This window comes from Massilia sp. CT11-137 (assembly GCF_047302885.1).
Taxonomy (GTDB): domain Bacteria; phylum Pseudomonadota; class Gammaproteobacteria; order Burkholderiales; family Burkholderiaceae_D; genus Telluria; species Telluria orientalis.
Map to the genome: position 1 here is coordinate 3,025,752 of NZ_JBKYMP010000001.1, position 54,951 is coordinate 3,080,702.

Genomic DNA, 54,951 nt, shown 5'->3' on the forward strand with positions numbered 1-54,951 from the left:
CCGCCGTGACGGCGAAATGGCGCCAGCCGCGGTAGTGCAGCGCATAATGCGGCTTGTGCTGCGGCGGCTTGTGCTGCGGCGGCTTGTCGCGTGACGGCTCCGCGGCGGGCGTCGCGGCGTCCCGGGTGGGATTGCCGATCGATACCTTGCCGTGTTCGACCATGGCGGCGACACCGGCCGGCGACACGATCGCGTCCACGAGCGGATCCGCGACGGCCCGTGCGAAGGCCTGGCCGATCGCGGCGAAGGCATTGGTGCCCGCGTCGCGGGCGATCGACCCGAGCAGCTGGCTCTTCACGCTGTCGCGCAGGGCAGGGAAGTCGACCTGGGCGGAGACGCCCTCGGCATCGTGGCGCTCCACGGCCGCGCGCAGGCGGTTCAGTGTCCACCAGGGGCTGGCGAAGCTCGTGGCAGCCACGACGAGGAGGGTGCCGCCGGCGCCGGCGGCGAGGATTCGGGTACGGTTCATGGGCATCGCAAATGACAAGGCCGGAACAGTCGCCCGTCCCGGCCTTCGGTATTGATATCGGTCGCCCGCTCAGCGATGGCGGCGGTGACGCGTGACGGTCACGTGCTTGTGGCTGCGGCGCGTGGTGCCGCCGGCCGTTGCACGGATGCGCGGACCGCCGGCCGTGGCGCGGATGCGCGGGCCGCGTGCGGAAGCGCGCACGCGCGGGGACCCGTCGGCCGTCGCCACGGCGCGCGTGGCCACGGGGCCGGCGTCGCCCAGCACGTGGCGGCGGATGTTCAGGGCGTCCAGGATGCGGACGGACGAGGCGCCCGCGTTCAGCAGCACCATCGTCGCGTTCTTGCCGGCCGCCTTCACGCGCATGATCAGGCAGCGGCCCGCTTCCTGCGTGTAGCCCGTCTTCGACAGGCCGATGTCCCAGCCCTTGGCGCCAACGAGGCGGTTGGTGTTGTGGTATTCGACTTCGCGGCCCTTGATGTTGATCAGGTCCTTCGACGACGTCGTGATGCGGGTGATCTCCGCGTAGTTCGATGCCGCGGTCGCCATCTTGACGAGGTCGGCGGCGGTCGAGCGGTTGTTCGGCGAGAGGCCCGTCGGTTCCTCGATGACCGTCTGGGTCATGCCGAGTGCGGCGATCTTGCGCTTGACGGCGGCGCGGAAGGCGTCGATGCCGCCCGGGTATGTGCGGGCCAGTGCGGCGGCGGCGCGGTTGTCCGACGACATCAGGGCCAGCTGCAGCACGTCACGGCGCGGAATGGTGGCGCCGACGGGCACGCGCGACGAGCTGTGCTTGAGCATGTCGACGTCCTGTTTTTCGATCTCGATCGGCTCGTTCATGTCCTGGTGGGCATCGAGCACGACCATGGCGGTCATGAGCTTGGTCAGCGAAGCGATCGGCGCGACGGTGCTGGCGTTCTTTTCGAACAGCACCTTGCCGGTGTCGTCTTCGACCACCAGCACCGATTGCGATCCGAACGGCACGGCGAAGGCCGCTGCACTGGAGATCGTCATCACTACGGCAGCGAGGAATTTTTTGATCATGGATGGTTGTCTGGGTACGGTTAATGGTCGGGCGCCGGACGGCGGCGGAGCATCAAAACGTCGGGTTGGCAGATAGCGACATGCTATGCGGCAACAAAATTGAACGATAGCACCAAAGATTGACACATGTCTATGTCCGTCAGTGAAATATCGAGTCCAACGGCAAGATTCTACAAGAAAAAAAGCCCCGCGTTTCCGCAGGGCCTTCTTTTTGAACAGATTTTTGTGAAATGTCTTATTTCGAGGTGTAAATCTTATCGAATTCTCCACCATCGTCGAAGTGACGTTTCTGCGCGGCACGCCATCCACCGAATACATCATCCACCGTGAACAGCTTGATCGGCTTGTAGTTCGCGGCGAACTGCTTCATGACTTTTTCGTTGCGCACGCGCATATAGTGCTTGGCGCCGATCGCCTGGCCCGTTTCCGAGTACAGGAAGTTGAGGTAGCCCGTCGCCTGCTTGCGGATGCCCTTGCGGTCGACGACCTTGTCCACGACGGCCACCGGCGACTCGGCCAGCACGGAGATGGACGGGTACACGACTTCGAAGTCGTTGCCGAACTCGGCGCGCACGAGGTTCACTTCGTTCTCGAAGGTAACGAGGGCGTCACCGATCTGGCGCTGCGTGAAGGTGGTCGTGGCGGCGCGGCCGCCGGCGTCCAGCACGGGCACGTTCTTGAAGATCTTGCCGACGAGGTCGCGCGCCTGCGCTTCGTTGCCGCCTTTCTTGATCACCGAGCCCCAGGCCGCCAGGTAGGTATAGCGGCCGTTGCCGGCGGTCTTAGGATTCGGGATGACGACTTTCACGTCCGGCTTGGCGAGGTCGGCCCAGTCCTTGATGCCTTTCGGATTGCCCTTGCGGACCAGGAACACCATGGTCGAGTAATAGGGCGCCGCATTGTCCGGGAATTTCCTGGCCCAGTCCTTCGCGACGAGGCCGCGGTCGGCCAGCATGTCGATGTCGTTGGCCTGGTTCATCGTCACGACGGACGCTTCGAGACCGTCGGCGACGGCGCGGGCCTGCTTGCTGGAGCCGCCATGCGATTGCTTGATCGTGACGGTTTCGCCCGTCACCTTCTTCCATTCGGCGACGAAGGCCGGGTTGATGTCCTTGTACAGCTCGCGTGCCACGTCGTAGGACACGTTCAGCAGTTCCACGCCGGCTGCCTGTGCGGCAAACGGGACCACGGTACTGCCGAGCGCCAGCGCCAGCAGTGCGCGGCGAAGCGAGGAAACGGATGGGATCGCCATATTGTTTTTCCTTGTAAAGACTCTCTAGGGACGGTCGATGATCCGTTAAAAAATAGCAAAACAAAAGAACATTTTTATCATATGCTTAGACGGCGTATGTGGCATGCATACGCAACGGACCGCTTCAAAGCAGCCGCGTCGCGTTTGGGGTATAGTCCGGCCTTCGCTGAAACATCGTTTTTTCCAGGTTTGATGCTGAAAACAATGGGTATCGAAATACGCCAGGCAACACCGAATGACGCGCCGGCCGCATGCCGCCTGCTGCGCCATTCGATCGAAGAGGGCTGCGTGCCCGACCACGGCGGCCGTCCCGACATCCTGCAAGCCTGGCTCGGCAACAAGACGACCCAGAACGTGCTGGGCTGGCTGTCGTCGCCCAGCAACTTCGCCGTCGTGGCGGAGCGTGATGGGGACGTGGTTGGCTTCGCACTCCTGAACCAGGCCGGCAAGGTGCCCCTGTGTTATGTCCGCCCGGATCTGTTGCGCCAGGGCGTCGGGCGCGCGCTGCTGCGGGCGCTGGAAACGCAGGCGCGCGCATGGAACATCAGCAAGGTGCACATGCAGAGCCCGGAGTCGGCCAGCGGTTTCTTCGAGCGCCAGGGCTATGTCAACGCGGGCAAGGACAAGGCCTGTTTCGGCCTCGAATGCGACTTCCTGTGGAAGCAGCTCGATGCTGAAACGGTGCCGGCACGCAAGAGATTTTGCAATTGCAGCCAATGAGCGCCGTCACGCTTTGATCACTGTGTAACATTACGCAACGTGAACTCATCTTCTTTCCTGTTGGCGCTTGCGCTATAGTAGTCGGGTTTCAATGATGAGTTCGTTATGGCTTCCCGTAGAGATTTTCTTCACCACGGCTTGCGCCTGACCGCGCTGGGACTCGTCGCCGTCCCGCTGGTCGATGCGCAAGCAGCCCGTTCCCAGACCGACGCCCCGAGCACGGAGCTGGAACCGCCTCCCGATCTGTTCGATGCCCAGGTCGTCGACATCGACTTCTGGGTCAAGCCGCGCACGTTGTCCGTGATCCGTCCGCAAAGCGGCGAACGCGCCAATGTCCTGTACTGGAAGGACGGCGAGGTGATCGATTCCGCCTACCAGGAACTGTGCCATCTGCTGCGCGACGTGAACGGCAAGGCGTCGATCGCCATCGACCCGAAGCTGATCGAGACGCTGTGGGCGTCGCAGGCATTCGTTGCGCGCTACGGCCTCGAACGGCCGCTGGAGATCCTGTCCGGCTACCGCACCCCCGCGTCCAACAACCGCCTGATCGAACAGGGCGTGCCGGCCGCGCGCCAGTCGCTGCACATGTCGGGCAAGGCGGCGGACGTACGCATCGCCGGCCTCACCGAGGAAGTGCTGGGCGGGCTCGTGAAGAGCTTCCGCAAGGGCGGCGTCGGCTTCTACTACCGCTCCGGCCCGAAAGGCGGCTGGATCCACACGGACACGGGCCTCAACCGTACCTGGAAAGGCTGAGCGGGGCGCGCCGCCGCCGGATTCCCGAACGGATAGGCGGCGCACGCGTTCGCGCGTTTTTGCTATCGTGGTTGTACCAACCTTTCCCCAAGGAGGACATGATGGCAACCATGAACGCACCGACAATGGAACGCCGGCACCTGCCCGAACGACGCGCTGCCGTGCGCGAAGGCACGACCGCGATGTCCGGGATCGACTACGCCGCAATGGCGCTCCTGATCATCGGCGGCCTGAACTGGGCGACGGTGGGCCTGTTCGACGTCGACGTCGTCGCCACGCTGTTCGGTCCGGGCAGCCCGGCCAGCCGTGTCGTGTATGTCGTCGTCGGCCTCGCGGCCCTGTATTCGATCTACACGGCGATCAAGATGAGCCGCCACCATCCCCACTGAACCGATGCGGGTCGGCCTGATTTCCGACACGCACGGCCTGCTGCGGCCCGAGGCGCTCGAGTTTCTCGCCGGGGCCGACCACATCGTCCACGGCGGCGACATCGGCAACCCGGAGATCCTTGTGCGCCTGGCGGCCATTGCGCCGTTGACGGTGGTTCGCGGCAACAACGACACCGCGCCGTGGGCGCGCGCGATTCCGGCGACGGCCCGCGTCGACTTCGGGACGGTGGCGCTGTACGCGATCCACGACCTGAAGGCGCTCGCCATCGATCCGCGCGCGGCCGGCGTGCGGGTCGTCGTGTCCGGCCACTCGCACAAGCCCGCATGCAGCGAGCGCGACGGCGTGCTGTACGTAAACCCGGGCAGCGCCGGGCGGCGGCGGTTCAGCTTGCCGATCGCGGCCGCCGAGCTGGTCATCGAGGGCGATGCCGTCGCAGTAAAGCTGGTGACGCTCCGCGAAATGCCGTAGCATACGCGCCGTCCTCAAGCCTGATCGATTGCCATATGACGCCTGACACCAACGACACTGAACGTCCCCGTTTCCGCCCCGTCCCGTGGACGTCGCTGGAAACCCCGCAGGACGTCGAACTGTGGATCGAGGAGCATAACCGCACGATGCAGGAGCTCGTCAAGCCGCAGGAGACGGGCGTCGGCGTGCGCTTCCGCCTCGCACCCGGCGGCGACGTCTACATGCAGACGGCGGCGGATGCCGTCATCCTCGACGTCGAGCCGGATGCCAGCTGGATCGCCCCCCTGATCATGGCAGCGACCGGGGCCGAGCAGCCGGCCGGGTCCATCTGGGTGCTGCCGGACGACAAGCTCGTGCAATTGCTGCTGGGCCTGTCGACGCTGGTCGAGAGCTCGCTGATCGTCACGGGCCACAACTTCGGCAGGCACGGCCGGCGACAGTTTTAGCATATATTTACGACAATATTTCCTTTGCGCGTAGTCAAGATCCGGTGTTAAATCAGCGCTGTCTCGTACGATGAGCTGAGCCGATGCCTGGTTCGGCGTCGACGCGACCCGCGCTCCGTGACCGAACTGTTCGACCTGCTGCGCGAGGCCGCGCCCGTGATGGCGCGAGGGGCGGGTTACACGCTCGCGTTTGCCGCAGGCGCTGCGCACGGCCGTGCCCGCGATGAGCAATACGTTGATCAGCCTGATCAAGGACACGGCGCTCGTCTCCGTGATCACCGTGACCGAATTGATGCTCGTGACGAAGTAACTGATCTCGGTGACGTTCCGGCCGTTGCCGCTGTACGTGGCGGCGGCCGTCGTGTACTGGCTGCCGAGTTTATGTTTCGAAGCCGTGCAGCGGCGCGCGGAGCGTTATTTCAACCGCGCGCACAAGTAGAAACGGCGCCGCGGCGCCGTTTGTTCGTTACATGTTCGGGTAGTTCGGCCCGCCGCCGCCTTCCGGCGTGACCCACACGATGTTCTGCGTCGGGTCCTTGATGTCGCAGGTCTTGCAGTGTACGCAGTTCTGCGCGTTGATCTGCAGGCGATCCTTGCCCTCGTCCGTCTTCACGAATTCGTACACGCCGGCCGGGCAGTAGCGCTGCTCCGGACCCGCGAACCTGGCCAGGTTGATCTCGACCGGCACGTTCGGGTTCTTCAGCGTGAGGTGCACGGGCTGGTCTTCCGCGTGGTTCGTGTTCGAGATGAACACGGACGACAGGCGGTCGAAGGTCAGCTTGCCGTCCGGCTTCGGATAGGCGATGGGCTTGAAGTCGGACGCCGGGCGCAGGCATTCGTGGTCCGCATGGGTGTGATGCAGCGTCCACGGCGCCTTGCCTTTGAACAGGATCTGGTCGATGCCGGTCATGATCGTGCCGACGACGAGGCCCTTGCTCATCCACGGCTTGAAGTTGCGCGCGACGTGCAGTTCCTCGTGCAGCCACGATTGTTCGAACGCGACCGGATAGCTCAGCAGCTCGTCGTGCTGGCGGCCCGCGCCCAGTGCGGCGTAGGCGGCGTCGGCCGCGAGCATGCCCGTCTTGATGGCGGCGTGGCTACCCTTGATGCGGCTCGTGTTGAGGAAGCCCGCGTCGCAGCCGATCAGCGCGCCGCCCGGGAACACGGTCTTCGGCAGCGACTGCAGGCCGCCCGCCGTGATCGCGCGCGCGCCATACGAGATGCGCTTGCCGCCTTCGAAGAAATGGCGGATCGCCGGGTGCGTTTTATAGCGCTGGAATTCCTCGTACGGCGACAGGTACGGGTTCTGGTACGACAGGCCGACGATGAAGCCGACGGCGATCTGATTGTTTTCCAGGTGGTACAGGAACGAACCGCCGTAGGTGTCGTTGTCCAGCGGCCAACCGGCCGTGTGGACCACGAGGCCCGGCTGGTGCCTGGCCGGATCGATTTCCCACAGCTCCTTGATGCCGATGCCGTAGGTTTGCGGATCCTTGCCCTTGTTCAGGTCGTACTTCGCCATCAGCTGCTTGCCGAGGTGGCCGCGCGAGCCCTCGGCGAACAGCGTGTATTTCGCGTGCAGTTCCATGCCGAGCTGGAACGCGTCGGTCGGCTGGCCGTGGCGGTTGACGCCCATGTTGCCCGTCGCGACGCCCTTCACCGAGCCGTCGTCGTTGTACAGGATTTCGGCGGCCGGGAAGCCCGGGAAGATCTCGACACCCAGCGCTTCCGCCTGCTGGCCCAGCCAGCGTACGACGTTGGCCAGCGAGATCACGTAGTTGCCGTGATTCGTCAACATCTTCGGCATCATGAACGACGGCGTCTGGTAAGCCTTCGTCTCGGAGAGGAACAGCATGCGGTCTTCCGTCACGGGCGTGTTCAGCGGTGCGCCCAATTCCTTCCAGTTCGGGAACAGTTCGTCCAATGCGCGCGGATCCATCACGGCGCCCGACAGGATGTGCGCGCCCAGCTCGCCGCCTTTTTCCAGCACGCAGACCGACACGTCCTGGCCCTTTTCGGCCGCCAACTGCTTCAGGCGGATCGCGGCCGACAGGCCTGCGGGGCCGCCGCCGACGATGACCACGTCGTATTCCATTGCTTCGCGCGGGCCGTATTCTTCGAGGAGGGAATTGGTCTGAGTCATGTCTTATGGGAGTTATAAAAATTTAAGCACGAGTGTGCACTTTTTTGCGCTCGTTGGCAACGCCGAGCGCCATTGTAGGGCAACAATTAGACGCGGTAATCTAATCGGTGCGAAATAGGTGAAGTGTGTAATGATTATGACTTCGCAACAGACAAAGTTTGGGCATAGGGGGCGTAACGTGGGGATTGAAGTCAATTTCGAAGGAAAGATCGCGATGGTCACGGGTGCATCCAGCGGGTTGGGTGCGCGGTTCGCCAAGGCGCTGGCCGGTGCCGGGGCCCAGGTCGTGCTCGCATCGCGCCGCATCGAACGCCTGAAGGAATTGCGAGCCGAGATCGAAGCGGACGGCGGTGCGGCGCACGTCGTGGCGCTGGACGTGACGGACCTCGCCAGCATCAAGGCCGCGATCGCCCACGCCGAGACGGAAGCGGGTCCGATCGACATCCTCGTCAACAACTCGGGCGTGTCGACGACGCAGCGCCTGCTCGACGTGAGCGAGGAAGACTACGGCTACGTCATGGACACGAATCTGCGCGGCGCGTTCTTCATGGCCCAGCAGACCGCGAAGCGGATGATCCAGCGCGCCAAGGGCGATCCGAAGAAGCAGCATCGCATCGTCAACATCGCGTCCGTCGCGGGCCTGCGCGTGCTGCCGCAGATCGGCGTGTACTGCATGAGCAAGGCCGGCGTCGTGCAGATGACGAAGGCGATGGCCGTCGAGTGGGGCCGCTACGGCATCAACGTGAACGCCATCTGCCCGGGCTATATCGCCACCGAGATGAACGAGGATTACTTCGACACGGAGCAGGGCAAGAAGCTGATCGAGATGCTGCCGCGCCGCCGCACGGGCAAGCCGGAGGACCTCGACGGCCTGCTGTTGCTGCTCGCCGCGGAGGAAGCCCATTTCATCAACGGCGCCATCATCACGGCCGACGACGGCATGACGGCGCAATGACGGCGTCTCGCCCGCGGCTCCTCTTGATCCACGGCCTGCTGGGTTCGCTGGATTACTTCGAGCCGCGGCGCTACCTGCCTGGCGTCGACCTCTTCACGCCCGACCTGATCGGCTACGGCCAGCGCCGCGGCGAAGACGCCCACATCACCCTGGCCGACCAGGCCGCCATGCTGGCCCGCTTCCTGCACGACGAGATCGGCGGTCCCGCCTGGGTGCTGGGCCACAGCGTGGGCGGCATCGCCGCGATGCTGCTGGCCGACCTCGTGCCGGAACTCGTGCGCGGCGTCATCAATGTCGAGGGCAATTTCACGTTGAAGGACGCGTTCTGGACGGGCCGCATCGCCGCCTTGCCCGACGCCGAGTGGGCCGCGGAATACGGCGCGATGGAAGCGGCGCCGGCCGCGTGGCTGGAAAAGAGCGGCATCGAGGCGAGCGACGAGCGCATCGCGTGGGCGCAGGACATCCTTGCGAACCAGCCGTACACGACCGTGCAACAGATGGCGCAATCGGTGCTCGACACGACCGGCGCGCCGGACTACCTGGGCTGCGTCGGCCGCGTGCTGGCGCGCGCGACGCCGCTGTACCTCGTCGGCGGCGAACAGTCCAGCGCGGGATGGGACGTGCCCGACTGGGTACTGTCGCAGGCGCGCCGCGTGTGCGTGCAGCCGAAGACGGGGCACATGATGATGCTCGAAGATCCGGGGAATTTTTGCCGGATCGTGGAGTCCATCCTCTACGACGAGGGCTGCCTTTCCGGCACCTGAGGCCGTATCATGCCGGCTTTTGGCCACGACACAGAGCAACAATGACTCAAAAGAAGCAGGTTCACACGATGCGCCAGGCGATCCGCTGGGGCGACATGGATGCATTCGGCCACGTGAACAACACGGTGTATTTCCGGTACATGGAGAGCGGGCGCATCGCCTTCCTCGAACAGGCGGCGGGCGACCTCGAGATCAAGGGCGAAGGTCCGGTGATCGTCACGGCTTACTGCAACTTCATCAGGCAGCTGAAGTATCCGGGCGAGATCGAGATCCGCACGTTCGCCGGTCCGGCGGGCCGGTCCAGTTTCGAGGTGACCCACGAGATCCGCATGGTCGATGCGGAAGGCAATGCCGACGTCGTCGCTGCGGACGGCGGCGGCAAGGTCGTCTGGATCGATTTCGCGGCCGAGAAATCGGTGCCGTTGCCGGCGCGGGTGCGCGAGCTGCTGCCCGCAGAGTAAGTTCCCCCACGCGGGAGGGCATCGCTCCCGTGTGACATTGCGTGAATCTTTTGCCCGTGTTTACGTGGCAATATCCTTCCCCTTCGCCCGCGACCGCGAGCGTTGTCCCGAGCATGCCGCGTGTTGCGAAATGGTGCAATTCCGGCATGAAATTATTCCAGCAGGAAAATCTTGGGATTATAATAATTACTATTTGTCCATGTCGCACGATTGCGGCGCTTTCTGTGGCTTTTGATTTATGTTTGAGAACGAGGTCGTCTTTTCCATTGCGCGCCACGCTGCATGGGCACCCGGCGTCACCTCGCCCGAGCGGTGGGAGGCGTGGGCGCGCGAGCCTTGGCCGTTCGCCGGCACCGACGAGCCGAAGGTGGCCGCCATGCCCGCGATGCTGCGCCGGCGTGCCGGCCTGCTGGGCCGGATGGCGCTCGAAGTCGCGTACGAATGCCTGGGACAGCGCACGGACGTGCCGACCGTGTTCTGCTCGCGCCACGGCGAAGTGGGGCGCGCCGTCGGCCTGCTCGACGACCTGGCGCGCGGCGAACCGCTGTCGCCCACGGCGTTCGGCCTGGCCGTGCACAATGCCAGCGCCGGCCTGTTCTCGATCGCGCGTGCGGACCGCGCCAACCACGTCGCGCTGGCGGCCGGCCCTGCCACGCTCGAACATGCCGTGATCGAAGCCTGCGGCCTGCTGGCCGACGGCGCCGACATGGTCCTGCTGGTGGCCTGCGATGCGCCGCTGCCGGACGTGTTGGCCGGATTCGAAGACTGCGACGAGCAGCCGTATGCATTTGCCTGGGCAATGGTGCCCGCCGGCGCGCAGCCCGTGCGGCTGTCGTGGCGCGCGGAGCAGGCGAGCGCCGCGGCGCCGCGCCGGCCCGGCGCGCTGGACGTGTTGCGCTTCCTGCTCGCGCACGCTCCGGAACTTGTGCGTCATGCCGCCGACCGCCGTTGGACCTGGTGCCGCGATGCTTGACAGGATCGGTCTCGGCTGGCGCGTGTTCGCGACCGGCCTGAGTTTCACGCTGTTCGGCTTGGGCGGCCTGCTGCTGCGGGTGCTCGTCTTCCCGTTGCTGGCGCTGTGCGTGACCGATACAACAGCGCGCGTGCGCGCGGCGCGCGCCACCGTGCGCCTGAGTTTTCGTGCCTTCGTCGGCATCATGAGCGGCCTCGGCGTGCTGCGCTACGACGTGCACGGGATCCACAAGCTCGACCGCGAAGGCCAGTTGATCCTGGCCAACCATCCCACGCTGATCGACACGGTCTTCCTGATGGCCTTCGTGCGCAACGCCGACTGTATCGTCAAGGGCGGCCTGGTGCGCAATCCGTTCACGCGGGGGCCGGTGCGCGCGGCCGGCTATATCTGCAACGACCGCGGCCCGGAACTGATCGAGGACTGCATCGCCTCGCTATGCGCGGGCGGCAACCTGATCATCTTTCCCGAGGGGACGCGCACGCCGCGGGGTGCCGTGCCGGCACTCAAGCGCGGCGCCGCCAATATCGCCGTGCGCGGTGCGCGGCCTGTGACGCCGGTGCGCATCTCGTGCGAACCGCCCACGCTGGGCAAGGGCGACAAATGGTGGCATGTGCCGCCGCGCCGGGCCAGCTTCCGCATCGACGTAATGGACGACATCGGCACCGAACGCTTCCTCGCGCCCGGCGTATCCGACGTCGTGGCCGCGCGGCGCCTGACGGATTACCTGCAACGCTATTTTATGGAAGAAGGCCAGCAACATGCTTGAACAGGAAGTGAAGGAACTGATCGTCGACGTCCTCCAGCTCGAGGACATCGAACCCGCCAACATCGACAGCGAGGCGCCGCTGTTCGTCGAAGGACTGGGGCTCGACTCGATCGATGCCCTGGAAATCGGCGTGGCGCTGCAGAAGCGCTACGGCATCACGCTGCCGCCCGAAGCGCAGGAAACCCGGCGCCATTTTGCATCGGTGCGCGCGCTCGCGGCGATGATCGAAACCCACCGCAAGAAATAGGAGCAGGCCATGGTAGCCCTGAACGAAATGAGCCGAGACGAACTGTTCACGTGGGTCGCGGACCTGCTGGCAGAGATGTTCGAACTCGATCGCGCCGCACTGACCCCGGCGTCGAACCTGTACGCCGACCTCGACATCGACAGCATCGATGCCGTCGACCTGGCCGTGAAGCTCAAGCAGATGACCGGCAAGCGCCTGCAGCCGGAAGTGTTCAAGACCATCCGCACGGTCGGCGACGTCGTCGATGCGCTGGTCGGTCTGGCACAGGCCGAGCCGGAACCGCAATCCGAAGCGCAAGTCGCCTGACCCGATGGCGTGGAACGTCCTGGCGGGCGCGCTGACGCTCGTCTATCCGCTGGCGATCTGGTTCGGCCACGGCACAGTCGAGCCGCGCTGGCTGGCCGGCCTGCTGTTGCTGGCGGCCGCGACGCGCCTGCCGGCGCTCAGGCTGAGCGCCGCCGCGCGCTGGTCGGCGGCGGCAGCACTGGGGCTGGCCGTGCTCGCGATCGGCGCCAATGCCGTGCTGCCCCTGAAGCTGTATCCCGTGCTCGTCAACGGAGCGTTCCTGGCCGCCTTCGGCTGGAGCCTCGTGCACGGCCCGTCGATGGTCGAACGCTTCGCGCGCCTGCGCGAGCCCGACCTGCCGGCGGCGGCGGTCGGCTACACGCGCCGCGTGACGCAGGCGTGGTGCGTGTTCTTCGCCGCGAACGGCACCGTCGCGCTGCTCACGGCGCTGTTCGCGCCGGAGGCCGTGTGGTCGGTGTACACCGGCGTCGTCTCGTACGTGCTGATGGGCCTGATGTTCGGCGGCGAATACCTGTTGCGCATGCGTTTCCGGCGGCTGCACCATGCGTGACCTGTTCGCCCGTCTCGCCGCGCGCGAAGTTGACGCGCTGGCCGGTTGGCGCGCCGGCGAATACGTGCGCCATGGCGCGCTGCTGGCGCGCGTCCGCGCCTGGGCCGCTCTGGGCCGGCGCACCGGTCCCGGACCCGTCGCGCTGTACCACGAGGACAGCCTGGAATTCGCGGCCGCCCTCGTCGGCGCCTGGCTCGCCGGGAAGACCGTCTGGCTTCCCGCCGACGTCTTGCCGGCCACCTGCGCGGCGCTGGCCGGCAACGTCGATGCGTTCTGGGGCGAGTTCCCCGCGGACTACGCGCCGCAGTCACCGTCCGCTGCCGGCGACGCAGAATGGCGCGCGCCTGCCCCCGATTTTCCGGCGCTTGTCGTGTTCACGTCCGGGACGACGGGCACGCCGGTGCCGATCCCGAAGCGCTTCTCCCAGCTGACGAGCGAACTCGAGGCGCTGGAGACGCAATTCGGCGCGGCGCTGGGCGACGCGGCCGTCGTGTCCACGGTCTCGCATCAGCACATCTACGGCCTGCTGTTCCGGGTACTGTGGCCGCTCGCCGCCGGCCGGCCCGTGCATGCGGCGCGCCACGAATATCCGGAAACGCTGGCACCGGCGCTTGCCGCGCGCCCAGCGGTGCTGCTGGCCAGCCCGGCCCATTTGAAACGGCTGCCGGACCACCTCGACTGGCGCGGCGCGGCGGCCAACCTGCGCGCCGTGTTCTCGTCCGGCGGCATGCTGGACGCGGCGGCGGCCCATCACGCTGGTGCGCTGCTCGGGCAGGCGCCCATCGAAGTCTACGGCAGTTCCGAGACGGGCGGCATCGCGTGGCGCCGGCGCACGGCAGCCGCCGCCGACGGCTGGACGCCGCTGCCGGGCGTCGCCTGGAAGCGCGGCGAGGACGGCCTGCTCGCCGTGCGTTCCGAGCCGGCTGGCGGCGACGACTGGCTGGTCCTTGCCGACCGCGTCGACGACCAGGAAGGCGGCCGCTTCGTGCTACGCGGCCGCGCCGACCGGATCGTCAAGATCGAGGAAAAGCGGATTTCGCTCGACGCCATCGAGGCGGGCCTGCTGGCAGGCGGCCTGGCGCGCGAGGCGCGGGTGCTTGCGTGTCCGGACGACGGCCATGGACGCCAGGTGCTGGCCGCCTTTGTGGTGCCGTCCGACGCCGGCCGCGCCGTGTTGAACGAGGGCGGCAAGACGGCGCTGAACGCCCACCTGCGCGCGCAGCTGGCATCCGGCCTCGAGGCCGTCGCGCTGCCGCGCCGCTGGCGCTACCTGGACGCGTTGCCCGTCGACGCGCGCGGCAAGACGACAGCGGCGCAACTCCTCGCGCTGCTGGCGCCGCCCGTGCGCCCGCGCGAGCCGGCCGTGCGCGTGCTGGAGCGGGACGAGGCACGGGTGCTGCTCGAACTGACCGTACCGTTCGACCTGTTGTACTTCGACGGACATTTCTGCGTGGCGCCCGTCCTGCCGGGCGTCGTGCAGGTCGACTGGGCCATCCGTTACGGCACGGCTTACCTGGGCCGCGCCGGCAGCTTCGCCGGCATGCAGGCCCTGAAATTCCAGCAGATGATCCGCCCGGAACAGCCGGTGCGGCTCGAACTGTCGCGCGACGCCGCCAGGTGCAGCCTCGCATTCCGTTACTTTTCCGAGGCCGGCGCCCACGCCAGCGGACGCATCCTGTTCGGGCCCGACTAACCATGCTGAACAAAAAATTCTCGCCCGCGCGCCAGAGCGCATTCGACGCCCGTTTCGATGCCCAGAAGATCGCCTTCGGTCCCGTCGTGTTCCAGTGCGTGCGCTACGCCTGGAAGCGCGGCATCCTGCAGGCGGTGGCCGACGCGGGCGACGCGGGCCGTTCCACCGCCGAGCTCCAGGCCGCGGGCGGCTGGAGCGAGTACGTGCTGAAGGTCGTGCTGGAGACTTGCCTGTCCGCCGGCGTCGTCTACCTGGAGGAGGGCCGCTGGGTGCTCGACAAGGCCGGCTTCGTCGTCCTGACCGATCCGATCACCCAGGTCAACATCGACTTCAACCACGATGTGTGCTACCAGGCGCTGTTCGACCTCGAACGCACGCTCGACGCCGAGCGGCCACTCGGCCTCAAAGTGTTCGGCGACTGGCCGACCCTGTACGAGGGCCTGTCCCAGTTGCCGGAGCCGGCGCGCACCAGCTGGCTCGCATTCGACCATTATTATTCCGACGTGTCGTTCCCCGCGATCCTGCCCGACGTGTTCGCGACCGCACCGCGCAAGCTGATGGACATCGGCGCCAACACGGGCAAGTTCGCGCTGGCCGCGCTGGCGTTCGACGCGAACGTCGAACTGCATGCCGTCGACCTGCCGGGCCAGCTGGCGGTCCTCGACGGCAACCTCGCCGCGGCCGGCCTGCGCGAACGTGCCGACCTGCATCCGACCGACATGCTGGACGACGCGGCGGCGCTGCCGGCCGGGATGGACGTCGTCTGGATGAGCCAGTTCCTCAGCTGCTTTTCCGAGGACGCCATCGCCAGTATCTTCCGCCGCGTCGCCGCCGCGCTGGCGCCGCGCGGCCAGGTGCTCGTGATGGACACGTTCTGGGACCGCCAGCGCTACGACATCGCATCCTACTGCCTCATCAACACGTCGCCGTACTTCAACAACCTCGCCAGCGGCAACAGCAAGGTCTACGAGAGCGGCGACTACATCCGCCTCGCGCGCGCCGCCGGACTGCAGCTGCAGACGGCGCGCGACGGCATCGGTTATTGCCACTCGCTGCTGCGATTCGTGCGGGCGGAGAACGGCTGATGTTCCAACCCTGCGTCGTCATCCCCGTCTACAACCACGAACACGCGATTCAAGGTGTGCTCGCGCAGGTGCTCGCGCACGGCCTGCCCGTGATCCTCGTCGACGACGGCTGCTCGGCCGCGTGCGCCGCGGTACTCGACGGCCTCGCCGCCGCCCACCCGGACCTCGTCGTGCTGGAACGGCACACCGTCAACCAGGGCAAGGGCGGCGCGGTGCTGACGGGTTTCGAACGCGCCGCGCAGGACGGCTACACGCACGTGCTGCAGGTCGACGCGGACGGCCAGCACAGCGTGGCCGACGTGCCGCGCTTCCTCGCCGCCGCGCGCGCAGCGCCGCACGCCGTTGTTGCCGGCTGCCCGCTGTACGACGAATCTGTGCCGTCGCTGCGGCTGTATGCGCGCTACCTGACGCACGTCTGGGTCTGGATCAACACGCTGTCGCTGGCGATCCGCGATTCAATGTGCGGCTTTCGCGTCTATCCAGTCGCGCCGGTGCTGGCGCTGGCGCGCCGCCGCCGGCTCGGCCTGCGCATGAATTTCGACATCGAGATCCTCGTGCGCCTGTACTGGGACGGCCTCGCCATCGTCAACCTGCCCACGCGGGTGGGCTATCCGGAAGACGGTGTGTCGCATTTCAAGGCCTGGACCGACAACGTCCTGATCAGCCGCCTGCACATGACGCTGTTCTTCGGCATGCTGCCGCGCATACCCTCGCTGCTGGTGCGGGCATGGCGCAGGTAGGCGCGTCCGCCGGCGACTCGCGCCACTGGGCCGCCGTCAACGAGGCGACCTGCGTGGCCGGCATGCGCCTGCTGTTCTGGGTCTGCCGCACGTTCGGCCGCTGGCCGTTCCGCATCGTGCTTTACCCGGTGCTGCTGTGGTACGTGGCGACGCAGCCCCGCGCACGGCGGGCGTCGTCCGTCTACCTGGCGCGCGTGGGCCGGCCGGCCGGCGTGACGGGAGTTCTGCGCCATTTCGGCGCGTTCGCCGAAGCGATCCTCGACAAGATGCTGCTGTGGGGCGGCGCGTTCGATTTCGACCGCGTGCGCCTGCACGGCGCCGAGCCGCTGCTTGAACGCGCGCGCCGGGGCCAGGGCACGCTGCTCGTGTGCGCGCACCTGGGCAACCTCGACCTGTGCCGCGCGCTGTCGCTGCGCACGCCCGGCCTGCGCGTGACGGTGCTCGTGCACACGAAGCACGCGCAGGCTTTCAACGATGTGCTGGCGCAGCTCGACCCGAAGAGCCGCTTGAACCTGATGCAGGTGACCGACATGGACGCCGGGATGGCAATGCAACTGTCCGAGCGCATCGGGCGCGGCGAATTCGTCGTCATCGCCGGCGACCGCGTACCCGTGTCGCCCAACCCGCGCGTGGCGTTGGCGCCTTTCCTCGGCCGCACGGCCGCGTTCCCGATCGGCCCGTACGTGATGGCCGCGGTGCTGGGCTGCCCGCTGGCCGCGATGTTCGCCACCCGCACCGGCGGCGGCTACGACGTGCATTTCGAACCGCTGCGCGACAAGGTCGTGCTGCCGCGCCGCGAGCGCGCGCAGGCGCTGGCGGAACTGGCAGCCGTCTACGCGGCCCGTCTCGAGTACCACGCGCGCCGCGCGCCCCTCGAGTGGTTCAACTTCTACGATTTTTGGCATTTACCCGAAACGGATTCCCCCGATGCTGCTCAGTGACATCAACACGCCCCGGCGCACCGTGCGCTTCGACCGCTCGCGCCTGACGCTGGACGACATCGTCGCTATCGCGCGCGGCACCGCCCGCCCGGCGCTGTCGGACGACCCGGCGTTCCGCGCCGCCATCGCGCGCGGCGCCGACTTCCTCGACCGCCTGCTGCGCGAGGACGGCGTCGTGTACGGCGTCACGACTGGCTACGGCGATTCCTGCACCGTCGAGGTGCCGCTCGCGCTCGTGCCCGAGCTGCCGCACCACCTGTACACCTACCACGGCTGCGGCCTCGGCGCCCCCCTGACGGAAGCGCAGGCCCGTGCCGTGATGGGCGCGCGCCTCGCGTCGCTGTCCAAAGGCTATTCCGGCGTCAGCGTCGAGCTGCTCGACCAGATCGTGCGCCTGTTCGACGCCGGCCTCGTGCCCGTGATCCCGAGCGAAGGGTCGGTCGGCGCCAGCGGCGACCTGACGCCGCTATCGTATCTCGCGGCCGTGCTGTGCGGCGAACGCGAAGTGTTGCGCGACGGGGAGATCGTTCCCGCGGCGCAGGCGCTGCGCGACGCGGGCATCGCACCGCTGCGCCTGCGCCCGAAGGAGGGACTGGCCATCATGAACGGCACTGCCGTCATGACGGGCCTGGCCTGCCTCGCGTGGGACCGCGCCGCTTACCTGACGCGCCTCGTCACGCGCATCACGGCGCTGGCGTCGTTCGCGCTCGACGGCAACGACCACCATTTCGACGAGACGCTGTTCGCCGTGAAGCCGCACGCAGGCATGCAGGACGTCGCGGCGTGGCTGCGCCACGACCTGGAGTACGCCGGCCAGCTGGAACGCAACGGCAAGCGCCTGCAGGACCGCTATTCGATCCGTTGCGCGCCGCACGTGATCGGCGTGCTGGCCGATGCGCTTCCGTTCTTCCGCACCGCCATCGAGAATGAACTCAACAGCGCGAACGACAACCCGATCATCGACGCCGAGGGCGAGCGCGTGCTGCACGGCGGCCACTTCTACGGCGGCCATATCGCCTTCGCGATGGACGGCATGAAGAACGTCGTCGCGAACCTGGCCGACCTGCTGGATCGCCAGATGGCGCTGCTCGTCGACGCGCGCTACAACGCCGGCCTGCCGGCGAACCTGTCCGGCATGCAGGGCGAACGGGCGCCGATCAACCACGGGCTGAAGGCGCTGCAGATCAGCGCCTCGGCATGGACGGCGGAAGCGCTCAAGCTGACGATGCCGGCGTCCGTGTTCTCGCGCTCGACTGAATGCCACAACCAGGACAAGGTGAGCATGGGCACGATCGCCGCGCGCGACTGCCTGCGCGTGCTGGAACTGACCGAGCAGGTCGCCGCCGCCCTGCTGATCACGGTGCGCCAGGGCGTGTGGCTGCGCCGGCGCGTCGACCCCGCGAAGGCCCTGCCGGCGCCGCTGGCGCGCATGGTCGACCTGCTGGGCCAGGACATCGTCCCCGTCACCGAGGACCGCCGCCTCGACCCTGAACTGCACCTGCTGCTGGGCCGTATCCGCGACCAGGCCTGGAGCCTGTATGCGTAAGGCGAAGGTCCCGTCGCGCTGGAGCGCCGAAGCCGCGATCCAGGTGCAGTTCTACGACCTCGATCCGATGGAAGTGGTTTGGCACGGCAACTACGTGAAATACCTCGAGGTGGCGCGCTGCGCGCTGCTCGACAGCATCGGCTACAACTATGCCGAGATGAAGGCGTCCGGCTATATGTGGCCCGTCATCGACATGAACCTGCGCTATGCGGCGCCCGCGACGTTCGGCCAGCACCTGGTGGTGCGCGCCGAGATCGTCGAGTGGGAAAGCCGCCTGCGCATCGACTACCTGGTCAGCGACGCGGCCAGCGGCCGACGCCTGAACCGCGCGTCGACGACGCAGGTAGCCGTCGACATCGCAACCGGCGAGATGTGTTTCGTCTCGCCGCCCATCCTGTTCCAGAAGCTGGGAGTGCAAGCACCATGAAATATTTGTCCGCCGCCGGCCTGCTGCTGGCAGCGCTGCTGGGCGCGCCCGCGCACGCCGCCGCGCCCGTCGCGAAGATCCAGGCCATGCTGGCCAAGCCGGAGCAGCTGTGTGGCCGCTTCGAGCAGAGCAAGCAGCTGGCCGGCATGAAAAAGCCGCTGGCGTCGAGCGGGCGCTTCTGCGTCGTCGCCGGCAAGGGCGTCCTGTGGCGCACGCTGAAGCCTTTCGCCAACACGCTGCGCCTGTCGCGCGACGAGATCGTGCAGCTGCAGGGCGACCGCGTGGCGATGCGCATGGAGGCGAGCCGCGAGCCGACCGTCCGCATGATCAACGGCGTGCTGTTCTCGCTGCTGTCCGGCGACCTCGGTCAGCTCGACACGCTGTTCGAGGTCGACGGCACGGCGACCGACGGCGCCTGGAAGGTGGCGCTGAAGGCCCGCAGTCCGGCGCTGGCGCGGGCGATCGGCGCGATTTCGCTGGAAGGCGGCGCCTACGTGCGCACCATCCACATGGTGGAAGACAGCGGCGACCGCACCGACATCGTGTTCTCCGACATCAGGACCGGCCCCGGCGCGTTCCTGCCCGAAGAGGCGGCCCAGCTTTGACGACGCACCGCCGCCTGGCGCTGGCCTGGGCCGTCGTCGTGTGCCTGCTGGTCGGGCACAATGCCTGGCTGTGGCTGGGCAAGCGGATCGCGCCCGATACCGACATCCTCGCGCTGCTGCCGGCCGGAGAGCGCGATCCGGTGCTGCAGCGCTCGTTCACGCACATGGTCGACAGCGCCCAGCAGCGCGTCGTCGTGCTGGTCGGTGCCGCGCAGTGGAATGCTGCCGTGCGCGCGGCAGCCGCGTTCCAAAGCCAGTTGCGTGCGCACGCGGACCTGCTGAAAGAGGATGCCGGCGCCAACGCGCAGGCCGCGTGGCTCGATGGTTTCACGCCGCATGCGGCGCTGCTCGTCGGCGCGGCGGACGAGCGCGCGCTGCGCACGCAGCCGGCGGCGTACTGGACGGAGAATGCGCTGGCCCGCGCGTACGGCGCATTCGGCGGGCCGAAGCTGGGGAGCTTCCGCGACGACCCGTTCGGCCTGTTCGCCAACTGGATGCAGGAGCGCGCCGGCGAGACGCCCGTCCGTCCGCGCGACGGCCATTTGTATGTGGGCGGGGAAGGGCGCGAATACGTGCTGCTGACGTACACGCTGGCGCCGTCCGCATTCGCGCTGTCCGCGCAGCGGCGTGTGGTGCCGCTGCTGGACGCGGCGGCAGGCGCCGCGCGCCGCGCCGTGCCGGCGGCCGAGGTGATCGAGGCCGGCGTCGTGCTGCATGCGGCGGCCGCGGGCAGCCAGGCGAGCAGCGAGGTCGAGACGATCGGCGTCGGTTCGCTGGTGGGCATCGTGGTGCTGACGTGGCTGACGTTCCGCTCCGTGCGGCCGATCGGTCTCATCGTCCTGACCATCGGCATCGGCTTCCTCGGCGCGCTGTCCGTGTGCTGGCTCCTGTTCGGCCGCATCCACTTGCTCACGCTGGTGTTCGGCGCGAGCCTGATCGGCGTCGCCCAGGACTATGGCCTGTACTTCCTGTGCCACCGCCTCGGCGCGGCGCCGCAGGAAGACTCTGTGCGCCTGCTGGGTCGGTTGCTGCCCGGTCTCGGTCTCACTCTGCTGGCCGCCGTGATCGGCTACATGGGGCTCGCGCTGACGCCGTTCCCGGGTCTGCGCCACATGGCCGTCTTTTCCGCGCTCGGCCTCGTGTTCGCGTGGCTCACCGTCGTGTGCTGGTTTCCGCAACTGATCCAGCCCGGCACGTTGCGGCGCGGGTGGCTCGCGCGCCGCTACCGTGGCCTCATCGCGCACTGGCCGCGGGTGTCGGCGCGGCCGCCGGTACTGGCCGTGCTCGCGCTGCTGGCGGCCGGCGCGGCCGTGGGCTGCGCGCGCCTGGGCGTGGACGACGACATCCGCTCGCTGCAATCGTCGCCGCAGCACCTCGTGCGCGACCAGATCAAGCTGGGCCGCCTGCTGGACGCGCCCACGCCCGTCCAGTACTACCTCGTGCGCGGCGCATCGGACGAACAGGTGTTACAGCGCGAGGAAGCGCTCAAGCGCCGCCTCGACCCGCTCGTCGCGCGCGGTGACCTGACCGGGTACCAGGCGCTGTCGAACTGGGTGCCCTCGGCGCGCACGCAGGCCGACCGCCTCGCGCTGCTGGATGCGACCGTGCTCGCGCCGGATGGCCCGCTGGCCGCGCTGGCGCAGACGCTCGGCGAGGACCGCGACTGGGTCGCGGCCACGCGCGCGCACCTGCGCGACCGCGCGGCGCCCTTGACTGCGGAAGCGTTCCTGCGCACGCCGGCCAGCGAACCGTGGCGCCACCTGTGGCTGGGCGAGGTGGGCGGCGTCCACGCCAGCATCGTCGCGCTGCGCGGCATGCGTTATGCGGCCATCCCCGCGCTGAGCCGCGCGGCCGACGGGCTGGAAGGCGTGCAATGGGTCGACAAGGTCGGCGGCATCTCGGCCGTGCTGGGCCGCTATCGCGCGGTCATGGGCGCCGTCGTGCTCGGGGCCTATGTGCTCGTGTTCCTGGCGCTGCTGCCGCGCTACCGTGGCCGTACCTGGCGCGTGCTGGCGCCGACGGCCGCCGCCAGCGTGCTCACCCTGGCCATCCTCGGTGTCAGCGGCCAGCACCTGCAACTGTTTCACGTGCTGGCCCTGATGCTGCTGCTGGGCGTGGGCGTCGACTACGGCATCTTCATGCAGGAAGAGCGGCAGCAGGGCGACGATGCGCCATGGCTCGCCGTCGGCCTGTCCGCGACGAGCACGCTGCTGTCGTTCGGCCTGCTGGCGCTGTCCGGCACGCCGGCGCTGCGCGCGTTCGGGCTCACCATGCTGCTCGGGACGGCGCTCGTCTGGCTCGCCGCCCCGTGTTTCACCGTCACCACGAAGGAGCGCCATGAAGCGACCGTCACTGTCTGACCTGGGCGCCGGCCTCGTTGCCGCGCTGCTGCTGGCCGGCTGCACCCGCGCGCCGGAAGCACCGGCACGCCTCGGCCTGCGCCTGTCACCCGCCGCGCTGGGCACCGCCATCAGCGTGCAGCAGCACCTGACCGTCGAACGGCCCGGCGCCACGAACGATCTCGACGTCGCGCTTGAAGTGGATGCCGCGCACGTGGGCCTCGTCGGCCTCGCGTTCGGCCAGCGCGTGCTGAGTCTCGATTTCGACGGCACCGCCCTGAAGGAATGGCGCCACACGATGCTGCCGGCCCAGGTGCGCGCGGCCGACGTGCTGGAAGACCTGCAGCTGACGCTGTGGCCCGTCGCTGCGATCGCGCAGGCGCTGCCGCCCGGCTGGCACATCGAGGAGCAGGGGCTCACGCGCACGCTGCGCCGCGACGGCGAGGTGATCGCGACGATCACATATGGCGGCATGCCGCGCTGGCAGGGCAAGGCGGTGCTCGACAATGTGCGCTACCACTACCGGCTGACCATCGAGTCGGCTTCCGAATGAGGTCCAACATGCTGTACCTGAACGATTGCGCGCTGTTGTGCGCACTGGGCGACGAGCGCGGCACGATCGCGCGGCGCCTGCTCGACGGCGTGGAGGGCGGCCTCACCGTGTCTGACGCCTGCTCGCCCGGCCGTCCGCTGCCGCTGGGCCGCGTGGACGCCGCGCTGCCCGCCGTGGATCATCTGCCGCTGGTGCTGCGCAGCCGGAACAACCAGCTGGCAATGGCCGCGCTGGCGCAGATTCGGCCCGCCGTCGACGCGGCCATTGCCCGCTACGGCGCGCACCGTGTCGGCGTCGTCGTCGGCACCAGCACGTCGGGCGTGGCCGCCACCGAGGCCGCGCTGGCCGCGCGGCTGCACACCGGCGCGCTGCCGGACGGCTTTCATTACGGCCAGCAGGAAATGGGATCGCCGGCCGCACTGCTGGCGCGTGAACTCGCGCTCGGCGGACCGGCCTACGTCCATTCGAGCGCGTGCTCGTCGAGCGCCAAGGCGCTGGCCAGCGCGGCGCGCCTGATCCGCATGGGCTTGTGCGACGCGGTGGTCACGGGCGGCGTCGACACGCTGTGCGGCTTCACGGTCGCCGGCTTTTCGGCCCTCGAATCCGTCAGCGCCGCGCGCTGCAATCCGCTCTCCGCCGCCCGCAACGGCATCAACCTGGGCGAGGGCGCGGCGCTGTTCCTCATGTCGCGCGAACCGGGCGCCGTGGCGCTGTGCGGCTGGGGCGAATCGTCCGACGGGCACCACATGTCGGCACCGGATCCGGCCGGCGTTGGCGCGGGCCTGGCGATGCGCGAGGCGCTGCGGCGCGCGGGCATCCAACCGTCCGACGTCGACTACATCAACCTGCACGGTACCGCGACCGTCCAGAACGACGCGATGGAGTCGCACGCCGTCGCCGACCTGTTCGGGCCCGGTGTTGCCGTCAGTTCGACGAAACCGTTCACGGGCCACACGCTGGGCGCGGCGGGCGCCGTCGAAGCGGCGTTCTGCTGGCTGGCGATGCAGGACGATAACCCGGCGGGCAAGCTGCCGCCGCACCTGTGGGACGGCGCGCAGGATCCCGCGCTGCCCGCACTGAACGTGGTGCGTCCTGGCACGCGCCTGGGCCGCCCGCTGCGCTGGGCGCTGAGCAATTCGTTCGCATTCGGCGGTTCCAACGCGACCCTCGTGTTCGGGAGGTCGGATTGAGCCTGCCCGACATCCGCACGCTGGTGCCGCACAGCGGGACCATGTCGCTGCTGGGCCGGCTCCGCGCCGCCGACGCCGAGACCCTGTGCGCCGAAGTGGCGATCGGCGCCGGCACGCTGTTCCTGGACGGCGGCGGCGTGGGGGCCTGGGTCGGCGTCGAGTACATGGCGCAGGCCGTGGCCGCGCATGCCGGTTACGGCGCGCGCCTGCGCGGCGAGGCGGTGCGCGTGGGCTTCTTGCTCGGCACCCGGCGTTATGCGTGTACCGTCCCGGCATTCCCGGCCGGGAGCGTGCTGCACGTGCATGTGCAGCGCGTGCTGCAGGGCGAGAACGGCCTGGGTGCCTACGACTGCCGCATCGTCGACGGTGCCGGCGGCGCCGAATGGGCGAGCGCCACGATCACCGTCTTCCAGCCCGACAATGTAGAAGAGTTTTTGCAACGGAGTTCCGAATGAGTAGTATCGATAAGAGTGTGCTGGTGACCGGCTCGTCGCGCGGCATCGGCAAGGCGATCGCGCTGCGCCTGGCGCGCGACGGCTACCGCGTGGTGGTGCATTGTCGGAGCCGCCGCGCGGAGGCCGACGCGGTGGCGACCGAGATCGAGGCCGCCGGCGGCAGCGCGCGCGTGCTGCAGTTCGACATTGGCGAGCGCGACGCCACGGCCACGGCGCTGCTGGCGGACATCGAGTCGCACGGCTGCTACTACGGCGTCATCTGCAATGCCGGCGTCGCGCGCGACACGGCCTTTCCCGCCATGACCGGCGAGGAATGGGACCAGGTGCTGGGCACGAACCTGGACGGCTTCTTCAACGTCCTGAACCCGGTCGTGATGCCGATGGTCCAGCGCCGCAAGCCGGGCCGCATCGTGACGATGGCGTCCGTGTCGGGCCTGATCGGCAACCGCGGCCAGGTCAACTACAGCGCAGCCAAGGCAGGCATCATTGGCGCGACCAAAGCGCTCGCGCTGGAACTGGCCAAGCGCGCCATCACCGTCAACTGCGTGGCGCCGGGCCTGATCGAGACCGACATGATCGGCGAGGTGCCGCTGGACGAAGCGCTGAAGCTGATCCCCGCGCGCCGCGTGGGCCGGCCGGAGGAGGTGGCGGCGGCCGTCAGTTACCTGATGTCGGAGGATGCCGGCTACGTCACGCGCCAGGTCATTTCCGTCAACGGAGGTCTCGCATGAAGCGCGTCGTCGTCACCGGCATGGCCGGCATCAGCCCGCTGGGCAACGACTGGGAGTCGATCCGCGCCCGCCTGGCCGAGGGCCGTAACGCCATCGTGCGCATGGCGGCCTGGGACGATTACGAAGGCCTGAACACGCGTCTCGGCGCGCCCGCCGCGCCGTTCGAGCTGTCCGAGCGCTACCACCGCAAGGCGATCCGCAGCATGGGCCGCGTTGCGCTGATGGCCACGCGCGCCAGCGAACTCGCGCTGGCCGACGCCGGCCTGCTCGACCATCCGCTGCTCACGAGCGGCAGGATGGGCATCTCGTTTGGCTCGTCGGCCGGTACCCCCAGCGCCATCGGCGACTTCGGCCGCATGATGGAAGAGCGCACGACGAAGGGCATCAACGCGACCACCTACATCAAGATGATGGCGCACACGGCGCCCGTCAACATCGGCGTGTTCTTCGGCGTCACGGGCCGCGTGTTCACGACGTCGTCCGCCTGCACGTCGGGCAGCCAGGGCATCGGCTACGCCTACGAGGCGATCAAGACGGGCAAGCAGACGGCGATGATCGCCGGCGGCGCCGAGGAACTGTGCGCGACGGAGGCCGCCGTGTTCGACACGCTATTCGCGACCAGCGTGCGCAACGACGCGCCGCACACGACGCCGCGCCCGTTCGACCGGGCCCGCGACGGCCTCGTGATCGGCGAAGGCGCAGGCTGCCTGATCCTGGAAGAGCGCGAGCATGCGCTGGCGCGCGGCGCCACGGTGTACGCGGAGATCGTCGGTTTCGGCACCAACAGCGACGGCTGCCACGTCACCCAGCCTAACGCGGACACGATGCGCATCGCGATGGAACTGGCGCTGGAGGATGCCGGCCTGGCGCCGGCGGCCATCGGCTACGTCAACGCCCACGGCACGGGCACGCAGCACGGCGACGTCGCGGAGACGGCGGCAACGAGCACCGTGTTCGGCGCGCATATGCCGATCAGCTCTCTGAAGAGCTACATGGGGCACACGCTGGGCGCCTGCGGCGCGCTCGAAGCGTTGATCAGCATCCGGATGATGCGCGAGGGCTGGTTCGCGCCGACCATCAACCTCGACGAGATCGACCCGGAGTGCGGGGCGCTCGACTATATTCGCGGCGAAGGGCGGCGCCTCGATTGCGAATACGTCATGTCGAACAATTTTGCGTTCGGCGGCATCAACACGTCGCTGATCTTCAAGCGGTAGTTCCACCACAACCTAGAAACGGAGAAAAAATGAATAACAAGCACCGGACCATCCTGCTGGCATCGGCAATTGCAAGCGTCGCGCTGCTGCAGGGTTGCGCGACGAGCATCAAGGCATCGTCGACGGCCAATCCGCCGCCCGCGAAACCGTTCTCGGCCTATAGCCGCATCGAGGTCAAGCCCGTCGTGTTCAAGGACGGCTACAAGGGCGACGTCGCCGGCCTGGCCAAGATCGACGAAAACTTCAAGAAAGACCTGGCGCCGCGCCTGGCGCAGTGGAACAGCCGCGCGGCCGACGGCAATACGCTCGTGGTCGAGCCGGTGGTGGAAGAAATGTCCTTCAAGCATGGCGCCAAGCGCGTGCTGCTGGGGCCCCTGGCCGGCAGCTCGGGCGTGCTGATGCGCGTGACGTTCCGCGACAACACCGGCAAGGTCATCGCGACGCCGGAATTCTTCCAGCGGACGGCGGCCTTCAGTGGTGGCTATTCGTTCGGCATCAACGACAACATGATGCTGACCCGGGTGGCGAACTTGGCCAGCGGCTATATCGTCGCCAACTTCGACAAGGCCGTCGGCGGGCCGACGGGTGCCGACGACCAGGCCGTCAAAGCCAACTGACCGGGAGAACACCGTGACGATCAAGACGATGAAGGCGATACTGGCCTGCGCACTGCTGGCGCTGGGCGTGACGACGGCGGCACAGGCGCGCGACACCAAGCTCCTGCTGCCGTTGTCCGCCGCGATGAGCGCGAACGACGCGCAGACGCGCCTGGGTGACTCGGTGAAATTCTATTTCGGTAATCAGCCAACGCCGAAGGTGCTGGAGCGTCTCGGATCCGACAAGACCAGCCAGAAGACCAATTCGTTCGGCAAATCGCCAGAAAAGGCATGCAACTGGGCGTTCTTGTCGGCCATGCTGCGCCTGCAACAGCGCGCCCGCGAGCTGGGCGCCGACGCCGTGATCAACATCGTCAGCAACTACAAGAACGAGGAAATGTCCAGTGACACCCAGTTCGAATGCCACGACGGGGCGATCATGTCGGGCGTGGCGCTGAAGGGCGAGTTCGTCAAGCTGGCCAAATGACGGACCGGGTGGCGCTCGTCCGCCTGCTCGAGGTGCGTACCCTGGACGACTCGGTGCTGGCGCGATGCACCGCGATGCTGGACGATTCGGAGCGCCAGCGCCTGGCCCGCTTCGTCCGGCGCGAGCGCCGCAACCAGTTCATCGCCGGCCGGGTGCTGGCACGGCGGACGCTCGGCGCCGTGCTGGGCGTGGCGCCAGAGGCCGTGCGCCTGGTCGAGCGTCCGGGCGCCGCGCCGGCCCTGGCCATGCCCGCTGCCGGCGCGGCCGGCTTCAGTATTTCTCATAGCGGGCTGTGGATCGCGTGCGCGGCCAGCGCAACGGGCCGGGTCGGACTGGATGTCGAGGTCGTCGATCCGGCGCGTGACATCGCCGTGCTCGCCCCCTACGCATTCGATGCGTCTCAGCAAGCTTGGCTCGCCGCACGCCCAACGGCAACCCGCGTGTCCGATTTCTATCGTGCCTGGAGCACGCTGGAGGCGCGTTTCAAGCTGGGCACGGTGGCTGCGGCGACGTTCGACCTGTCCCGTCCCGGGCTGGCGATCGTCGTATGCAGCGAGCATGCACTGACGGCGCCGCCCGCTGTGGAGTCCGATCGCTTGTGACGCGCTGGCCGCTCAGCGCGACATCCCGACCAGCTTGTGCACGAGTTCCGACGACGTCGACGCCGAGAACTTGCGCATCAGCTTGGCGCGGTGCATCTCCACCGTGCGCGGCGACAGATCCGTTTCGCGCGCGATCACCTTGCTCGTCTTGCCTTCGACGAGCAGCGCCGCGATCTCGCGCTCGCGCGGGGTCAGCTCGGCCGTCACGGGGCGCTTCTCGCTGACGTCCTCGAACGTCCAGACGCCGGCGCCCAGCGGCTCGGCCGGGTCGAGCGCGCGTCCGGTCACGTGGCACCAGAACAATTCCCCATTTCCTCGCCGCATGATGCGCTCGTCCGAGTAGCGGCCCTTCGCGTTCATGATCGGAATGATGCGGTCGCCCGTGCGCAGGAACTCGTCCATGGTCGGGTAGAGTACCGAGAACGACTGGCCGTCGAGCTGTGTGCGCTGGTAGCCGAACATGGCCGCCAGGGCGTGGTTGCACGACTGGATCACGCGGTTCACCGAAATGCACATGCCGACGGGCGCGTGCTGGAAAATCATCTCGTAATCGATGGCGTATGATGCGTTCATTTGATGGTAGTCGACTGTCCCCACAGGAGGCCTTGCCGGTATTTCTACGGTATTGTGCTTCGGTGGGCGCTATTTTATTCTGCAATTCTACTCTGCTGTACAGAACCTCATTATTAAAGGGACGGGTATGAACAAAGTGTATCCTGATGCGCGCTCGGCGCTCGAAGGGGTGGTTGCGGACGGCCAGACGATCGCCGTGGGCGGTTTCGGCCTGTGCGGTATTCCCGAGGCGCTCATCGCCGCGCTGCGCGATTCCGGCGTCAAGAACCTGACGGCCATTTCGAACAACGCCGGCGTCGACGACTTCGGCCTGGGCCAGCTGCTCACCACGCGCCAGATCAGGAAGATGATCTCGTCCTACGTGGGCGAAAACAAGGAATTCGCGCGCCAGTACCTGGCCGGCGAACTGGAACTGGAATTCACGCCGCAGGGCACGCTGGCCGAGAAGCTGCGCGCCGGCGGCGCCGGCATCCCCGCCTTCTTCACCAAGACCGGCTACGGCACCATCGTCGCGGAAGGCAAGGAAACCCGCGAATTCGACGGCGAGATGTACGTGATGGAACGCTCGCTCGTTCCGGACGTCTCGCTCGTGAAAGCCTGGAAGGCCGACCGCGCCGGCAACCTCGTGTTCCGCAAGACGGCACGCAACTTCAATCCGAACGTGGCCACCGCAGGCAAGGTCTGCATCGTGGAAGTCGAGCAACTGGTCGAGATCGGCGAGATCGATCCGGACCAGGTGCATACCCCGAGCATCTTCGTGCACCGCATCGTTCACAACCCGACACCGGAAAAGCGCATCGAACAGCGCACCGTGCGTCAAGCATAAGACCAGGGGAGACAGACATGGCATGGACTCGTGATGAAATGGCCGCGCGCGCGGCCAAGGAACTGCAGGACGGTTTTTACGTGAACCTGGGCATCGGCCTGCCCACGCTGGTGGCCAACTACGTCCCGAACGATATCGAAGTGTTCCTGCAGTCGGAAAACGGCTTGCTGGGCATCGGCCCGTTCCCGACCGACGCCGAAGTGGACGCCGACCTGATCAACGCCGGCAAGCAGACCGTCACCGCGCTGCCGGGCGCCGCCTATTTCAGCTCGGCCGATTCGTTCGGCATGATCCGCGGTGGCAAGATCAACCTGGCGATCCTCGGCGCGATGCAGGTATCGGAAAAGGGCGATCTCGCCAACTGGATGATCCCAGGCAAGATGGTCAAGGGCATGGGCGGCGCGATGGACCTCGTGGCCGGCGTCAAGCGTGTCGTCGTCGTGATGGAACATGTGGCGACGGCCAAGGATGGCTCGACGAGCCACAAGATCCTGAAAAAATGCGACCTGCCGCTGACGGGCGTCGGCGTCGTCGACCGCATCATCACCGACCTGGGCGTCATCGACGTCACCGACACCGGCCTCAAGCTCGTCGAGCTGGCGCCGGGCGTCACCAAGGATGAAGTCGTGGCCGCCACGTCGGCCGAGCTGGACGTCTCCAGCGTGTGATGTCCTTCCGGGCGGCACTGCGGTGCCGCCCGTCATCTCCGTCCTTCAGCGCAGCTCCCACACGTACTGGACCGGTTGCCAGGAAGACACGGGCCGGCCGTTGCGCAGTGCCGGTGCGAACCGGCAGCGGTGCAGGGCGTCGCGGGCCGCCTCGTCCATGCTGGCGTAGCCGCTGGAGCGCAGGATGGTCGAGTCCGTGACGAAGCCGGAGGCGTTCACGCGGAAGCTCACCGTGACCGTACCCTCGTGGCCCGCCGCGATGTCGGCCTGCGGGTATTGCGGTTTCTTGCAGCTGGAGAAATCCGCAACCGCGGACCGCGTCAGGCCGGCCGTCGCGGTGGCAATCGGGCCATCCCGGGTCGACAGCGCGTGGGCGCTCGCCGCGCACGCCAGGGCGAGGCCGAGCACGGGAATCGCGGCGCGCCAGTCCAGCGCCTGCGGATCCGGACGGACCAGGCGGCGGATGCGCGCCATCAGGTCGCCGCCGGCCGCGGCCTGGGCCAGGTGGTGCCCCGAAAACTGCAGGCGCTCCAGTTCCGACAGTGCCCGGGCCAGGCGGCGCGGCTCGCCCAGCCGGCGCGCGGCGAAGTCGTCGGCGATCTGCTCGCGCTCGTGGCGGATGCGGCGCGAGATCCACCACACGGCCGGGTGATAGAACAGCAGGGCCTCGATCACGTTCTGCACGAGGTTGACGAGGTAGTCGTGGCGCCGGACATGGCCCAGCTCATGCGCCAGCAGCGCTTCCAGCAATTGCGGCGGCATGCCCGTCACGAGGGCGGCCGGCACGAGCACGACGGGCCGCCAGAAGCCGGCCGTGACCGGACTCGCCAGGCCGTCGACGATGCGCAGGCGCACGGTGCGGTCGATGCCGCAGCGGGCGGCCAGTTGGGCCAGCCTCGATTGCCACACGCGTTCCGCGGCGCTGCCGGCCTGTGCCGGCGTGGCGCGTCCACCCGTGGCGCGTCGCACCCATACCAGCCCCATCGCCATGCGCAGCCCGAGCGCCGCCGCGCAGGCCGCCCATGCGCCGACGACCCAGTCGAGATGCCGCTGCAGCAGGCCGAGCAGGCCGGCCGCGTCGAGCAGCACCGCCGCCGATGCCGGCGCCAGCGGCAGGGCGTGCGCGGCCTGCGCGTCGTGCCCGGCCTGCAGCATCATGACGAAGTCGGCGGCCGGCCACACGAAGCACAGCAGCAGCGCGCCGCATGCGACGGCATAACGGCGTTCCGGCCGGGCGTTGCGCAGCGCCATGAGCAGCACTGCCGTCGTGCAGCCGATCAGCGCGCCTTGCCACACGAAGTGCAGCAACGCCCATCCGAGGCCGGGCACGAACGACTGCGACAGCGTGGCCAGGAATCCGGTCACCACGTCAGGCAGGTGCGACGGCAGTGGCGCGAGCGGACTCGTCGGCAGCAATACCGATAACAGCCCGGTGACGAGCCCGGCGCTCATTGTTCGTCTCCGTCTTTCAGCAGTTGTTCGATCTCATCGCGCTCCTTTTTCGAGATGCCGCTCTTGAGTGCGGCCAGCACCAGCGCCTTGGCCGACCCGGCGAAGGCGCGCTGCATCAGGTCCTTCAGCAAATTCGTCTGCAGCGATTCCTGCGCGTGGGCCGGTGCGTACACGTGAGACCGTTCGCTCTCGTCGCGGATCAGCAAACCTTTACCGTGCATGATCTGCATCAGGCGGAGCACGGTCGCGTACGTCACCTCCGGACGTTCCTTGACGATGTCTTCGTGAACCCGGCGCGCCGTGGCCGCGCCCAGCGGCCAGAGTACCTGCAGCAGGTCGAGTTCGGCGGGCGTCGGCCTGGGCGGGGCGGGGGATTTGGCCATGGCGGTGTCTCGGAACGTGGTCGATAAATCTAGACTAACTCGTCTAGATCAAGTTGTCTACAAGTTTATTTTCCATGCACTGGCTTGTTTCCGCAGACTGTCCGGCACTACCATAGACATCACTGTCTACATAAAAAAGGGAGTGTCCATGCTGAAAACCCGCCTGCGCGCGAGCGCCCTCGTCCTGCTGCTGGCTTCGAGTGGCGCCGGCGCGTCGTCCGTCCCCGATTATCCGTTCGTGCACGTCACCGGGAGTTCGTTCCAGGCCGTCGTACCCGACCTCGCCAGCCTCGATTTCGAGATCGTCGCGCCCGATGCCGACCCGGCCGCGGCGCGCGCCGTCGTCGAGGCGCGCGTGGGCGAGGTGCGTGACCTGGCGCGGCAGTTCGGCATCGAGGCCGACGATGTCGTCGTGCGCGAGGTGCGGCAAGGCATACGCAAGGAGGAAAAGGCCGCGAACGGCGGGCCGCTGTACGAACTGCGCTGCGACGTCCACATCAACGTGCGTAACGTCGCCAACTGGGCCGCGCTGGCCGGCGGCCTGCTCGGCAAACCGAACCTCGACGGCTTTGCGTCCGCTTTTGACCGCACCGACATGGACACCATCCACGACGAACTCGTGACCCAGGCCATCCAGGACGCGCGCCGCCAGGCCGAGGTGATGGCGGCCGCGGGCGGACGGCGCGTCGGCGGCCTCATGGGCGCGACGCCGGAAGCGCTGAAGAACCTCAGCACGGCGATGGGCCTGGAACGAGCCGACTTCCGGCGCGACGGCGGTGCGGACCGGGCGCGCGCCCAGGACGTCGATCGCGAGCAATTGCTGGCCGTGCCGGCGCTGAAGCTGCGCCAACCCGTCGATGTCATCTTCCGCCTGGAAAACCTGCCGCGCCGCACGCGCTGACCGCATGAATGCTTGAGGCAGCACAGGCGCCGGACGGGAGCCTTGCGCCGCCGCGACGGTCAAACCCGGCATGACCGCCGACACCGCCGCCGACCGTGCCGCCCGCCGCCGCTTCGCGGCCGAGCTGTGGGGCGTGATGCGCGCCAACCGCGGGCGGGTGGCGGTGTCCATCGTCCTGTTGCTGGCCGCGAAAGTGGCGACGGTGGCCGTGCCGCTGCTGCTCAAGCGCATCATCGACGCGTTTTCGCAGGCGACGCTGCCCGCGCTGCTGCCCTGGTATCTGCTGGTGGGCTATGCGCTGCTGCGCTTCGCGAGCACGCTGTTCAACGAATGGCGCGACCTGCTGTTCGCGCGCGTGACGCTGAGCACGGTCTCGGCGTATGCGGGCAAGACGTTCGCGCACCTGCATGCGCTCGGGCCGCGCTTCCATGCCCGGCGCCAGGTCGGCAGCCTGTTGCCGGACATCGACCGCGGCACCAGCGGCATCGCCTACCTGCTGGGCGTCGGGCTGTTCACGATCGTGCCGACACTCGTCGAGATCGGCCTCGTGCTCGCCATCATGCTGCGCCGCTATCCGGCGGGCTACGCCGCCTTCATCGTCGCGACCTTCCTCCTGTACGCGGGCTTCACGCTCGTGTTCACGGCGCGGCGCGTCGTCTACCAGCGGCGCGTGAACAAGCTCGATTCACGCGCCAAGGGCCAGCTGGCGGACAGCGTGCTGAACTACGATACCGTGAAGTACTTCACGAACGAGGGCCACGAGGCGGCGAAGTTCGCGGCCACGATGGACCGGTGGCGCGACGCGGGTGTCAAGAACCAGCGCGCGCTGTTCCTGCTGCACGTGGGGCAGAGCGGCGTGATCGCGCTGGGCGTCGCCGCCATCATGCTGCTGGCGGGGCAGGACGTGCTGGCGGGCCGGATGCGCGTGGGCGATCTCGTGCTGATCAATGCGTACGCGCTGCAGGTCTGCCTGCCGTTGAACGCCCTGGGCTTCGTGTACCGGGAATCGCGCGACGCGTGGGTCAACGCGGAGCGCCTGTTCGCCCTGCTGGGCGAGCAGCCGGAGATGCCGGACCTGCCGGGGCAGCCCGCGCTCGTGCCCGGCGCGGGCGAGGTGGTGTTCGAGCACGTGGGCTTCGACTACGAGCCGGGCCGCACCGCGCTCGACGACGTCAGCCTGCGCATCCCGCCCGGCACCACGCTGGCCGTCGTCGGACGCAGCGGTTCGGGCAAGTCGACGCTGGCGCGGCTGCTGTTGCGTTTCTACGACCCCGACCGGGGACGCATCCTCATCGACGGGCAGGATATCCGCCGCTGCAGCCCCGCCAGCGTGCGCCGCGCGATCGGCGTCGTGCCGCAGGATGCCGCGCTGTTCAACGACACGGTGGCCAGCAACATCGGCTACGCGCGCGCGGGCGCTGGGCGCGAGGAGATCGTGGCGGCGGCGCGGGCGGCGCAACTGCACGAAACGATCGCCGCGCTGCCGGACGGCTACGACAGTCCGGTCGGCGAGCGGGGCGTGAATTTTTCGGGCGGCGAGCGCCAGCGCATCGGCATCGCGCGCGCGATCCTCAAGCAGCCCGTGATCCTCGTGTTCGACGAGGCGACGTCGGCGCTCGATGCCGTGTCCGAACATGCGATCGTGAAGGAGCTGGAGCGCCTGTCGGCGCAGCGCACGACGCTCGTCATCGCGCACCGGCTGTCGACCATCGTGCATGCGCACGCGATCATCGTCATGGACCAGGGCCGCATCGTGGAGCGGGGCACGCACGAGGAACTGTTGCGGAGGAACGGCGTGTATGCGCGGTTGTGGCTGTTGCAAAAAAAAACGCCGGGCGAACCCGGCGTCTGAACGAGGAATCGTTCCCTGTCCTGGCTTACGCAGCTTCGCGGACCGGGTGCAGGTCGCCGGTCGCGTCGTCCGGGCTCGGATTCTTCAGCTCGGCGGTCAGGCGCTCTTTGTCCAGCTCGCCTTCCCATTTCGACACGACGACCGTGGCGACGCCGTTGCCGATGATGTTGGTCAGCGCGCGGCATTCGCTCATGAATTTGTCGATGCCGAGGATCAGGGTCATGCCGGCCACCGGGATGGTCGGGACGACGGCCAGCGTGGCGGCCAGCGTGATGAAGCCGGCGCCGGTGATGCCCGAGGCACCTTTCGAGGTCAGCATCGCCACGCCCAGGATCGTCAGTTCCTGCGTCAGGGTCAGTTCCGTGTTCGTGGCCTGGGCGACGAACAGGGCGGCCATCGTCATGTAGATGTTGGTGCCGTCCAGGTTGAACGAGTAGCCGGTCGGCACGACGAGGCCCACGACCGATTTCGGGCAACCCATTTTTTCCAGCTTGCGCATCAGGGCCGGCAGGGCGCTTTCCGACGAGCTCGTACCGAGGACGATCAGCAGCTCTTCCTTGATGTAGGCGAGGAAGCGGAAGATCGAGAAGCCGGTCAGGCGGGCGATGGTGCCGAGGACGATGGCGACGAACAGGAAGCAGGTCAGGTAGAACGAACCGACGAGCGAGGCCAGCGGGATCAGCGACTTGACGCCGTATTTGCCGATGGTGAAGGCCATGGCGCCGAATGCACCGATCGGGGCGACTTTCATGATGATGTTCACGACGCCGAAGATGGCGTGCGACATGTCGTCGATGAAGCGGGTCAGCGGACGGCCGCGTTCACCCAGCATCGACAGCGCGAAGCCGAACAGGATCGCGATCAGCAGGACTTGCAGGATTTCCCCTTTGGCGAACGCATCCACGAACGTGTTCGGGATGATGTTCATGAGGAAGTCGGTCGTGGTCAGCGCCTTGGTCTTCTCGGTGTACTGGGCGATCGAGTGCGTGTCCAGCGTGGCCGGGTTGACGTTGAAGCCGGCGCCCGGCTTGATCACGTTGGCGACGAGCAGGCCGATGGCCAGTGCGAACGTCGACACGATCTCGAAGTAGAGCAGCGCCTTGCCGCCGACGCGTCCGACCTTTTTCATGTCCTGCATGCCGGCGATACCGGCGACGACGGTACAGAAAATCACCGGGGCGATGATCATCTTGATCAGTTTGACGAAGCCGTCTCCCAAAGGCTTCATCGCCGTTGCGATGCCCGGATCGTAGATACCCAGCAGGACGCCTACGATAATCGCAAACAATACCTGGACATAAAGGACTTTATAGAATGGTTTTTTCATGGCTAGGCTTCATGCGCTATTGGTAACACCGTCATCATCACGCAAAATATCTGCATCGGCTATTGTGGAAAACCGCAACGCCGTAGCCGATATCAGGAATGCCGATCGGTGAATGACGCTCATTGAATCCCTGGCTGATTCCGGTACACCATTCCGCCCTTCATCACGAATCCCACCTTGCGCAGCGCAGCAATATCCGCCGTCGGATCGCCGTCGACCGCGACGACGTCCGCCAGCATGCCGTTGCGGATCGCGCCCAGGTCCTTGCGGTCGAGGATGCCGGCGGCGACGACCGTCGCCGCGCGCAACGCTTCCGTCGGGCTCATGCCCAGGCGGACCATCCACTCCAGTTCGCGCTCGTTCGTGCCGTGCGCAAACACGCCGACGTCGCTGCCGTTGCCGATGGTCACGCCCAGCTTGCGGGCGAGGCGGAAGGCGCGCTCGGCCTGCTGCATCGCGGGCGTGGGCGCGCCGCCGCGGACGTGGCGCTGGAAGTATTCGCCGATCGCTTCGGGCGCCGTCAACGTGGGCACGTACGCCACCTTGCGTTCCAGCATCAGCCTGAACGTCGCTTCACTGGCGCCATAGCCGTGTTCGATCGTGTCGGCGCCGGCCAGCACGGCCAGGCGGATCGCGTCGTCGCTGCTCGCGTGCGCCGCCACCTTGCGGCCACCGGCGTGCGCGGCCGCGACGATCGCCTTCATTTCCTCGAGCGTGAACGTGGGGCGCGTGCCGCCGTCCGGACCCGTGCGGTAGTCGGCATAGAATTTGATCCAGTCGGCGCCGTGGGCGGCCTGCTCGCGCACGGCCTTCGTCGCCTCGTCCGCGCCCGTCGCCTGCTGGGCGCCGTACGGGATGTCCATGTCTGGACGATAGCTGCGCTCGGCCGGGCCGTAGCTCGCCGTGGCGACGATGGCGCGCGTGGCGACGAGCAGGCGCGGGCCGGGGATCTGTCCTTCCTCGATCGCGCGCTTGATGCCGACGTCCGCATAGCCCGCGCCTTCCGTGCCGAGGTCGCGCAACGTGGTGAAGCCGGCCTGCAGGGTGTCGGCCGCGTGGCGCACGGCCAGCGCGACGCGGTAGGCCGGCGCTTCCTTCAGCACCTGGTCGTCCCACGTCGTTTCGTTGTAGGGGTGGAGCAGGACGTGCGAGTGCAGGTCGATGAGTCCCGGGATCAGGGTCTTGCCGGGCAGCGCGATGCGGTCGACGTCGGCGGGGACGGGCAGGGTCGAGGCCGGGCCCACGCCCTGGATGCGGCCCTGCGCGACGAGCACGCTCCAGCCGGCGTGCGGCGCGCCGTCGCCGGTCCAGACTTTATCCGGTGTGAGCAGCACGGGGCGCCGGTCGGCGGCGTGCGTGCCCTGCATCGTGCAGCCCAGCAGGGCCAGCGTCGCCAGGAGTGCTCGCATCATGTGTCCTTTCTCGTCGTGTGAAGCGAAAAGGCGATCATAGCCGAGCACGGGGCGGATGGCTTATCATGGACCGATGACACCGAAAATCCTCGTCCCCCTGCTGGCTGCGCTGTGCGCGTGCACCGCATCCGCGCAAGAACCCGCGCAACTGATGCAGGAGATCGCGGGCGTGTACAAGCACCGCTTCATGAGCGCGACGATCACGCCCGGCAAGGCGCCAGGCGAGGCGGACGTGCCGTACCAGGCCGAGGACGTCATCGAGATCGTGCCCTACGATGCCGATCACGTGTACGTGCGCGCCCACCTCGATTTCTACAACGGCCACATGTGCGACATCGCCGGCATGGGCCGGTATGAACAGGGTGCGTTCGTCTACCACGATCCGGCGCCGTCGCCGCTGCCGGAAGCGCCGCAGTGCGCATTGCGGGTGAGCGTGGCGCACGACCAGCTGACGCTCACGGACCGCGCCACGCCCGACGCCGCGTCGAGCTGCCGGGCGTACTGCGGTGTGCGCGGCAGCCTGGAGTATTCGATTGGCCTGGACAAGCGCCGCCCCATCCGCTACCTGGACCGGCTGAAGGCGTCGCGTGAATACCGCAAGGCGATCGACGACCTGCATGCGACCGAGCCGCGGACGGCGCCCTGACCGGACCGTTTCATTCGAGATCCTGCATCGATTGCGCGATGCCGGTCTCGACGTCATGCAGGAACGCCGCGCCCTTGGCCGACAGCGCGATGCCGGGCACGGCCAGTTCGATGAGGCAGGCGAGGGCCTGCCGGAACCATTCCAGGTCGGTGCCCATCAGCGGCAGCGCGTGGGCGTCGACGAGATAGTGCACGGCGCGGGCCAGCAGCGCGGTGTCGCGGCCGGCGTTGGCGACGAGCAGCGCGAAGTCGGCCGCTTCGCGTTCGAAGCGGTCGGCCAGCGTTTCGAGGATGTCGCGCGACACCTGCGGCTGGCCTGACGCGAGCACGACGTGCGCGAGTTCCAGGCAGGCGTCGTGCAGGCCCGGAATTTCCAGGGTTTCGTCGATGGACATTTATTGCGCGACCCAGCCGCCGTCCATGTTCCACGCGACGCCGCGCACCTGGTTCGCGGCCGGGCTGCAGAAGAACACGGCCAGCGCGCCCAGTTCTTCCGGCGTGACGAATTCGCCCGACGGCTGTTTTTCCAGCAGCAGGTTTTTCTTCGCCTGCTCGTTGCTGATGCCCTCGCGCGCGGCGCGGTCGTCGACCTGTTTCTGCACGAGCGGGGTCAGCACCCAGCCCGGGCAGATCGCGTTGGCGGTGACGCCGGTCGGGGCCGTCTCCAGCGCCGTCGATTTCGTCAGGCCGACGAGGCCGTGCTTGGCGGCGACGTACGCCGACTTCTGCGCCGACGCGACGAGGCCGTGGGCCGACGCGAGGTTGATGATGCGGCCCCAGTTCTTCTGCTTCATGTAGGGCAGCGCGAGGCGCGTGGTGTGGAAGGCCGAGCTGAGGTTGATGGCGATGATCGCATCCCATTTCTCGACGGGGAAATCCTCGACGTTCGCGACGTACTGGATGCCGGCGTTGTTGACGAGGATGTCGACGCCGCCGAATTTCTCAAGCGCGAAGGTCATCATCGCCTGGATCTGGTCCGGCCTGGACATGTCGGCGTTGTGGTAAGCGGTCTGTACGCCGAATTCCTGGCCGATGTCGGTGTACAGCTTTTCGATCTGCTGCGCGTCGCCGAAGCCGTTGAAGACGATGTTGGCGCCTTGCTCGGCCAGCGCGCGGGCGATGCCGAGGCCGATGCCCGAGGTCGAGCCGGTGACGAGTGCAGTCTTGCCGCTTAACATGGTGGATTTCATTCGTTCCTCTTTCTCGTGGACAGTTTCTATGAGAGCCGGGTGGTCCCGGGCCAGACTTGGTAGAATTCTAATCGCTCCACCGGGTAAAATGTTGGCGACCGCCTGGTCCTTGATGTTTCCGGCGGAAGCATGGTGAACGTCGGAACTTTTGAAAATGAGCGAACCGAAGCTGAAATCCGTGCTGTGCAGTTCGCCCGTCGGCCTGCACCGCATGGCATACAAGGAGTGGGGCGACCCCGCCAACACGAACGTGCTCGTCTGCGTGCATGGCGTGACGCGCGTGGCGGACGATTTCGACGCGCTGGCGCGGGCCATGAGCGACCGCTACCGCGTCGTCTGCCCGGACGTCGTCGGCCGCGGCCGGTCCGGCCGGCTGCGCGACCCGGCGCATTACGTCATTCCGCAATACGTGGCCGACATGGTGACCCTGATCGCCCGCGTCACGTCCGGGGATGAAGGCGTCGAGTGGTTCGGCACGTCGATGGGCGGCCTGATCGGCATTGCCCTCGCGTCGCTGCCGGGCAGCCCGGTCCGCCGCATGGTGCTGAACGACATCGGGCCCGTGCTGGACCCGGTGGCGCTGGCGCGCATCGGCGACTACATCGGCCAGGCCATCCGCTTCGCGACCTTCGCCGAAGGGGCCGCGTACGTGCGGACGGTCTCGACGCCGTTCGGGCCGCACAGCGACGCCCAGTGGGACAAGCTGGCGCGCGACGTGCTCGTGCAGCAGCCGGACGGGCAATGGGCGCTGCACTACGACCTCGGGCTCGCGCAGCCGTTCAAGGCCATGACGCCGCAGAAGGTGGCGCAGGACGAGGCGCAGCTGTGGGCCGCGTACGACGCGATCCGCTGCCCCACGCTGCTCGTGCGGGGCGAGCACTCGGACCTGCTGGCGCGCGCGACGGCGGAAGAGATGACGCGGCGCGGACCGAAACCGCGCCTGGTGGAGATCGCGGGCGTGGGCCATGCGCCCACGTTCCTGCAGCCGGAGCAGATCGCGATCGCACGGGAATTTTTGACCGGCTGAGCAAGCCGGAGGTGTTCGGCTCCACGGCCGGGCGAAACGGCCGCAAGGCCTGGTTTTATTACTAGAGAAAAGCATGGAAATCAAACGACTGCACGTAGGCAAACGACTGTCCGAAGTCGCCATCCACAATGGCACGGTGTACCTGGCCGGCCAGGTCGCCAGCGACACGACGCAGGACATCCTCGGCCAGACGCGCGAAGTGCTGGGTCACATCGACCGCCTGCTGGCGGAAGCCGGCAGCGACAAGAGCCGCATCATCTCGACCCAGATCTACATCACCGACATGGCCAACTTCCCGGCCATGAACACCGTGTGGGAAGCGTGGGTCGTGCCGGGCCAGACGCCGCCGCGCGCCACCGTCGAAGCCAAGCTGGCCGATCCGGCCGGCCTGGTCGAAATCGTCGTCGTGGCCGCCCAGGCGTAAGCACACGCGATGGTATCGATTGTCGCGCTCGGCGACGCCACCTCCCAGCTGGTCCATGGCCTCGGCCCCGACGACTGCGCGCGCGTAAAGGGCGCGCTCGACTTCGCGGCCGAGCGCTATGTCGAACGCACGGCCGGCACCGGCCAGAGCGCGTTCGAGTTCTCGCTGGGCGTGGCCGGCACGCTCGCGCTGTTGCGCAGCGATGCCGAGACCCGCATCGCCGGCCTGCTGTTCGAGCTGGCGATCGTGGACCCGGGCGTGGCCGAGGCGCTCGAGGAGCGCTTCGGCAAGGAAGTGGCGGACATGGTGCGCGGCGTGCACCAGCTGATCCGCCTGCGCGACCTGACGGCGGCCCAGGCCCCCGTCGGGCGCGGCAAGAATGCGGCCCAGGAGGCCATGGCGCAGGTCGAAACCCTGCGCAAGATGCTGCTGGCGATGGCCAGCGACATGCGCGTCGTGCTGATCCGCCTCGCCTCGTGCGTGACCACGCTGCGCTACTTCGCGGAGCACAAGCGCTTCGACGACGTCACGCGCAATTACGGCCGCGAGGTGCTCGACCTGTACGCGCCGCTCGCCAACCGGCTCGGCATCTTCCAGCTGAAATGGGAGCTGGAAGACCTGTCGTTCCGGATGATGGAGCCGGACACGTATAAACGCATCGCCAAGATGCTCGAAGAGAAGCGCATGCTGCGCGAAAGCTTCGTGGCGTCGTCGATCGAACGCCTGCAGAAGGAACTCGCGGCCGCGGGCATCGAGGCCGAAGTGTTCGGCCGCCCGAAGCACATCTACAGCATCTGGAAGAAGATGCGCGGCAAGGAGCTCGATTTCTCCGAGCTGTACGACGTGCGCGCGTTCCGCGTGATCGTCGGCGACATCAAGACCTGCTACACCGTGCTGGGCGTCGTCCACAACATCTGGACGCCGATCCCGAAGGAATTCGACGACTACATCTCGCGCCCGAAGCCGAACGGCTACCAGTCGCTGCACACGGTCGTCACCGCGGAGGACGGGCGCCCGCTGGAAGTGCAGATCCGCACGCAGGAGATGCACAACTTCGCCGAGTACGGCGTCGCGGCGCACTGGCGCTACAAGGAAGAAGGCGGCTCGAATTTCAAGAGCCAGGAATACGACGAGAAGATCGCGTGGCTGCGCCAGCTGCTGGCGTGGAAGACGGAAGTCGCGAGCGCCGTCACGGGGCAGGAAGAGCTGCAGCGCGAGTGGGTCGAGAAGCTGAAATCGACGACCCTCGACGACCGCATCTTCGTGCTGACGCCGCAGGCGCGCGTGCTCGAGCTGCCGGTCGGCGCGACGCCGATCGACTTCGCCTACCACCTGCACAGCGAGGTGGGCAACCGCTGCCGCGGCGCCAAGGTCGACGGGGTGATGGTGCCGCTGAACACGCAGCTGAAGAACGGCCAGACGTGCGAGATCATCACCGCGAAGGGGCCGGCCGGCAGCCAGGGGCCGTCGCGCGACTGGCTCAGCCCCGGCTACACGGTCAGCAGCCGCACGCGGTCGAAGATCCGCGCCTGGTTCCACGCGCTGGAACTGGCGGAGACGCTGGCCCACGGCCGCGCGCTCGTCGAAAAGTCGCTGCAGCGCGAAGGCAAGACCGCGGTCAACCTGGATACGCTCGCGCACAAGCTGGGGTTTGCCAAGGTCGACGACCTGTTCATCGCGGTGGGCAAGGAGAAATTCAGCCTGCGCCACGTGGAAGCCGCACTGCACGACGCGGCGCCGGCGGCCCCGATGCCGGACGAAGCCGTCGTCAACAAGAGCCGCGCGTCGAGCGTGGAGCAGGGCGCCAAGTCGGGCGTGCTGGTCGTCGGCACGGAAGGCCTCATGACGCAGCTGGCGCGCTGCTGCAAGCCGGCGCCGCCGGACCCGATCATGGGCTTCGTCACGCGCGGCAAGGGCGTGTCGATCCACCGCGCGAGCTGCAAGAACTTCGCCGAGATGGCCGCGCGCAATCCGGAACGGGTGCTCGAGACGGAATGGGGCACGACGGGCCTGGAGACCGTGTTCCCGGTCGATATCTTCATCCTCGCGGCCGACCGCCAGGGCCTGCTGCGCGACATCTCGGAAGTGCTCGCGATCTCGAAGATCAACGTGATCGGCGTGAACACGCAGAGCAGCAAGGGGACCGCGAAGATGGTGTTCACGGCGGAGATCAGCTCGACCGGGCAGTTGCAGAAGGCATTGGCGACGATCGCCGAAGTGAAGGGCGTGCAGCAGGCCCGGAGGACGTAGGGTGGGCACCCCGTGCCCACGCGTGGCGTATGCAAATTGCTGGCGTTTCGCGTGGGCGGAGGCCGCCCACCCTACAATGCAAACATGTCGATGACTTCGCTCTTGTATATCAAACCGCGCTACTGGGGCCACGTGGCCGCGCGCTACATCGCCAGCTGGTGGTCCATGCTGCACCTGGGCGCCGTGGCGCTCGTGATGGCGCTGACGCCGTCCACGTACCACCGCGCCAACCGCCTCGCCACGTCGCGCTACATCTACGCGAGCACGTGGCAGGTGCTGCCCTGGTTCACCGTGCTGACGGCGCTCGTCAGCCTCGTCATCATCCGCATCGTGCTCGTCACGGCGCAGAGCTACGGCCTGTCGCGCTACGCGCTGGAAATGGTCGTGCGCGTGCTCGTGCTGGAACTGCTGCCGCTGTCGGCCGCGATGTTCGCCGCGCTGCGGGCCGGCATGGCGTTCGATGCCGGTGCCATGGGCCTCGCGCGCAGCGGCGTGCCCGCCGGCGAAGCGACGGCCGAGACGTTGCGCCGCCTGCGCCGCGACCTCGTGCCGCAGGTGATCGCCAACGCGTTTTCCGTGCTGAGCCTCGCGATGGTCAGCAGCGTCATCGTGCTCGTGCTCGCGTACCTGAACGTGTACGGCCTGTCGCCATGGGGCCTGCCGGACTACACGCGCACGGTGGGCCGCGTGTTCGACCCGACGGTGACGCTCGGCTTCGTGTTCAAGACGGTGCTGTTCGGGCTCGCGGTGGCGGTGATCCCGAGCGCCGCCATCCTGGAACTGCTGCGCCGTCCGCGCCGCTTGCACACGAACGTGCAGCCGGGCGCGCTGCGGCTGCTGTTCGTGCTGCTGCTGATCGAGGCCAGTTCGCTGGCCGTCAAATACATCTAACGACATTCATACGATGAGCGACAAAGACATTCCTCCCGACGAACCGAAACACGTGGAAGCGAAGGCGCTGTTCCTGCTCGTGCTGATCGGCGCGCTGATCGTGGCGTTCTTCCTGTACGTGATGTATGCCCGCGGCGTGTTCGAGAAGACGCAGGAACTGGTGCTCGTCGCCGACGATTCCTCGGGCGTCATCCCGGGCATGGACATGACGTTCGCCGGCTTCCCCATCGGGCGCGTGCGCCAGGTCGAGCTGGGCAAGGACGGCAAGGTCAACATCCTCGTCGACATCGCGCAGAACGATGCGAAATGGCTGCGCACGACCAGCGTGTTCACGCTCGAGAGCAGCGTCGTCGGCGAGACGCGGCTGCGCGCGTACAGCGGCGTGCTGACGGACCCGCCGCTGCCGGACCATGCCCAGCGGCCCGTGCTGCGCGGCGACGCGGCGGCCGAGATCCCGCGCCTGATGGCCACGGCGCGTACCTTGCTGGAAAACCTGGAGACGATGACGCGCGCCGATTCCCACATCGGCAACACGCTGGCCAACGTCGATGCGCTGTCCGGCCGCCTGTCCGGCCGCTACGGCGTGCTGGGCACGGCGCTGGGCGGCGACGCGGAGGCGGAAAAGCTGCTGCAGACCCTGCACCGCGTGGACGCGCTGCTCGCGAAGACCGACCAGCGCGTGTTCGGCAAGAAGGGCGTGATGGACGATGCGCAGAGCGCGATCCGCGAATTGAACGGCCTGCTGGCCGACGCCCGCGGGACACTCCAAAAGGCCGACGGCGTGCTGGCCGAGGCGCAGGCCGTCGCGAAGAACGCGCACGCGGCCACCGACGACCTGGGCCGGCTGCGCGGCGAGGTCGATGCCAGCCTGCGCAAGGTGAACCGCCTCGTCGACGAGATCAACCGCAAATGGCCGTTCAAGCAGGACACGGAGATCAAGCTGCCATGATGACCAAGCCTCTTATCGCTGCCGCGCTCGTCGTATTGTCCGGCTGCGCCAGCAAGCCGCAGCCGCCCGCCTGGGAAGGCGATGCGAAGAGTTCCCTGGACGGTTACACGGACGATTTCCTGCGCGGGGACTCTGGCGCCGCCGACGCCGAGTTCGCGCGCGCCCGCCGCGCGAGCGCCAGCACGGGGCGGTTCGACATCGTCGCCCAGGCGGAACTGGTACGCTGCGGCGTGAAGGCGGCGGCGCTCGACTACGAGTGCCCCGGCTTCGCGGCGGTCGCGCACGATGCGACGCCGGCCCAGCGCGCGTATGCCGCCTACCTGGACGGCCGCTGGCAGGGACTGGAAACGAACCTGCTGCCGGAGCAGCACCGCGCCGTCGTCGCGAGCGGCTCGCTGGCCGGCGTCGCCGATCCGCTGGCGCGGCTCGTCGCGGCCGGGGCGCTGCTGAAGGCGGGGCGCATCACGCCCGCGGACATCGGCGCCGCGGTCGACACGGCATCGAGCCAGGGTTGGCGCCGGCCGCTGCTGGCGTGGCTGGGCGTGCAGGAACAGCGTGCCCGCGCGGCCGGCGACACGGCCGCAGCGGAAGGCATCCGCCGCCGCATCGAACTGGCCCAGTAGGGTGGGCACCCCTGTGCCCACGCGTGACGCCAGCATACTGGCCCGGTAGGCCGGGCACCCCTGTGCCCACGCGTGACGCCAGCATACTGGCCCGGTAGGGTGGGCACCCCTGTGCCCACGCGTGACGCCAGCATACTGGCCCGGTAGGCTGGGCACCCCTGTGCCCACGCGTGACGCCAGCATACTGGCCCGGTAGGGTGGGCACCCCTGTGCCCACGCGTGACGCCAGCATACCGCAAGCGTTCGCGTGGGCACGGGGTGCCCACCCTACCTGACGCGGATGACGCGCGCCGCGTTGTTGTTCGTTTCCAGCTGCAGGTAATAGGCGCCGAGCGCGCCCCGTTCGATGCGCACGGCCGGATCCACGAGGTCCGGCAGGACGGCATCGATGTCGTCCACGACGCGCCACACCTGGCCGTTCGCGAGGGTGAGCTGGGTGCCGTGGCGCCAGCCGTCCAGGCGGCCGCGCACGGTGCTGCGGATCGCCGCCGGCTCGTCGTCGACCTTCCGTTCCAGGCGTTTGCCGCCGAAGCGCTGCTCGGCCGGCGGTGCCACGGGCAGCGCCTCGTAGCAGGCCAGCCGGCTCGCCGTATCGGGGAGGGCGCGGCAGCGCAGCACGAGGGCGTCATCCACCGCGCCGGCGACGCCGCATGCGAACAGCAGCAGCAGGGGAATGGTCCTTTTCATCCGGCAATTATATCGGCAGCGGCCGGGTCAAACTTTCGGCGCGGCCGGCAGTCCAATCTTTTGCGCGATCGAGGTGCGCGCGGCTGTCCGGAACACCCGCCATCGTTTAGACTGCCGGTTCCTCAATCGCCGCCAACCGACTCCATGTCCGACATGCTCGACACCGCAGCCGCCGCCGAAACATCGCCCAGCGCCCCCTCCCTGCCGTTCCCGGTCGTCGGCATCGGCGCGTCGGCCGGCGGCCTGCCCGCGCTGCTGCGGCTGTTCGAAGAGATGCCGGCGCACAACGGCATGGCCTTCGTCGTCGTGCTGCACCTGTCGCCCAAGCACCAGAGCAATGCCGACCAGTTGCTGCAGCGCGCCACGCGCATGCCGGTGCTGCAGGTGGTCGAGACGGTCAAGATCGAGCCCAACCACGTGTACGTGATCGCACCGAGCAAGCAGCTGACGATGATGGACGGCAGCCTGACCGTTGCCGAGATGCAGCGCCCGCGCGGCCAGCACATCGCCATCGACGCGTTCTTCCGCACCCTGGCCGAGGCCCAGCGCGAACGGGCGCTGGCCGTCGTGCTGTCCGGCACGGGCGGCGACGGTGCCGTCGGCATCGGCCGGGTCAAGGAAATGGGGGGCGTGATCCTCGTCCAGCACCCCGGTGACGCGGAACACGACGGCATGCCGCTCGCGGCCATCGGCACGGGGCTCGTCGACTTCGTGCTGCCCGTCGTCGAGATGCCGCAGAAGCTGGTCGATTTGTGGAAGAACGCCAGCGCGATCGAGCTGCCGCCCGCCGGACCGGCCGACCTGCCCGCGTCCGCCGTGACGGAACTCGACGAAAGCGCGGACGCGGAACAGGCCTTGCAGCGCGTGCTGGGCCTCCTCCGCGCGCAGACGGGCCACGACTTCCGGCAGTACAAGCGGGCTACGGTGCTGCGCCGCATCGAGCGCCGCATGCAGGTGCGCGCCGTGCATTCGCTGCCGGACTACCTGCGCCTGCTCGAAGCGGACGTGGGCGAGCACAAGCTGCTGCTGAATGACCTTCTGATCGGCGTGACGAATTTCTTCCGCGACCGCGAGGCCTTCGAGACGCTGGAGCGCGACGTCCTGCCGGCCATCTTCCGCGACCGCAAGCCCACGGACGAGGTGCGCGCGTGGGTCGCCGGCTGCGCCACCGGCGAGGAAGCGTATTCGCTGGCGATGCTGCTGGCCGACCAGGCGAGCCTCATGCCCCATCCGCCGACTTACCAGGTATTCGCCTCCGATATCGACGAGCATGCGATCGCCATCGCGCGCGCCGGCACGTACCCGACGTCGATCGTGACGGACGTGACGCCGGCCCGGCTGCGCCAGCATTTCACGCGCGACGAGAACCGCTACCAGATCCGCAAGGCGGTGCGCGACCGCATCCTGTTCGCCGTGCACAACCTGTTGCGCGATCCGCCATTCTCGCGCATCGACGTGGTCAGCTGCCGCAACCTGCTGATCTACCTGAACCGCGACATCCAGCAGCGCGTGCTGGAGACGTTCCACTTCGCGCTGAAGCCGGGAGGCTACCTGTTCCTCGGGTCGTCCGAGTCGGCCGAATCCGTCGACGAGCTGTTCATCCCCGTCGACAAGAAGAACCGCATCTACCGTTCGCGCGCCGCCGTGCGCACGTTGCCGTACCACCGCGCCCAGCACGCGGCGCCTGCGCACCTGAACCTGCCGGAGCCGCGCGCGCTGGCCGCGTCGGCGCGGCGCCAGGCGTCGCTGGCGGACGTGCACCAACGCGCGCTGGCTCAGTTCGCGCCGCCGAGCGTCGTCGTGGACCTCGACCACAACATCGTCCACATGTCCGAGCGCGCCGCGCAATACATGCGGCTCGTGGGCGGCGAACCGTCGCGCGACATCCTCGCGCTCGTGCTGCCTGAACTGCGCATCGACCTGCGCAGCGCGTTGTACCAGGTGCAGAACTCGGGCGTCAGCGTGGAAGGGCGCCAGGTGTCGATCGCGCGCAACGGCCGGCCGAGCATCGTCAGCGTGACGGTGCGGCCGTTCCACGACGACGAGGCGAACCAGGACTTCCTGCTCGTGATGTTCTCCGAGGTCGAGCTCAGCCTGGAGATGGCGGGCAGCGAGGGGCGCGAGGGCGGCGACGACGTCGTCCTGTCGCAGCTCGAAGCGGAACTGCAGCGCAAGAAACAGCAGCTGCAGGAGACGATCGAGCATGCCGAGGTGTCGAACGAGGAGCTGCGTGCCGCCAACGAGGAACTGCAAGCCATCAACGAGGAACTGCGCTCGGCCACGGAAGAACTGGAGACGAGCAAGGAAGAGCTGCAGTCGGTGAACGAGGAACTCATCACCGTCAACTACGAGCTCAAGATCAAGGTCGAGGAGACGGGCAAGGCGAACGACGACCTGAACAACCTGATCGCGTCGACCGACATCGCCACGATCTTCGTCGACAGTGCCATGCGCATCAAGCGCTCCACGCCGCGCGCGGCGGACATCTTTTCCATCATCCCGTCGGACATGGGACGCTCCCTGCTCGACCTCACGCACCGCCTCGACTACAAGGAACTGGCGGACGACGTGGCGCTCACGTTCAATACGCTGCGCATGGTCGAGCGCGAGGTGCGCAGCCACGACGGCCGCTACTACATCGTGCGGCTGCTGCCGTACCGCACGACGGAAGACCGCATCGAAGGCGCCGTGATGACCTTCTTCGACATCACGGGGCGGCGCGAGGCCGAGGAAAAGCTGCGCGCGGGCGAAGCGCGCATGCGCCTGGTGGCGGAGAGCACGAAGGATTACGCGATCATCACGATGGACCGCGACGGCCGCGTGACGAGCTGGAACCGCGGCGCCGAGCGCATGTTCGGCTACCGCGAGGACGAGGTCGCGGGCCGCAACCTCGATTTCCTGTTCCTCCCCGAGGACCGCGAGCGGGGAGCCCCGGCCGACGAGATGGAACGCGCGCGCCGCAACGGCCGCGCCCTGAACGAACGCTGGCACGTGCGCAAGGACGGCAGCCAGCTGTTCTGCAGCGGCGAGATCACGCAGATCGAGAACGGCGAGTATTCCGGCTACGCGATGATCGCGCGCGACGAGACCGTGCGCGTGCGCCACGAGCGCGAGCGCGAGCAGACGCTGAGCTCCGAACAGCGCGGCCGCAGCGACGCCGAGAACGCGGTCGCCCTGAAGGACGAATTCCTGGCCATCATGGCGCACGAGCTGCGCCACCCGCTGAACCTCATCCACATCAACGTCGAGCTGCTGGCGCGCCTGCCCGAACTGCGCCAGGTGCCGGCCGTGGCCCGCTCGACGGGCGTGATCCGCAATGCCGTCATGAGCCAGGCGAAGCTGATCGACGACCTGCTCGACATGTCGCGCGTACGCACCGGCAAGCTGACCCTGTCGATGGCGCCGCTCGACCTCGAACCGCTCGTGCAGGAAGCGGTCGACGCGGTGCGCGCGGGTCCGGGCAGCGGCGAACTGGCCATCGGCATCGAGACGGACGGCACGCCGCTGCACGTGATGGCGGACAGCGTGCGCGTCGGACAGGCCGTCATGAATTTGCTGAGCAATGCGCTCAAGTTCACGCCGCCGGGCGGCTCGATCGCCGTACGGCTCGTCCGCGACGGCGACGCGGCGCGCATCGACGTGGCGGACACCGGTCAGGGCATCGCGCCTGACCAGTTGCCGCGCGTGTTCGACATGTTCGCGCAGTCGGCGTCCGTGACGACGCGGGTCAAGAGCGGCCTCGGTATCGGCCTGGCGCTCGTGCGCGAGATCGTCGCCCTGCACGGCGGCCGCGTCGAAGCGTTTTCGGAAGGCGTCGGCAAGGGCGCGCGGTTCACCGTCTGGCTGCCGCTGGCGGAAACGGGCGCGATCCGCGCGGACGACGGGGAGGGCGGCCCGCGCCAGGATATCGCCGGCGTGCGCATCCTGCTCGTGGACGACGTCGAGGAGGTCGTGACGACGTGCCAGACGCTGCTCGAGATGCACGGCGCGCTCGTCACCGGCGCGACGAGCGCGCGGCAAGCCCTCGCCATCCTCGCCGACCGCGACGTCGACCTGCTGATCTCGGACATCTCGATGCCCGACATGGACGGCTACGCGCTGCTGAAGGCGGCACGGGCGCTGCCGCGCCATGCGCGCTTGCCGGCCATCGCCGTCAGCGGCCTGGCGCGCGAGAAGGACATCGCCCAGGCCCGCGCCAGCGGCTTCGACGCCCACCTGGGCAAGCCGCTGTCGGTCGAGCGGCTCACGGAGATCATCCGCGACCTGTTGCCCGGGTAGGGGGGGCGCTGGTGCCCGGCGCCGCTTCCAGGTGCGGGCGAGCGGGCCGCAGCGCGGGCGGCAACTGGTTGTGGATGCGCACGGCCGCGCGCGCCGCCTGGCCAGCCGCCACGGCGATCTGGTTCAGGCCCACGACGACGTCGCCGATCGCGTACAGGCCGGGCACGGTCGTTTGCTGGTGGTCGTCGACGACGATCTCGTCGCACTGCGCCGTGCGCGCGCCCAGCTTCGCGGCGAGGCCCGATCTGGCATTCTCGCCCAGCATCGGGTAGAACACGTCGGCCTCGTGGTCCTGTCCATCCTCCGTGTGCAGCACGGGTTTCATCGATGCGTCCAGCGTGACGGACAGCAGCGGCGAATCGACGATGCGCACGCCGGCCGCGTCGAGGCGGCGCCGGTCGTCAGCGCCCAGCATCGACGGCGAGCCCCGTTCGAACAGGGTGACGTCCGCACTGAACGTGCGCATGAACAGCGCGTGGCCGACCGGGTTCACGTCGGACGTCGCGACGGCGATGCGCTTGTCGATCACGTCGAAGCCGTCGCACACGGGGCATAGGCGCACGGACCCGAACGCGACGGCCTCGCGCCAGTTCTCGATCGGGAGGCCCGCGTCCGCGACGCCCGTCGCCAGCAGCACCGTGTGGGCGCGGATCCGCACGATGTCATCGATGCCTTCGGGCTGGTAGTCGCCGACGAACAGGCCGTCCTCGATGCGCAGGTCGACGATCTCGCCCGGCATCACGCTGCCGCCGTAGCGCTGCAGCTGCGACGCGAGGTTGCCCAGCAGGATGTGGCCGGGCACGCCTTCTGGGAAGCCGGGATAGTTGTGCGAGACGGGGATCAGGCGCAGGCGGCTGTTGCCCTTGTCGACGAGGGCGACGTTGCGCGTGAAGCGGCGCAGGTAGATGGCGGCGGTCAGGCCGCCCGGGCCGCCGCCCACGATCAGCGTGTCGTAGACGTGCGCGGTGGCGAGTTCGGTGGAGGTAGGCATGTGCCGATTATCCGCAGGGTGGCTGCGGCTGGGCTATCGGCGCGTGACCCGAGGCCGGGTCGGAACCCGCTTACAGGGTGTCGGAGCAGTCGCGCAGTTCGGGCTGCAGTGTGACGTGGTCGATGCCGTGCTTGTCGAGCAGCATGATCTTGACCGCGCGCAGCACGTCGGGCCAGGCGTTCAGGTCGTCGATTTCCAGGTGGCCGATCAGCGCGGGTTCTCCTGGCGACATGTCCCACACGTGCAGGTCGTGCACGGAGCGCACGCCCGGAATGCCCGCCAGGTCGGCGCCGATTTTCAGGTAGTCGATCTGGTGCGGCACGCCTTCCATCAGGAAGTGATAGGACTCGCGCAGCACGCTCACGGTCGACTTGAGGATCAGCAGCGACACGAAGATCGACAGGATCGGGTCGATGCGCACCCAGCCGGTGAAATGGATGACGGCGCCCGCGGCGATGGCGGCGATGGAGCCGAGCAGGTCGCCCAGCACGTTGATGAGGGCCGCGCGCGTGTTGATGCTCTGCTCGTCGCGCGACAGCACCCACGCGACGGCGATGTTGATGCAGGCGCCGATCGCGGCGACGATCAGCACGGTCTTGCCGCCCACGTGCTCCGGATGCGCGAGGCGCTGGACGGCTTCGTAGACGATCCAGCCGACGAGCAGCAGCATCGCGAGGCTGTTCACGAAGGCGGCGAGCGCCTCCGCGCGCACGAAGCCGAACGAATGGCGCGCGGACGGCGGCCGCCGCGCGATCAGCTGGGCCAGCAGGGCGAGGCCAAGGGCGGCGGCGTCGGTGACCATGTGGCCGGCGTCCGAGATCAGTGCGAGCGAATTCGACAGGAAGCCGCTGACGACCTCCACCAGCGCATACAGCAGGGTCAGCCCGAGCGCGATGGCCATCGCCCATTGGCTGCGGCCTTCGATCGTGTGGGCGTGGCGGGCGTCGCCGTCGAGGTGGGCGTGGAGGTGGGCGGAGGAGCCGGCTTGGTCGGACATGAAAGTGAGGGAATCGGAAAACAGGCGGCAGTATACCCGGCGTCCTTGCAGAATAGTGTCCGATCCCCTTATAATAGCGGCATACGGGCGGTTAGTTCAGCTGGTTAGAATACTTGGTCGACATCCAAGGGGTCGCAGATTCGAATTCTGCACCGCCCACCAGAACACCAAAGACAAGCGCGGGGAACTTCGGTTTTCCGCTCTTGTCGTCAGTAAGAGCGAGAAAGGCATAATCGGTTATGACACCGCGAACTACAACGACGTTGTGGGGGAATCGCTAGACGCGGTAGGGTGTCATATTGTCTTTCGCAGCAACTCGACGACACTGAAAGAAACGCGCCTGGTGCGCGTTTTTTTTCGTCCAAAATTTCTTGGTTTCAAACTGCTAATCAACGGGCGCATGGCGCCGATGGAGCTCACAATGTTGAATGTTCGCCTCCCGGACGGCTCGAGCCGTCAATTCGAAGGTCCGGTGACGGTCGCCCAGGTGGCGTCCAGCATCGCCCCGAGCCTGGCCAAGGCCGCGCTGGCCGGCAAGGTCGACGGCAAGGTCGTCGACACGTCGTTCCTGATCGAGAAGGACGCCGACCTGGCCATCGTCACGGACAAGGATCCGGAAGGCCTGGACGTCATCCGCCACTCGACCGCCCACCTGCTGGCCTATGCCGTCAAGGAATTGTTCCCGGAAGCGCAGGTCACCATCGGCCCCGTGATCGACAACGGTTTCTACTACGACTTCTCGTACAAGCGCCCGTTCACCCCGGACGACCTGCAAGCCATCGAGAAGAAGATGGCCGAGCTCGCCAAGAAGGATGAGCCGGTCACCCGCAGGGTGCTGCCGCGCGACGAAGCCGTCGCGTACTTCAAGTCGATCGGCGAAGACTACAAGGCCGAGATCATCGCGTCGATCCCGGCGAACGAGGATGTGTCGCTGTACACCGAAGGCAAGTTCACCGACCTGTGCCGCGGTCCGCACGTGCCGTCGACCGGCAAGCTGAAAGTCTTCAAGCTGATGAAGCTCGCGGGCGCGTACTGGCGCGGCGACTCGAAGAACGAGATGCTGCAGCGTGTCTACGGCACCGCCTGGGCGAAGAAGGAAGACCAGGAGCAATACCTGCACATGCTGGAAGAGGCCGAGAAGCGCGATCACCGCAAGCTGGGCAAGCAGCTGGACTTCTTCCACTTCCAGGACGAGGCGCCGGGCCTGATCTTCTGGCACCCGAAGGGCTGGACCATCTGGCAGCAGATCGAGCAATACATGCGCAAGACCTACCAGGTCACCGGCTACAACGAGGTGAAGGCGCCGCAGATCATCGACGTCACCCTGTGGCAGAAGACCGGTCACTGGGACAATTATCGTGAAAACATGTTCACGACCGAGTCGGAAAACCGCACCTATGCGCTGAAGCCGATGAACTGCCCGGGCCACGTGCAGATCTACAACGCGGGCCTGCGTTCGTACCGCGACCTGCCGCTGCGCTACGGCGAGTTCGGCCAGTGCCACCGCAACGAATCGTCGGGCGCGCTGCACGGCCTGATGCGCGTGCGCGGCTTCACCCAGGACGACGGCCACGTGTTCTGCACGGAAGAGCAGATCGCGCCGGAAGTCGTGGCCTTCCACGCCCAGGCGATGAAGGTGTACGAAGACTTCGGCTTCGCGAACATCGACGTCAAGATCGCGCTGCGTCCGGACAACCGCATCGGTTCCGACGAAGTGTGGGACCAGGCCGAAGAAGCGCTGCGTTCCGCGCTGCGCGGCTGCGGCGTGACCTGGACGGAACTGCCGGGCGAGGGCGCGTTCTACGGTCCGAAGATCGAATACCACCTGAAGGATAGCCTCGGCCGCCCGTGGCAGGTCGGCACGATGCAGGTCGACTTCTCGATGCCGGGCCGTCTCGGCGCGGAATACGTCGCGGAAGATAACTCGCGTAAAGTGCCCGTGATGCTGCACCGCGCGATCGTCGGCTCGATGGAGCGCTTCATCGGCATCCTGATCGAGAACTACGCGGGCGCGCTGCCGCTGTGGCTTGCGCCGGTCCAGGTTGCCATCCTGAACATCTCGGATGCGCAGGCCGATTACGTGAAGCAGGTCGAGGCAAAGCTGAAGGCGGCTGGCCTGCGTGTTCACGCTGATTTGCGGAACGAGAAGATTACCTATAAAATTCGGGAGCATTCCGTCCAAAAACTGCCGTACATCCTAGTTGTCGGCGATAAAGAGCGGGATGCCAACACTGTGGCCGTTCGCGCCCGTGGCAACGTCGACCTTGGCGTCATGTCGGTCGATGCGCTGCTGGAACGCCTCCAAGGCGAGGTAGCATCCAAGGCGAAGTAATCAAGCACGCGCCTTGAGACGGCACTATCCATCTTACTTTCAAAGGAAACAACATAGCTACTGACAAGTCGTCACATCGCATCAATGGCGAAATCAACTACCCGGAAATGCGTCTGAACGGGATAGACAACGAGCCGCTGGGCATTGTGAGCCTGGCCGAGGCGTTTCGTCTGGCTGAAGAAGCGAACGTGGACCTGGTGGAAATCGCGCCGACCGCGGTTCCCCCGGTCTGCCGCCTGATGGACTATGGCAAGTTCAAGTATTCGGAGCAGAAGAAGGCGCACGAAGCGAAGCTGAAGCAGAAGATCATCCAGGTCAAGGAAGTCAAGTTCCGTCCGGGTACCGATGAAGGTGACTACAGC

The 54,951-nt window shown here is 67.5% G+C and carries 56 protein-coding genes, 1 tRNA gene and 2 pseudogenes (2 of these 59 running past the window's edge); 45 read left to right on the top strand and 14 right to left on the bottom strand.

Going from position 1 to position 54,951, the window contains the following annotated elements:
- The 3 genes from ACEN98_RS13720 to ACEN98_RS13730 all read right to left on the bottom strand — a co-directional run.
- Nucleotides 1-469, bottom strand: the 5' portion of a protein-coding gene (locus ACEN98_RS13720) for a DUF2939 domain-containing protein (protein WP_413385170.1). Its footprint begins 80 nt before the window's first position; the window shows 469 of its 549 coding nt (coding positions 1-469); it begins with the start codon at nt 467-469; its stop codon lies off the left edge, out of view.
- A 69-nt stretch (nt 470-538) separates the two neighbouring features.
- Nucleotides 539-1,510 carry a serine hydrolase gene (locus ACEN98_RS13725; RefSeq protein WP_413385172.1) on the bottom strand — a complete coding sequence of 324 codons (972 nt, stop codon included), beginning with the start codon at nt 1,508-1,510 and terminating at the stop codon, nt 539-541.
- Between the two features lie 235 nt (nt 1,511-1,745).
- Nucleotides 1,746-2,762: a sulfate ABC transporter substrate-binding protein gene (locus ACEN98_RS13730; protein ID WP_413385174.1), complete on the bottom strand. Its 1,017-nt coding sequence runs from the start codon at nt 2,760-2,762 to the stop codon at nt 1,746-1,748.
- 204 nt (nt 2,763-2,966) lie between these two features.
- On the opposite strand from ACEN98_RS13730, the gene ACEN98_RS13735 reads away from it, so the two are divergent.
- From ACEN98_RS13735 to ACEN98_RS13760, 6 genes and pseudogenes are all read left to right on the top strand, one after another.
- Nucleotides 2,967-3,482: an N-acetyltransferase family protein gene (locus ACEN98_RS13735; protein ID WP_413340328.1), complete on the top strand. Its 516-nt coding sequence runs from the start codon at nt 2,967-2,969 to the stop codon at nt 3,480-3,482.
- A 105-nt stretch (nt 3,483-3,587) separates the two neighbouring features.
- Nucleotides 3,588-4,235, top strand: a complete 648-nt coding sequence (locus ACEN98_RS13740) for a YcbK family protein (protein ID WP_413340326.1) — start codon at nt 3,588-3,590, stop codon at nt 4,233-4,235.
- A 110-nt stretch (nt 4,236-4,345) separates the two neighbouring features.
- Nucleotides 4,346-4,624, top strand: coding sequence for a DUF378 domain-containing protein (locus ACEN98_RS13745; RefSeq protein ID WP_413385176.1), 279 nt, complete (start codon nt 4,346-4,348; stop codon nt 4,622-4,624).
- 4 nt (nt 4,625-4,628) lie between these two features.
- Complete coding sequence (locus ACEN98_RS13750; RefSeq protein WP_413385179.1) at nt 4,629-5,093, top strand: metallophosphoesterase family protein; 465 nt, start codon at nt 4,629-4,631, stop codon at nt 5,091-5,093.
- A 35-nt stretch (nt 5,094-5,128) separates the two neighbouring features.
- Complete coding sequence (locus tag ACEN98_RS13755; protein ID WP_036228373.1) at nt 5,129-5,539, top strand: hypothetical protein; 411 nt, start codon at nt 5,129-5,131, stop codon at nt 5,537-5,539.
- Nucleotides 5,540-5,729: 190 nt separating this feature from the next.
- Nucleotides 5,730-5,978 (top strand): annotated as a pseudogene (locus ACEN98_RS13760) (ABC transporter permease subunit); the annotation flags it as partial.
- A gap of 27 nt (nt 5,979-6,005) precedes the next feature.
- Here ACEN98_RS13760 and ACEN98_RS13765 read toward each other — a convergent pair.
- Entirely contained in the window at nt 6,006-7,682 is a 1,677-nt protein-coding gene (locus tag ACEN98_RS13765) for an electron transfer flavoprotein-ubiquinone oxidoreductase (RefSeq protein ID WP_413385181.1), read from the bottom strand.
- Between the two features lie 178 nt (nt 7,683-7,860).
- On the opposite strand from ACEN98_RS13765, the gene ACEN98_RS13770 reads away from it, so the two are divergent.
- From ACEN98_RS13770 to ACEN98_RS13885, 24 genes are all read left to right on the top strand, one after another.
- Nucleotides 7,861-8,637 carry an SDR family oxidoreductase gene (locus ACEN98_RS13770; RefSeq protein ID WP_056135408.1) on the top strand — a complete coding sequence of 259 codons (777 nt, stop codon included), beginning with the start codon at nt 7,861-7,863 and terminating at the stop codon, nt 8,635-8,637.
- Nucleotides 8,634-9,401, top strand: coding sequence for an alpha/beta fold hydrolase (locus ACEN98_RS13775; protein ID WP_413385183.1), 768 nt, complete (start codon nt 8,634-8,636; stop codon nt 9,399-9,401). Before ACEN98_RS13770 ends, ACEN98_RS13775 begins: the two co-directional genes overlap by 4 nt.
- A 41-nt stretch (nt 9,402-9,442) precedes the next feature.
- Nucleotides 9,443-9,862, top strand: a complete 420-nt coding sequence (locus ACEN98_RS13780; protein WP_413385185.1) for an acyl-CoA thioesterase — start codon at nt 9,443-9,445, stop codon at nt 9,860-9,862.
- 238 nt (nt 9,863-10,100) lie between these two features.
- Nucleotides 10,101-10,835, top strand: a complete 735-nt coding sequence (locus ACEN98_RS13785) for a beta-ketoacyl synthase chain length factor (RefSeq protein WP_413385187.1) — start codon at nt 10,101-10,103, stop codon at nt 10,833-10,835.
- Complete coding sequence (locus ACEN98_RS13790; RefSeq protein ID WP_413385189.1) at nt 10,828-11,601, top strand: lysophospholipid acyltransferase family protein; 774 nt, start codon at nt 10,828-10,830, stop codon at nt 11,599-11,601. The genes ACEN98_RS13785 and ACEN98_RS13790 overlap by 8 nt, the downstream gene beginning before the upstream one ends.
- Entirely contained in the window at nt 11,594-11,848 is a 255-nt protein-coding gene (locus ACEN98_RS13795) for a phosphopantetheine-binding protein (RefSeq protein WP_413385191.1), read from the top strand. Before ACEN98_RS13790 ends, ACEN98_RS13795 begins: the two co-directional genes overlap by 8 nt.
- A gap of 27 nt (nt 11,849-11,875) precedes the next feature.
- Entirely contained in the window at nt 11,876-12,154 is a 279-nt protein-coding gene (locus ACEN98_RS13800) for an acyl carrier protein (RefSeq protein ID WP_413385988.1), read from the top strand.
- Nucleotides 12,155-12,158: 4 nt separating this feature from the next.
- Nucleotides 12,159-12,704 (top strand): hypothetical protein, encoded by a 546-nt coding sequence (locus ACEN98_RS13805; RefSeq protein ID WP_413385193.1) that lies wholly within the window; start codon nt 12,159-12,161, stop codon nt 12,702-12,704.
- Nucleotides 12,697-14,397 (top strand): AMP-binding protein, encoded by a 1,701-nt coding sequence (locus ACEN98_RS13810; RefSeq protein ID WP_413385195.1) that lies wholly within the window; start codon nt 12,697-12,699, stop codon nt 14,395-14,397. The genes ACEN98_RS13805 and ACEN98_RS13810 overlap by 8 nt, the downstream gene beginning before the upstream one ends.
- Before the next feature lie 2 nt (nt 14,398-14,399).
- Nucleotides 14,400-15,482, top strand: a complete 1,083-nt coding sequence (locus ACEN98_RS13815) for a class I SAM-dependent methyltransferase (protein WP_413385198.1) — start codon at nt 14,400-14,402, stop codon at nt 15,480-15,482.
- The gene (locus ACEN98_RS13820; protein WP_413385200.1) at nt 15,482-16,222 is read left to right on the top strand and encodes a glycosyltransferase family 2 protein; all 741 of its coding nucleotides are present in this window, start codon (nt 15,482-15,484) and stop codon (nt 16,220-16,222) included. The genes ACEN98_RS13815 and ACEN98_RS13820 overlap by 1 nt, the downstream gene beginning before the upstream one ends.
- The gene (locus ACEN98_RS13825; RefSeq protein ID WP_413385202.1) at nt 16,210-17,163 is read left to right on the top strand and encodes an acyltransferase; all 954 of its coding nucleotides are present in this window, start codon (nt 16,210-16,212) and stop codon (nt 17,161-17,163) included. The genes ACEN98_RS13820 and ACEN98_RS13825 overlap by 13 nt, the downstream gene beginning before the upstream one ends.
- A complete protein-coding gene (locus ACEN98_RS13830) occupies nt 17,150-18,709 on the top strand; it encodes an HAL/PAL/TAL family ammonia-lyase (RefSeq protein WP_413385204.1) in 1,560 nt (519 codons plus the stop codon). The genes ACEN98_RS13825 and ACEN98_RS13830 overlap by 14 nt, the downstream gene beginning before the upstream one ends.
- Nucleotides 18,702-19,136, top strand: a complete 435-nt coding sequence (locus ACEN98_RS13835) for an acyl-CoA thioesterase (protein ID WP_413385207.1) — start codon at nt 18,702-18,704, stop codon at nt 19,134-19,136. The genes ACEN98_RS13830 and ACEN98_RS13835 overlap by 8 nt, the downstream gene beginning before the upstream one ends.
- A complete protein-coding gene (locus tag ACEN98_RS13840; RefSeq protein ID WP_413385210.1) occupies nt 19,133-19,741 on the top strand; it encodes an outer membrane lipoprotein carrier protein LolA in 609 nt (202 codons plus the stop codon). Before ACEN98_RS13835 ends, ACEN98_RS13840 begins: the two co-directional genes overlap by 4 nt.
- Nucleotides 19,738-22,101, top strand: coding sequence for an MMPL family transporter (locus ACEN98_RS13845; protein ID WP_413385212.1), 2,364 nt, complete (start codon nt 19,738-19,740; stop codon nt 22,099-22,101). Before ACEN98_RS13840 ends, ACEN98_RS13845 begins: the two co-directional genes overlap by 4 nt.
- The gene (locus ACEN98_RS13850) at nt 22,079-22,633 is read left to right on the top strand and encodes a DUF3261 domain-containing protein (RefSeq protein WP_413385215.1); all 555 of its coding nucleotides are present in this window, start codon (nt 22,079-22,081) and stop codon (nt 22,631-22,633) included. The genes ACEN98_RS13845 and ACEN98_RS13850 overlap by 23 nt, the downstream gene beginning before the upstream one ends.
- An 8-nt stretch (nt 22,634-22,641) precedes the next feature.
- Nucleotides 22,642-23,823, top strand: a complete 1,182-nt coding sequence (locus ACEN98_RS13855; protein WP_413385217.1) for a beta-ketoacyl-ACP synthase — start codon at nt 22,642-22,644, stop codon at nt 23,821-23,823.
- Nucleotides 23,820-24,278 carry a 3-hydroxylacyl-ACP dehydratase gene (locus tag ACEN98_RS13860; RefSeq protein WP_413385220.1) on the top strand — a complete coding sequence of 153 codons (459 nt, stop codon included), beginning with the start codon at nt 23,820-23,822 and terminating at the stop codon, nt 24,276-24,278. Before ACEN98_RS13855 ends, ACEN98_RS13860 begins: the two co-directional genes overlap by 4 nt.
- Complete coding sequence (fabG, locus tag ACEN98_RS13865) at nt 24,275-25,009, top strand: 3-oxoacyl-ACP reductase FabG (protein ID WP_413385222.1); 735 nt, start codon at nt 24,275-24,277, stop codon at nt 25,007-25,009. The genes ACEN98_RS13860 and fabG overlap by 4 nt, the downstream gene beginning before the upstream one ends.
- A complete protein-coding gene (locus ACEN98_RS13870) occupies nt 25,006-26,226 on the top strand; it encodes a beta-ketoacyl-ACP synthase (protein ID WP_413385225.1) in 1,221 nt (406 codons plus the stop codon). The genes fabG and ACEN98_RS13870 overlap by 4 nt, the downstream gene beginning before the upstream one ends.
- Before the next feature lie 29 nt (nt 26,227-26,255).
- Entirely contained in the window at nt 26,256-26,843 is a 588-nt protein-coding gene (locus tag ACEN98_RS13875; RefSeq protein WP_413385228.1) for a hypothetical protein, read from the top strand.
- Nucleotides 26,844-26,856: 13 nt separating this feature from the next.
- Complete coding sequence (locus ACEN98_RS13880) at nt 26,857-27,309, top strand: excinuclease ATPase subunit (protein ID WP_413385230.1); 453 nt, start codon at nt 26,857-26,859, stop codon at nt 27,307-27,309.
- Entirely contained in the window at nt 27,306-27,911 is a 606-nt protein-coding gene (locus ACEN98_RS13885; protein WP_413385232.1) for a 4'-phosphopantetheinyl transferase family protein, read from the top strand. Before ACEN98_RS13880 ends, ACEN98_RS13885 begins: the two co-directional genes overlap by 4 nt.
- 12 nt (nt 27,912-27,923) lie before the next feature.
- Here the strand turns inward: ACEN98_RS13885 and ACEN98_RS13890 are convergent, their stop codons facing one another.
- Nucleotides 27,924-28,484, bottom strand: coding sequence for a PAS and helix-turn-helix domain-containing protein (locus tag ACEN98_RS13890; RefSeq protein WP_036228456.1), 561 nt, complete (start codon nt 28,482-28,484; stop codon nt 27,924-27,926).
- Between the two features lie 127 nt (nt 28,485-28,611).
- Between ACEN98_RS13890 and ACEN98_RS13895 the strand changes: the two genes are divergently transcribed.
- Together ACEN98_RS13895 and ACEN98_RS13900 are read left to right on the top strand one after the other, a co-directional pair.
- Entirely contained in the window at nt 28,612-29,310 is a 699-nt protein-coding gene (locus ACEN98_RS13895; protein ID WP_105375893.1) for a CoA transferase subunit A, read from the top strand.
- Between the two features lie 17 nt (nt 29,311-29,327).
- Nucleotides 29,328-29,978 (top strand): 3-oxoacid CoA-transferase subunit B, encoded by a 651-nt coding sequence (locus ACEN98_RS13900; RefSeq protein WP_413340307.1) that lies wholly within the window; start codon nt 29,328-29,330, stop codon nt 29,976-29,978.
- 45 nt (nt 29,979-30,023) lie between these two features.
- Here the strand turns inward: ACEN98_RS13900 and ACEN98_RS13905 are convergent, their stop codons facing one another.
- Together ACEN98_RS13905 and ACEN98_RS13910 are read right to left on the bottom strand one after the other, a co-directional pair.
- Entirely contained in the window at nt 30,024-31,430 is a 1,407-nt protein-coding gene (locus ACEN98_RS13905; RefSeq protein ID WP_413385234.1) for a M56 family metallopeptidase, read from the bottom strand.
- On the bottom strand, nt 31,427-31,813 hold the full coding sequence (locus tag ACEN98_RS13910; protein ID WP_413385236.1) for a BlaI/MecI/CopY family transcriptional regulator: 387 nt from the start codon (nt 31,811-31,813) through the stop codon (nt 31,427-31,429). The genes ACEN98_RS13905 and ACEN98_RS13910 overlap by 4 nt, the downstream gene beginning before the upstream one ends.
- A gap of 148 nt (nt 31,814-31,961) precedes the next feature.
- Between ACEN98_RS13910 and ACEN98_RS13915 the strand changes: the two genes are divergently transcribed.
- Together ACEN98_RS13915 and ACEN98_RS13920 are read left to right on the top strand one after the other, a co-directional pair.
- Nucleotides 31,962-32,714, top strand: coding sequence for an SIMPL domain-containing protein (locus ACEN98_RS13915; RefSeq protein ID WP_413385238.1), 753 nt, complete (start codon nt 31,962-31,964; stop codon nt 32,712-32,714).
- A gap of 136 nt (nt 32,715-32,850) precedes the next feature.
- A pseudogene (locus tag ACEN98_RS13920) lies at nt 32,851-34,542 on the top strand (ABCB family ABC transporter ATP-binding protein/permease); the annotation flags it as partial.
- A gap of 49 nt (nt 34,543-34,591) precedes the next feature.
- Here the strand turns inward: ACEN98_RS13920 and ACEN98_RS13925 are convergent.
- Nucleotides 34,592-35,893, bottom strand: coding sequence for a dicarboxylate/amino acid:cation symporter (locus ACEN98_RS13925; RefSeq protein WP_056135387.1), 1,302 nt, complete (start codon nt 35,891-35,893; stop codon nt 34,592-34,594).
- A 119-nt stretch (nt 35,894-36,012) separates the two neighbouring features.
- Entirely contained in the window at nt 36,013-37,305 is a 1,293-nt protein-coding gene (locus tag ACEN98_RS13930; protein ID WP_413385240.1) for an amidohydrolase family protein, read from the bottom strand.
- 73 nt (nt 37,306-37,378) lie between these two features.
- Here ACEN98_RS13930 and ACEN98_RS13935 point away from each other — a divergent pair, with 73 nt between their 5' ends.
- Nucleotides 37,379-37,951: a hypothetical protein gene (locus tag ACEN98_RS13935; protein WP_413385242.1), complete on the top strand. Its 573-nt coding sequence runs from the start codon at nt 37,379-37,381 to the stop codon at nt 37,949-37,951.
- A 10-nt stretch (nt 37,952-37,961) separates the two neighbouring features.
- Here the strand turns inward: ACEN98_RS13935 and ACEN98_RS13940 are convergent, their stop codons facing one another.
- Together ACEN98_RS13940 and ACEN98_RS13945 are read right to left on the bottom strand one after the other, a co-directional pair.
- Complete coding sequence (locus tag ACEN98_RS13940) at nt 37,962-38,345, bottom strand: hypothetical protein (RefSeq protein WP_413385244.1); 384 nt, start codon at nt 38,343-38,345, stop codon at nt 37,962-37,964.
- Nucleotides 38,346-39,140 (bottom strand): 3-hydroxybutyrate dehydrogenase, encoded by a 795-nt coding sequence (locus ACEN98_RS13945; RefSeq protein ID WP_413385246.1) that lies wholly within the window; start codon nt 39,138-39,140, stop codon nt 38,346-38,348.
- A 154-nt stretch (nt 39,141-39,294) separates the two neighbouring features.
- Here ACEN98_RS13945 and ACEN98_RS13950 point away from each other — a divergent pair, with 154 nt between their 5' ends.
- The 6 genes from ACEN98_RS13950 (at nt 39,295) to ACEN98_RS13975 (ending at nt 45,304) form a co-directional block, all read left to right on the top strand.
- The gene (locus ACEN98_RS13950; RefSeq protein ID WP_413385248.1) at nt 39,295-40,167 is read left to right on the top strand and encodes an alpha/beta fold hydrolase; all 873 of its coding nucleotides are present in this window, start codon (nt 39,295-39,297) and stop codon (nt 40,165-40,167) included.
- A gap of 73 nt (nt 40,168-40,240) precedes the next feature.
- A complete protein-coding gene (locus ACEN98_RS13955; protein ID WP_036228482.1) occupies nt 40,241-40,591 on the top strand; it encodes a RidA family protein in 351 nt (116 codons plus the stop codon).
- Nucleotides 40,592-40,600: 9 nt separating this feature from the next.
- Nucleotides 40,601-42,841, top strand: a complete 2,241-nt coding sequence (locus ACEN98_RS13960; RefSeq protein WP_413385251.1) for a RelA/SpoT family protein — start codon at nt 40,601-40,603, stop codon at nt 42,839-42,841.
- An 84-nt stretch (nt 42,842-42,925) separates the two neighbouring features.
- Nucleotides 42,926-43,732, top strand: coding sequence for an ABC transporter permease (locus ACEN98_RS13965; protein ID WP_413385253.1), 807 nt, complete (start codon nt 42,926-42,928; stop codon nt 43,730-43,732).
- A gap of 13 nt (nt 43,733-43,745) precedes the next feature.
- Nucleotides 43,746-44,681, top strand: coding sequence for an MlaD family protein (locus ACEN98_RS13970; RefSeq protein ID WP_413385256.1), 936 nt, complete (start codon nt 43,746-43,748; stop codon nt 44,679-44,681).
- The gene (locus ACEN98_RS13975) at nt 44,678-45,304 is read left to right on the top strand and encodes a hypothetical protein (RefSeq protein ID WP_413385258.1); all 627 of its coding nucleotides are present in this window, start codon (nt 44,678-44,680) and stop codon (nt 45,302-45,304) included. The genes ACEN98_RS13970 and ACEN98_RS13975 overlap by 4 nt, the downstream gene beginning before the upstream one ends.
- Before the next feature lie 267 nt (nt 45,305-45,571).
- Here ACEN98_RS13975 and ACEN98_RS13980 read toward each other — a convergent pair whose 3' ends face one another.
- On the bottom strand, nt 45,572-45,991 hold the full coding sequence (locus ACEN98_RS13980; protein ID WP_413385260.1) for a hypothetical protein: 420 nt from the start codon (nt 45,989-45,991) through the stop codon (nt 45,572-45,574).
- A 153-nt stretch (nt 45,992-46,144) separates the two neighbouring features.
- On the opposite strand from ACEN98_RS13980, the gene ACEN98_RS13985 reads away from it, so the two are divergent.
- Nucleotides 46,145-50,269 (top strand): CheR family methyltransferase, encoded by a 4,125-nt coding sequence (locus ACEN98_RS13985; RefSeq protein ID WP_413385989.1) that lies wholly within the window; start codon nt 46,145-46,147, stop codon nt 50,267-50,269.
- Here ACEN98_RS13985 and ACEN98_RS13990 read toward each other — a convergent pair.
- Entirely contained in the window at nt 50,244-51,260 is a 1,017-nt protein-coding gene (locus ACEN98_RS13990; RefSeq protein ID WP_413385262.1) for an NAD(P)/FAD-dependent oxidoreductase, read from the bottom strand. The genes ACEN98_RS13985 and ACEN98_RS13990 overlap by 26 nt on opposite strands.
- A gap of 70 nt (nt 51,261-51,330) precedes the next feature.
- Nucleotides 51,331-52,257, bottom strand: coding sequence for a cation diffusion facilitator family transporter (locus tag ACEN98_RS13995; RefSeq protein WP_413385264.1), 927 nt, complete (start codon nt 52,255-52,257; stop codon nt 51,331-51,333).
- A gap of 85 nt (nt 52,258-52,342) precedes the next feature.
- On the opposite strand from ACEN98_RS13995, the gene ACEN98_RS14000 reads away from it, so the two are divergent.
- The 3 genes from ACEN98_RS14000 to infC all read left to right on the top strand — a co-directional run.
- Nucleotides 52,343-52,419: transfer RNA gene (locus tag ACEN98_RS14000), tRNA-Val, on the top strand.
- Nucleotides 52,420-52,678: 259 nt separating this feature from the next.
- Nucleotides 52,679-54,589: a threonine--tRNA ligase gene (gene thrS / locus ACEN98_RS14005; protein WP_413385266.1), complete on the top strand. Its 1,911-nt coding sequence runs from the start codon at nt 52,679-52,681 to the stop codon at nt 54,587-54,589.
- Between the two features lie 26 nt (nt 54,590-54,615).
- Nucleotides 54,616-54,951: the 5' portion of a translation initiation factor IF-3 gene (gene infC / locus ACEN98_RS14010; RefSeq protein ID WP_413338916.1), read on the top strand. Its footprint extends 216 nt past the window's final position; the window shows 336 of its 552 coding nt (coding positions 1-336); it begins with the start codon at nt 54,616-54,618; its stop codon lies beyond the right edge, outside the window.

Bases quoted from the DNA above. Each gene is read 5' to 3' on its own strand.
- ACEN98_RS13855 (WP_413385217.1), top strand. From the start codon at position 22,642: ATGCTGTACCTGAACGATTGCGCGCTGTTGTGCGCACTGGGCGACGAG.
- ACEN98_RS13940 (WP_413385244.1), bottom strand. From the start codon at position 38,345: ATGTCCATCGACGAAACCCTGGAAATTCCGGGCCTGCACGACGCCTGC.
- ACEN98_RS13785 (WP_413385187.1), top strand. From the start codon at position 10,101: ATGTTTGAGAACGAGGTCGTCTTTTCCATTGCGCGCCACGCTGCATGG.
- ACEN98_RS13825 (WP_413385202.1), top strand. From the start codon at position 16,210: ATGGCGCAGGTAGGCGCGTCCGCCGGCGACTCGCGCCACTGGGCCGCC.
- ACEN98_RS13740 (WP_413340326.1), top strand. From the start codon at position 3,588: ATGGCTTCCCGTAGAGATTTTCTTCACCACGGCTTGCGCCTGACCGCG.
- ACEN98_RS13985 (WP_413385989.1), top strand. From the start codon at position 46,145: ATGCTCGACACCGCAGCCGCCGCCGAAACATCGCCCAGCGCCCCCTCC.
- ACEN98_RS13805 (WP_413385193.1), top strand. From the start codon at position 12,159: ATGGCGTGGAACGTCCTGGCGGGCGCGCTGACGCTCGTCTATCCGCTG.
- ACEN98_RS13990 (WP_413385262.1), bottom strand. From the start codon at position 51,260: ATGCCTACCTCCACCGAACTCGCCACCGCGCACGTCTACGACACGCTG.
- ACEN98_RS13755 (WP_036228373.1), top strand. From the start codon at position 5,129: ATGACGCCTGACACCAACGACACTGAACGTCCCCGTTTCCGCCCCGTC.
- ACEN98_RS13730 (WP_413385174.1), bottom strand. From the start codon at position 2,762: ATGGCGATCCCATCCGTTTCCTCGCTTCGCCGCGCACTGCTGGCGCTG.
- ACEN98_RS13725 (WP_413385172.1), bottom strand. From the start codon at position 1,510: ATGATCAAAAAATTCCTCGCTGCCGTAGTGATGACGATCTCCAGTGCA.
- ACEN98_RS13850 (WP_413385215.1), top strand. From the start codon at position 22,079: ATGAAGCGACCGTCACTGTCTGACCTGGGCGCCGGCCTCGTTGCCGCG.
- ACEN98_RS13925 (WP_056135387.1), bottom strand. From the start codon at position 35,893: ATGAAAAAACCATTCTATAAAGTCCTTTATGTCCAGGTATTGTTTGCG.
- ACEN98_RS13975 (WP_413385258.1), top strand. From the start codon at position 44,678: ATGATGACCAAGCCTCTTATCGCTGCCGCGCTCGTCGTATTGTCCGGC.
- ACEN98_RS13970 (WP_413385256.1), top strand. From the start codon at position 43,746: ATGAGCGACAAAGACATTCCTCCCGACGAACCGAAACACGTGGAAGCG.
- ACEN98_RS13930 (WP_413385240.1), bottom strand. From the start codon at position 37,305: ATGATGCGAGCACTCCTGGCGACGCTGGCCCTGCTGGGCTGCACGATG.
- fabG (WP_413385222.1), top strand. From the start codon at position 24,275: ATGAGTAGTATCGATAAGAGTGTGCTGGTGACCGGCTCGTCGCGCGGC.
- ACEN98_RS13815 (WP_413385198.1), top strand. From the start codon at position 14,400: ATGCTGAACAAAAAATTCTCGCCCGCGCGCCAGAGCGCATTCGACGCC.
- ACEN98_RS13765 (WP_413385181.1), bottom strand. From the start codon at position 7,682: ATGACTCAGACCAATTCCCTCCTCGAAGAATACGGCCCGCGCGAAGCA.
- ACEN98_RS13945 (WP_413385246.1), bottom strand. From the start codon at position 39,140: ATGAAATCCACCATGTTAAGCGGCAAGACTGCACTCGTCACCGGCTCG.
- ACEN98_RS13960 (WP_413385251.1), top strand. From the start codon at position 40,601: ATGGTATCGATTGTCGCGCTCGGCGACGCCACCTCCCAGCTGGTCCAT.
- ACEN98_RS13780 (WP_413385185.1), top strand. From the start codon at position 9,443: ATGACTCAAAAGAAGCAGGTTCACACGATGCGCCAGGCGATCCGCTGG.
- ACEN98_RS13870 (WP_413385225.1), top strand. From the start codon at position 25,006: ATGAAGCGCGTCGTCGTCACCGGCATGGCCGGCATCAGCCCGCTGGGC.
- ACEN98_RS13890 (WP_036228456.1), bottom strand. From the start codon at position 28,484: ATGAACGCATCATACGCCATCGATTACGAGATGATTTTCCAGCACGCG.
- ACEN98_RS13950 (WP_413385248.1), top strand. From the start codon at position 39,295: ATGAGCGAACCGAAGCTGAAATCCGTGCTGTGCAGTTCGCCCGTCGGC.
- ACEN98_RS13820 (WP_413385200.1), top strand. From the start codon at position 15,482: ATGTTCCAACCCTGCGTCGTCATCCCCGTCTACAACCACGAACACGCG.
- thrS (WP_413385266.1), top strand. From the start codon at position 52,679: ATGTTGAATGTTCGCCTCCCGGACGGCTCGAGCCGTCAATTCGAAGGT.
- ACEN98_RS13800 (WP_413385988.1), top strand. From the start codon at position 11,876: ATGAGCCGAGACGAACTGTTCACGTGGGTCGCGGACCTGCTGGCAGAG.
- ACEN98_RS13885 (WP_413385232.1), top strand. From the start codon at position 27,306: ATGACGGACCGGGTGGCGCTCGTCCGCCTGCTCGAGGTGCGTACCCTG.
- ACEN98_RS13835 (WP_413385207.1), top strand. From the start codon at position 18,702: ATGCGTAAGGCGAAGGTCCCGTCGCGCTGGAGCGCCGAAGCCGCGATC.
- ACEN98_RS13900 (WP_413340307.1), top strand. From the start codon at position 29,328: ATGGCATGGACTCGTGATGAAATGGCCGCGCGCGCGGCCAAGGAACTG.
- ACEN98_RS13895 (WP_105375893.1), top strand. From the start codon at position 28,612: ATGAACAAAGTGTATCCTGATGCGCGCTCGGCGCTCGAAGGGGTGGTT.
- ACEN98_RS13735 (WP_413340328.1), top strand. From the start codon at position 2,967: ATGGGTATCGAAATACGCCAGGCAACACCGAATGACGCGCCGGCCGCA.
- ACEN98_RS13935 (WP_413385242.1), top strand. From the start codon at position 37,379: ATGACACCGAAAATCCTCGTCCCCCTGCTGGCTGCGCTGTGCGCGTGC.
- ACEN98_RS13875 (WP_413385228.1), top strand. From the start codon at position 26,256: ATGAATAACAAGCACCGGACCATCCTGCTGGCATCGGCAATTGCAAGC.
- ACEN98_RS13995 (WP_413385264.1), bottom strand. From the start codon at position 52,257: ATGTCCGACCAAGCCGGCTCCTCCGCCCACCTCCACGCCCACCTCGAC.
- ACEN98_RS13905 (WP_413385234.1), bottom strand. From the start codon at position 31,430: ATGAGCGCCGGGCTCGTCACCGGGCTGTTATCGGTATTGCTGCCGACG.
- ACEN98_RS13790 (WP_413385189.1), top strand. From the start codon at position 10,828: ATGCTTGACAGGATCGGTCTCGGCTGGCGCGTGTTCGCGACCGGCCTG.
- ACEN98_RS13775 (WP_413385183.1), top strand. From the start codon at position 8,634: ATGACGGCGTCTCGCCCGCGGCTCCTCTTGATCCACGGCCTGCTGGGT.
- ACEN98_RS13910 (WP_413385236.1), bottom strand. From the start codon at position 31,813: ATGGCCAAATCCCCCGCCCCGCCCAGGCCGACGCCCGCCGAACTCGAC.
- ACEN98_RS13915 (WP_413385238.1), top strand. From the start codon at position 31,962: ATGCTGAAAACCCGCCTGCGCGCGAGCGCCCTCGTCCTGCTGCTGGCT.
- ACEN98_RS13830 (WP_413385204.1), top strand. From the start codon at position 17,150: ATGCTGCTCAGTGACATCAACACGCCCCGGCGCACCGTGCGCTTCGAC.
- ACEN98_RS13795 (WP_413385191.1), top strand. From the start codon at position 11,594: ATGCTTGAACAGGAAGTGAAGGAACTGATCGTCGACGTCCTCCAGCTC.
- ACEN98_RS13955 (WP_036228482.1), top strand. From the start codon at position 40,241: ATGGAAATCAAACGACTGCACGTAGGCAAACGACTGTCCGAAGTCGCC.
- ACEN98_RS13840 (WP_413385210.1), top strand. From the start codon at position 19,133: ATGAAATATTTGTCCGCCGCCGGCCTGCTGCTGGCAGCGCTGCTGGGC.
- ACEN98_RS13980 (WP_413385260.1), bottom strand. From the start codon at position 45,991: ATGAAAAGGACCATTCCCCTGCTGCTGCTGTTCGCATGCGGCGTCGCC.
- ACEN98_RS13750 (WP_413385179.1), top strand. From the start codon at position 4,629: ATGCGGGTCGGCCTGATTTCCGACACGCACGGCCTGCTGCGGCCCGAG.
- ACEN98_RS13965 (WP_413385253.1), top strand. From the start codon at position 42,926: ATGTCGATGACTTCGCTCTTGTATATCAAACCGCGCTACTGGGGCCAC.
- ACEN98_RS13810 (WP_413385195.1), top strand. From the start codon at position 12,697: ATGCGTGACCTGTTCGCCCGTCTCGCCGCGCGCGAAGTTGACGCGCTG.
- ACEN98_RS13745 (WP_413385176.1), top strand. From the start codon at position 4,346: ATGAACGCACCGACAATGGAACGCCGGCACCTGCCCGAACGACGCGCT.